This window comes from Mariprofundus ferrinatatus (assembly GCF_002795825.1).
Classification (GTDB): Bacteria; Pseudomonadota; Zetaproteobacteria; order Mariprofundales; family Mariprofundaceae; genus Mariprofundus; species Mariprofundus ferrinatatus.
This window is the reverse complement of record NZ_CP018800.1, coordinates 55,063-111,312: the sequence shown is the minus strand read 5'-3', so window position 1 is coordinate 111,312 and position 56,250 is coordinate 55,063. Positions and strand designations below refer to the sequence as shown.

Genomic DNA, 56,250 nt, shown 5'->3' with positions numbered 1-56,250 from the left:
TGGCGCTTCCGATGACACTGCAGGGCAAGGATGTGGCGGGACAGGGGCGAACCGGCACCGGCAAAACAGCCACATTCCTGATCACCGCCATCAACCGACTTCTGACTCAGGAGCCGAAGAAGGGACGCAGCAATCATCATCCGCGCGCCCTGATTATTGCACCGACCCGCGAGCTCGTGGTGCAGATATCCGAGGATGCGGCCAAGCTGGCCAAGTTTACCGATCTGAAACTGCATACCGTTTACGGCGGAGTGGATTACGAGAAGCAGCGGCTGGGTTTTGAAAAGGGCGTCGACATCCTGATCGGCACACCCGGTCGCCTTATCGATTACCTGAAAAAGCGCGTCTATTCACTCTCCAAGACAGAGATGCTGATCATCGATGAGGCAGATCGCATGTTCGACCTGGGATTCATCAAGGATCTGCGTTTCATGCTGCATCGCCTTCCCAATTATGATGAGCGTCAGTCCCTGATGTTCTCCGCAACCCTCTCTCACCGCGTTCTGGAGCTGGCCTACGAACACATGAACGAGCCGGAAAAGCTGCGCGCCGAAGAGGGCGATTTGACCGCTTCAGGGATTACCGAATCGATGTACCACACCAGCATGGAGGACAAATTCCCGCTGCTGGTTCATCTGCTGCGCGAATCGAAGGTTGAGCGCGGCATGATATTCATCAATGAAAAACGGACAGGCGAGCGCATTGCCCGCAACCTGGCCCGTTACGGTTTCTCGGTGGGGATCCTCTCCGGTGATGTCCGCCAGCAAAAACGCATGCGTATTCTCGAAGATTTCACCAAAGGCAAGCTACACCTTCTGGTCGCCACCGATGTTGCCAGCCGCGGCCTGCATATCGACGGCGTCACCCATGTATTCAACTACGATCTTCCGGAAGATGCCGAAAACTATGTTCATCGCATCGGACGTACCGCCCGGGCCGGCGCCAAGGGAACAGCCATCTCATTCTCATGCGAGCGATTCTGTTTCGGACTTCCCGATATCGAAATGTATATCAGCCGTCAGATTCCGCTCCTGGGCATCGAGCAGCACATGCTTGACGTCGGGGCGGCAACCCACCCTGACGCACATGCAGAGGGGCTGCGCAAAGAGGATCGCGCCGAGCAGCATGATCGCCCGAAAGCAGGTGCCAGACCCGGTGGAGGAAATCGCAATCGCAGCAGGCGCAGACCTGCAGGCAAAAAGGGGTAAGAGGGAAAAGAGCCCTTAATCAGCGCTGGATTTTCGCTCCGCATTTGGTGCATTTTTCCACCGTGGTAAGGATCTTCTTGTTGGCCAGCATGCCGCATGAGTCGCAGAAGTAGAAACCTTTAAGGTTGCTGTAGACAATCACAAACAGAGCTACCGCCAGCACCGCATACCCCTTGGGCGGAAAATCGAGCAGATAGGCCACCAGCAGCAACACGCCGGCCAGCCCATAGATAACCACGGGCCAGAGCCTCTTCTTGAGCTGAACATCGATCTTGATGGCAAACACCGCAAGCCGGGCCGTTACAAAAAGAACCCAGAAGAAAACGCCAAAAAAAATCAGATCACTTGTACTCACAACCTGCCACCCCTGAAAATCGGATAGTGCGCACACTAGAGCAAGCGCCCCGACGGCGAAACCACCATCGCCAGCCAGACCACTACTCACCCCATTCCTCAGGGGGAACCTGCCAGCCACAGCGCCCGGCACCGTCACAGATATACAAACCGCGGGTGATCATGAATGATTCGCGATATGCGATATGTGACCGATTCCCACCAGATACCATCCTCCCGGCCAGAGGAGTGGCAACCGCTGCTTCGACGTGGCTTCGAACTCGGCTGGGTGAGCGATGATGCCCGCCCTGCTGCACCTGCAGCAGACGAAGTAGCTTACCGCTGGCGTCAGGACAAGGCATCGATACTACCGGGCATAATCGATGTGGCTTCCTGGCAGAGTGAAATCGGCGCAGCACACGCGCTGATGGAAGAGGTGCTCGATGCGGATGAACTCTCTCCGCTTCTGGAGAAGCCTCCCTACATCGACCGCCTTGGCGAGACATTTCCGCTGGTTGCCTCATCATTCGAGGAGCATGACGAGCAGGGGATTGAGAAGGTCTATTTCGATGCCGATCAGGATGGCGAGCCGATAGCTGAGAATCTCTGGTGCAAGGCGTCATGGCTCTCCTTTATCGAGGAGGATGCTTCACTTCGCTTCCGCTTCTCATTCGGCATGGAGTGCCTTGAGGATGTAGCCGCCGATCCCGGGCGCCAGCTCTGGGCAGGGCGTCTTTGCGACACCATTTTCCCTGAGTCGAAATCGATTACCGAAAACCCTCAGATCCTCTCCATACTGGAAAACATTGTCGGTGGTGAACCTGCATTCGTGGAGCGTATTGTCTACTTCAATGCCCCTAATGGCGGCGCCCAGATGCATCACGATGTCGAGCGCGGCCACGACGGCGTGGTGTTCGCGCAGCTTTCCGGCTCCACCTTCTGGCTGGCGCTGGCAAAACCGTTGCTGATTGACGCGTTGATAGACTTTATCACCAATCCGGCGAACAGCGATGAGGTTACCCGGTTACTGCCCGATGCCACCGATCGGCTTGCGCTGGCGGAGATGCTCTCCGACAGGGCTGTGCTGTCAGCCTATATGGATGAATTCGATCATGAACTGGTGGAGGCGGTGATGGATCGCTCGGCCCTGTTTACGCAGCACCTGGTCGAAAAAGGTTATGGATATATTCTTCATGCCGGCGACGTACTTCTGATGCCCCAGCGTGATCTCGACAACTGTGTCTGGCACTCGGTTATCTGCCTTGGCGACGAACCGGGTGAAGCGCTCTCATTTGCCGTACGCCGCAAGTAACAGTGCGCTTGCCTGAAAATAAAAAAGGGGCGGTTATTACCGCCCCTTTTTGTTGATCGTGACAGGCTTTTATTCCGGCTTGGAAATATGCAGATCCATCTGCGGATACGGGATGGAGATGCCGTTTTCATCGAATGCCAGTTTAATCTTCTCGTTGAGATCGAAGTAAACAGGCCAGTAATCGCCTGAGTTGACCCATGGGCGGACATTGAAGTTAACACTCGAGTCGGCAAGTGCTCCCACGGCAATCAATGGCGCAGGCTCTTTCAGGATGCGCTCATCGGCATCGATAATGCCCTGCATGATCTCCTTGGCCTTGCGGATATCGTCGCCATAACCGATCCCGAACACCATATCGACGCGCCGGGTTGGGCGTGCCGAATAGTTGGTGATTGTCCCGTTATAGATTGAGCCGTTAGGGATAATGATCTCGCGGTTATCGCCTGTTTTCATCGTGGTGGTAAAGATACCAATCACTTCAATTACGCCGGAGGTACCCGCTGCTTCAACAAAGTCACCCACCTTGAAAGGGCGGAATACGATCAGCAGCACACCTGCGGCAAAGTTCTGCAGGGAGCCCTGCAGCGCCAGGCCGACAGCAAGACCGGCAGCACCGATCAACGCGATAAAGGAGGTTGTATCGACGCCGAGCTGGTCGAGGGAGGCGATGATAATAACAAGCAGCAACAGGGCGTTGAGGATCGAATGAACGAAATTGACCAGTATTGGGTCCAGATCGGCCTTTCTAAGCATTTTATCAACGACACTAAGCAGGATTTTTGCAACCCGGCGACCGACAACAAAGATTGCCAGCGCGAGCGCAATATTGATTCCCCAGGGGATAACATAAACGCTTATCAGCTCCTGGATATTTGATGTTTCAGGCATAAACCCCTCCGATAGTTTGCAAGCAAACAGTGATCTCTCGCTTAATATGGCACAACTTTACCGTCAAATGCAATAAACTGTCCGGGGGAATAATCGCGCGCCTCGTTAATCACCCGACACATGCCGGCAACGGATGTATCGACATCGATCAGCCCGCTGTTTCCGGTCATGTCTGTGGCCACCCAGCCAGGATGCAGCGTGATCACCTGCACCCCAAGCGGGGCCAGATCAACCGCCATCGATTTTGAAACGATCACCAGCCCCGCCTTGGCAGCGCGATAGGCATAGGTGCCACCGCTGCTGTTATCCTCTGATGAGCCCATTTTAGAACTGACGTTTGCAATCACACCTTTGGCAACAGCCACTCGCTCGGCCAGCCTCTGCACTACCCGCAAAGGCCCGACGCAATCGATATTGAATACCTGCAGCATCGTTTCGCCCGTAACCTTCGCCAGTGACTGCCCCCTCATGGATTCTATCTGCTATCTGCTGCTACCATAGGGCGCATGGCTGCATCAGTGAATACCCGAATTCCCCGCCAGGGCATGAGAACCCTGCTTATGGGAAGTGTGAGCGATCGAATCCTGCTGTTCGTTTCGCTGACAGCAATCGCTTCGGCGTGGTTTTTCGTACAGGCTGTGGCCGCATCCGGCCCTGCCGTAGCCGAGGTCTATTTCGGGAAAACGCTGCTTGCCACCTATCCACTTCCCAATGCCGGGGAACCGCCCACACACCTGCAGGTCGAGGGCAGTATCGGTGCAGCCGAGATCGTGATTGATGAGAGCGGCGTCCGCTTCAGCGCTTCGCCCTGCGATGCTCAACGCTGTGTCTATTCCGGCGCCCACCAACATGCGGGTGATATGATCGTCTGCGTTCCCAACCGTATTCTGATTGCCATCCGCGGTCGCACCCAGGGTCGTTTCGATGCCATTGTCGAATAACATGAATCATCCGCTGCCACGGCCACCGCTTGCCCAGCTGCAGGGCAGGGCGAACTGGGTGGCACTGCTGCTGCTGGCCATTGGACTGCATGTTTTTGAGGCAGCGCTTCCCAGCCTCGGGCCATGGTTCAAGCCGGGGCTTGCCAACCTTGTTACGCTGCTTGCCCTGCTCTGGCTCGGCCCCAGTGCCGCACTCATGCTCTCCATCGGTCGCGTCATCGTTGGCAGCTTCTTTATCGGTACACTCTTTACGCCTACATTCGTTATCAGCATGGCTGGCGGCCTCGCTGCCGCTCTTTTCATGATTGCGGCATGGCGCTTTATTCCGGGCATCACACTTATCGGTGTCAGCCTGCTGGGGGCTCTCGCCCACATGGTGGCTCAGTTTGTAACAGTGGAGACACTTTTTATTCAGCAGAGCGCTCTCTATTTCGCGCTGCCCCCATTGCTGCTTCTCTCTACAATGACCGGCTGGCTAAATGGGGCGCTGGCAGGGTATATTGCGGCGAGACTTGAGTATCCTGATGAAAACAGATGATCTAACCAGCGCTCAGCGCCGATTCGGCGGTGCACTCATCGCCTCGATTGCCCTGCATATTCTGCTGGTGGTGATGATTGATTACATCGATAACGACAAACCGCTGCCGAAAAAGAATACGCCGCAGATCATGGATGTCGTTCTGCTGGACGATAAGAAATCACAAGCGAAAAAAACACCCGAGGATGCCAGGACAATGTCCAACCGCACCGCCAGCGGCGGCAGCAAAGCCGAGGACCGCATAACACGCATGGCCAAGGCTCCAGTCTCCGGCGATCAGCAGCGCCCGCAACCCGCCCCCCCGCAACAGCCCAAGACGCCACCCCCGCTTAACCAGCAGAGTCGCTCCCGCCTGATGGCTAAACGAAGCGAGTTTCCCGATAGCAGCCAGCTTAAAAAGCAACAGAAGGCAGATAAAGCCAAACCCAAGCCGAGGGATCCGGCTAAAGTCCCCCTCTCTAATCTGATGCCATCGGCAGTAGCGCTGTCACAGCTCTCTCGTGATTTCGAGCGCGAGCGACGCATGAAACAGAAGCTGTCCAAAGAGGCAGACATTCCGATCAACACGCGCGAAGCCAAATATGCCCCCTATGCCCAGGCGCTGGTAAGGGCGCTTGAGGAGCAGTGGCGTCCTGGTCAGGCAAACTACGAAAGGTTTGCCGAAGATGCGCGCCGCTCCCTGATCAAGCTGACAATCGAGAAAAACGGGGATCTTGCTGGTGTTGAAATCCTCAGGCCGAGCCCGATTCCCCAGATCAACAACAGTGCCGTGGAAGCGATTCATGCGGCAGCCCCGTTTAAGGTGTTGCCCTCGTCATGGGGGCTGGATCGCGTCAGCTTCTATCTCACCTTTGAGGTAATAGAGGACAGGTTTGTATTCAGACCGATGTAGAGCCCTGCTCACCTGGTACGCAGATAACGCCCGTCAACTTCCCTGGCGGGAAACAACTGATCCCTACCGAATCTGGATCTCCGAAATCATGCTGCAGCAGACGCAGGTGAAAACCGTTCTTCCACGTTACCTTGCATGGTTTACGCAATTCCCGACAATCAGCTCGCTTGCTGCTGCCTCTGTGGATGAGGTACTGAAGGCGTGGGAGGGGCTCGGCTACTACCGTCGCGCACGTTTTATCCATCAGAGTGCCCGCATGATCGACTCCGATTACCTTGGCAAATTCCCTCACCGCTTCGATGACATCATGAAACTTCCCGGCATCGGCCGCTCCACAGCAGGCGCCATTGCCTCGTTCTGCTTCGGCATGCAAACAGCGGTACTCGACGGCAATGTGAAGCGGGTACTCAAGCGCTGGCATGCAACAGCTGAAGCAAGCGACAAGGAGCTATGGCTTCTGGCCGAGCAGGCTATTGCTGAATCCGGCACCCCTGCCATCTGGAATCAGGCCATGATGGAGCTGGGTGCGACTGTGTGCTCAGCCAGATCATCAGACTGCGCTTCATGTCCTGTGAATGAATGTTGCGATTGCGCTTTTCAGGTTGAGGCGACAAATGCGGTTCGCAAAAGCACAGCGGTTCTTGATCTGCACTGGCGCGTTGATCTTTTTATCTGTTCGCAGAGGGGGATCTGGCTGACGCAACGTCCCGACACAGGCATATGGGGAGGGCTCTGGTCGCCGCCGATCACTGAATTAACAGAGACACCCGATAAGGGGCCGCTACATATCCATCAACTGACCCACAGGCGGTTACACCTCTATCCGCAGCATCTCGACTCTGATCCTGTCGGCTGTGGTCGCTGGGTTTCCTCAATAGAAGGGTTTGCCCTGCCGACAGGCATCCTTCGCCTGCTTGAGAAGGTTACATAATGCTTTTCCGTTTCCTGCTACTGCTCCTGATATGTGCCCCGTCTGCCCTGTCGGCTGCTCCATATCAGGCCATGGTGGTTGCAGCACAGAAAAGTGCCGCTGAAGCAGGCATGGCGATGCTGGAAAAGAGCGGTAATGCCTTTGACGCGGCAGCGGCAACTGCTCTTGCACTGGGGGTGGTGGAGCCCGGCTCCTCAGGCATCGGCGGGGGCGGATTCTTTCTCCTCTATATCGCCAGAGAGGACCGTTATGTGATGATCGATGCGCGCGAGACCTCCCCGAAACTGGCCGGAAATGGAGAAGTCTTTGAGCAGCAGTCCAGCATCGACGGGCCGCAATCGGCGGGGGTTCCGGGGCTGGCCGCAGGTGTGGACCACCTGATCGAAACTTACGGCAGACTGAATCGAAATGTGATCACCCAGCCGGCGATAGATCTGGCAAGCAACGGTTTTGCAGTCGGGCCAAGACTAAGATCGATGCTGGAGTGGCGCAGCAGCGCCTTCAGCGACATGGCGCGAACCACCTTCCTTGCCGGTGATACGATTCGCCAGCCGGCACTGGCCGACACGCTGCGCCGTTTTGCAAGGGGTGGGAGGGACGACTTCTACCGCGGCGAAACTGCGGGAAGACTGGTGGCTGACATGAAACGTGATGGCGGCCTGATCCGCGAATCAGATCTAGCCACCTACCGTGTTATCGAAAGAGAGCCGATCATATTCGATTATCGGGGATTCCAGTTTGTCTCTGCAGCGCTGCCATCATCGGGCGGCATGACTCTGGCGAATGTTTTTGGCCAGCTTCAAGATGACAACCTGAAGGTATTGAATCAGTCCGATCGTATCCATCTGCTGGTTGAAGCGATGAAGCGTGCCTACCGCGATCGAAATGCCCATATGGGTGATAGCGACTTTGTCGAAATCCCCGACCTGCTTAACCCGAAGCGTCTGCAGCAGCAGCGTGCAGGTATCCGCATGGAGCATGCCACGCCGAGCAGTGAAATCGGCAACAGCAGCGATGCGATCGGGCCGGGAACCGATACCACCCATTTTTCCGTGATTGATGCCGAAGGCAACATGGTCTCCGCCACCCTCTCTATCAACTACGCTTTCGGCTCGGGCTACCTCTCCCCCTCCACCGGCATCCTGCTTAATGACGAGATGGATGATTTCGCCACCCGCCCCGGCAAGCCCAATGCGTTCGGGCTCGTGCAGGGGAGCGCCAATGCCGTGGCGCCGGGTAAGCGCATGCTCAGCTCCATGACACCGACCTTCGTGATCGGCCCGGATCGCACCTTCATCGTCGGTACCCCTGGCGGTTCACGTATTATCAGCATGGTGCTGCTTGCCTCGCTCGGTTTCATGCTCGATGAAACCGCGGCTGCCGAATGGGTCAACGCACCTCGTTATCACCACCAGTTTCTGCCCGATGAAATCCAACATGAGCAGGGAGCCTTCAATCCTGATGTGGCTAACGAACTTCAGAAGCGAGGCCATAAACTCAAACTGATGAAGCGCCGGTACGGAAACATGCACGCCATCCTGATTGAACGCGAGACAGGCAAACTCACAGGCATTCCCGATGCTCGCGGTGAAGGCGTTGCAATCAGGCAGGAGTAACCGGTCAGCTCTCAATCATCGCAGAAAGAACAGCACACCACCCATCTGCAAGATTCTTGCGATTGTAACCGCCACCACCCAGGGCGATCAGTCTGCCCTGAGCAAACTCATCGGCGATTCTGCAGAGCGATGCTGCAGCTTGGGCGTGGGATTGCGGAGATAGCCGAAGATCGGTGATCGGATCACCGGCAATCGAGTCTGCGCCGCACTGCAGGATGATAAACTCAGGCTGGAAATCCCGGACGAAACGTTCCGCCTGCGGCCAGATGCGCGCAAAATCGGTGTCGTTCGCTCCTGGCGACAGCGGCAGGTTGAGCTTGCTGCCGACAGCTTCACCCGACCCTGTTTCATAGGCGAATCCGGTGCCGGGATAGAGGCAGGCGCCATCCTCATGCAGATCGACGATGCAGAGACCGGCATCCTCTTCAAAAGCATAAAACAGGCCGTCACCGTGATGGGCATCGATATCGACGTATGCGATCCGGCGAATGCCGTGCACGGCGCGCAGGGTTTCGATCAGAACACCGGCGTCGTTAAACACACAGAAGCCTGCTGCCCGGTCGCGCCTGGCATGGTGCAACCCGGCAATCGGCACGAAACAGCGGCGGTGCGTTCCCTTGATCATCCCATCTGCGGCCGCCAGCACACTACCGACCACCGTGGCTGCTGCTTCATAAACCCCCTTGAAGGCGGGGGTGTCGCCGTAGTCGAGATATCCCACTCCGCTTGCCGATTGTTTGATGACGCGCTCAACATAATCATTCGTATGGAAGCGTTCGATCCCGGAGCGGGATGCGATGACCGGTACCGCGATATCCACCCTGCGGTCGAGCCCCAACCGTACCGCCTCGCGAAAAAAGGCGTCCATTCGGTCGGGACCGAAGGGGTGCCCTTCGCCGAAACCGTAACGGGCCAGTTCCGGGCCGATATAGAGCTGTACCCGGGGTTTGATTGGGGGGGCGTTCATGAATCCAGTATAGCCGGTTTTGAAAAATTACTCCCAGCCAATATTAAGTGGCGCAATCAGCCGGTAATGAAAAGATAACTCCAGCCACCAATCAGCAGCGCGGAACCAAAGCTCAGCAGGGCAACCCAGCCCATCGCCAGTACGATATTCCTCCGGCCCGCCTTGTGGGCATGCCAGGCAAACCATGATGCAAAACAGCCGACCGGTATAGAGAAGATGAGGAAGATGGCAAGGAGCATCCGGCAAGGATATCCGCCAGGCCCGCATTGCCAAGCCCGATCTCTGCTCTATGCTTTCCCGCCATCGATCGCCGAAGGGGAACAGATGATCATCAAGCTTCAGAAATTGTGGAAAAACGCCGCTGAAACACCTCGGGATAAGCGCCAGCATGAAGTTTCGCTTGCCGTGACCGCCCTGATGGTCGAAGTGATGCGCATGGACGGCAGGCTGGAAGCGGCGGAGCAGAGTGAAATTGTACAGGCCATCGAAAAGCGTTTCGATCTGTCAAAGTCCGAGGTGCATGAACTGATCAAACAGGCTGCCAGAGAGGCGGATCAGGCCCTCGACCTGCATCAGTTTACTTCCACTGTGGTAAAGGCATTTTCAACCGATGAGCGCATAAATATCCTGACCGAGCTCTGGTGCGTGGCGATGGCAGATGGCGTGGTCGATCCTTACGAAGAACAGCTGCTCAGACGCATGGCCGATCTGATGGGGCTGCACCACAGCCAGTTTATCCAGGCCAAAATTGCTGCAGAACTGATGTTCTGAGCACTCAGGGTTATTTCGCCGAACTGAGCACCACCCAGATCGATGCAATCTCTCCAGCGTGATCCTGGGCGGTTGCCGCCATCGGAAATATGCGCTGCTTGCTTACTCCCCGATAGTTAAGATACCTCTCGATCAGTCTGCGCGTATGCTTAATGCGCTGAACGGTATCCCGATCCAGCCTGTCGCCAGCCCACTTCGGAATCAGATCGACAACCAGCGAGGAATCACTCCTCATCTTCTTTGCCACATTCAACAGTCGCGTGCGCTCGTTCAGCGACAGAGCGCCTCTTTCTCTGAGGCGAATACGGGTCGCCGTCTTACTGCTGACAGGCCTGGAAACTGATGCCACCTCAAACGGCCTGGTGGCCGACTCACGCAGTGCCTTCTGCATGGAGAGCCCCAGGGTGTGTAAACCCAGCGGCCGCTCGCTCCAGCTTCCTTCTACAGGAAACTGCAGGGAGATCTTACCGTTTTCAGACTCCAGTCGTTTTAACAGATCAATCGTATTATAACCGATTCGACCGATCATCGGATCGTTTGATGCCACCGCATGCTCCACCAGCGCACGCTCAATATTGATGGCCACTTTACCTGCATATTGATCGGGTTGATCACCCTGACTTACCTGCAGTGATGCAGAGATACGCCCGCGAACAGGTTTCGGCATGCCTGAAGCACGCATCCATTCACTAAGGAACAGTGGCGTGGCATTTACCAGCTCAATATTACCAAGGAATTTTTCCTGGCTTGCCAGAGGACTCCATGAACCATCCAGCTTCAGTTGCCCCTCCCCCATATTACCGTGCATGGAGAGTGTTGAAAGTTTACGCGCTGTCAGCTGCGAGAGCCTAAGCTCTGCATCAGTAACCCATTCGGACTCAGGCTGACCAACACTGACCGTGCCTCCGCTCATCGTGAGTTTATCTATTTCCCATCTTCCGGCCAGCATGCCTTCAGCCCACCAGCTTCTCTTATTCGCCTGCACCATGTCGGCCTTCTCGCCGCCCCTCTGAAACGGCAGCGGTATCAGGGAGGCGATGTAGTGCCACTGTTCAGCATGCAGTCGGGAAACACGCTGCCTGTCGAGACCCATTCCGACAGGCCCGAAATCGCTGTTAACCCTCTCTGCCATCCATCGGTTTCCGGCATAGGAAAGCAACACACTCTCGCTGGTAGCCTTGCCCAGCATCACCCATTTCCCGTGTTTCAGTTTCGCCTGCACTGCAAGGGATGTTGTACCCTCCAGTGATAGCGGTGAACTCGCCGGGCTTCCAAATGGAAGCAACGGCCTGAGCTGCGTCAATGGCACCTGTTCTGCCCGGATTTCCAGCTCCCCGTTTTGGACGCTTCCCTCCTGGCGCAGAAGCTCGCCCGTCACACTCCATTTGGGGTCCGTTTCCCTGCCTTCACTATCACTGCTATGCAGCTTGATATCCGACAGCCCCCTGGCGGTCAGTGAACAGTTCCCCCCGATCCCGGAGAGTTGAATATCCCCTTCCGGAAGCATCATCACGACATTCAACGTACTGATGCCGACTGTATCGGCCCGGACACTCCATACCGGACGCTGCTGATCATTCCCGTTCTGGGCGCCAAGTGGCTGAAAAGCGATGGAGGAATTTGACAGTTTCAGAGTGCTGGCATCCAGCGTGTGATTACCTGTATCGAGTGCAATTGCGCGATAGTCGAGGCTTTCGATACGCCAGTGGTCGCGCTGCAATCCGGAAGAGAGTGTGGAAGGGAGTGCGAAAGCAATATTGCGCACCCTCCCTTTATCTCCCTTAAGCAGCAGGCCATCCCCGGCGGTCTGCACGCTTATATCCCCGTCAAGCCGTCCGCTCAGCAACGCCCTGCCCTCTATTTTCGGCAGATAAGCGCCCCATCCATCCAGAGGCCAGGCGCTGCTGTTGATAGCTACATTCCAGCGATCATCCGACCTTTCCCCTTTCCATTTCAGGCCGGAGAGCTGAATACGGTTATCTTCGAAGGCGTGCTTCAGACGCATGCTTCCATTAAGCCGGTCCCCGCCGGAACCACTCTCTCCGCGTTCCCACTGCAGCGTTCCCGCCAGTTGGCCTGCAGTGGGGCCTATTGGCAACGTGGGCGAGAGCAGCGAAACATCTACATCGCGCCAGGTTAACTCCCCCCTGCTTACTGATGCAGGTTTTTCCGATCTCAGCCAATGCGCCTGAACCGGTGCACCGTGGAATTGCGATGTCAGGGAGACCACACGATCCTCTCTCAGAGCATGCAGGGATAGCTGGATAGCGTCTATGATAAGCGGTGGAGCCTCTTCATTTTCGAGATATAACGCGACGATTCCATCATCGACATGAAGCGCACCGGTAGCCTTCCATATCCGCTGCAGCACCTCATCATTCTGCCATGTGTCGAGCAATCCCTGATAGTGCAACTCAGCCTGCAGCCCGGAAATGGCAACCGTACCGATACGTGGCGCATTGCTGGTCAACAATTTTGGATTTGCTCGAACAAGCATGTGATCTATAACAAGGGCATCGCTGCCACGCTCGATTTCGATGCCCTTGAGAATCAGGCCATTCCTCAGCAGGTGGTAGCGGACATCTCCAACTTTAACATTCGCGGTTTCTGCCCAGCCATATATCGACTCTTCCGCCTGCTTCTGCGCTCTGATCTGCAACGACAGGTGCATCGCCACACAGAGCAGCGAGAGGATGGCGATAGAGGCCAGGTACCAGCGCGCACCCGCAGGAAAAACACCTACCGGATGGCGAAACAGGCGCGAATGCTTCAGATACCCTCCGTACCCTCGTTTGCGCTACAACTTTTTCTGTTGCAGCTGTTGGACCACACTCTGGTCTTCCAGTGTTGAGATATCAGAAATGATCTCCCGCCCCGCGGCAATATCCCGAAGCAGGCGACGCATAATCTTGCCTGAGCGTGTCTTGGGCAGGCTGTCTGCAAAGCGGATATCATCCGGTTTGGCAATGGCGCCGATCTCCTTTGAGACATGGTTGCGCAGTGTCGCAACAAGTTCGTCATCGGCTTCGCGCTTAAGCACCACAAATGCACAGATCGCCTCCCCCTTGATCTCGTCAGGCCGTCCGACAACTGCAGCCTCAGCAACCGCCTCATGGGACACCAGTGCCGACTCGATCTCCATGGTTCCGAGCCTGTGTCCTGAGACATTCAGAACATCGTCAACCCGGCCCATGATCCAGAAGTAACCATCCTCGTCACGACGGGCGCCATCTCCGGCAAAGTAGAAGCGGTTGCCGAACTTCTTCCAGTAGGTATCAACATATCGCTGATCATCTCCCCAGACACCGCGCAGCATCGATGGCCACGGCTTGCGAATCACCAGCATACCGCCACCCTCTGTGATTGGCTTGCCTTCATCATCGACAATATCCGCCTCAATACCGGGCAATGGATAGGTGGCTGAGCCCGGCTTGGTCGGCGTTGCAAAAGGGAGCGGGGCGAGCATGTGACCACCTGTCTCGGTCTGCCACCAGGTATCGACGATCGGACAGCGTCCCTTGCCGATCACGTTGTAGTACCACATCCACGCTTCCGGATTGATCGGCTCGCCCACCGTACCAAGCACGCGTAATTTGGACAGGTCGTGGCTGTTCGGCCAGGCATCGCCCGCCTTGATGAGGGCACGGATCGCTGTCGGAGCGGTATAAAAAATAGTAACACCATGATCAGCACAGATTTTCCACAACCGTCCGGGATCAGGATAAGTTGGCACACCCTCGTACATCAATGTGGTGCCGCCATTAGCCAGCGGCCCGTAAACGGAATAGGTGTGTCCTGTAATCCAGCCTACGTCTGCGGTACACCAGAAGAGGTCTGAATCAGGCCTGAAGTCAAAACTCCAGCGCATGGTGAGTCGTGCCCAGAGCAGATAGCCGGCAGTGCTGTGCAGAATACCTTTGGGCTTACCTGTTGAACCTGAAGTATAGAGGATGAAAAGCGGATGTTCCGAATCAACCGCAAGCGGCTCGCAACTGTCCGGCTGCACCTTCAGTGCGTCATGCCATCGGATATCGCGACCTGCACACCAATCCACCTCATTGCCGGCATGGCAGACCACCAGTACATGGGAGAGGCTGCGACAACCTTCGGAGAGGGCTTCGTCGACATTCGGCTTCAGCGCATGAATTCCGCCCCGTCGCCCGCCACCGTCCGCCGTAATAACAAGCTTCGCGCCGGCATCTTCTATCCTGTCACGCAGCGCCTGCGGGGAAAAAGCCCCAAAAACAACAGAATGCACTGCTCCGATTCTGGTGCAGGCAAGCATGGCAACTGCGGCTTCGACAATCATCGGCATATAAATAATTACGCGATCACCTGCCTGAATACCGAGTTGTTTCATCGCATTGGCGGCGCGACACACCTCGGAGAGCAGGTCGCTGTAACTGTAGTTGCGAACCTCACCGGCTTCTGACTCCCATATAATGGCGGTGCGCTCACCAAGGCCGGCATCAACATGGCGGTCGAGACAGTTTTCAGAAAGGTTCAGCTTTCCACCTTCAAACCAGCGATAGAATGGAGCATTGTCGCCATTGAGAACGCGTGTAAACGGCTCGCGCCATAACAGATGTTCGCGCGCGAGATCGCGCCACGTGCTATCGAAATCGTTCCTGAACTGCTCACGTATGCTGCGATATTCTTCCATCGAGGCGATATGCCCCTGATGTCCCTGCGGTGGATTAAAAGTACGAAGTTCTTCCAGAATAGTAGTTATCGCTTCTGACATGGGCTCCTCCAGTGACCTTTCTAGCAGGCAAAAGATATGCCGACAATACGCTTTCGCTGAAGTGCGAATACGTTATGATAACGCATGCTGAAAATTTGTCTCATTAAAACAAGCATTAACTCGAAGAGTGCAGCCAGGCGACTGGCGGAACGGCTTGTGGAGACAAAGCTTGCAGCATGTATCCAAATCAGCAAAGGGCGGTCGGTTTATCGCTGGCAGGGTAAACTCGAAAAGGAGCGGGAGTATTTCCTCGCCATCAAAACTGCCCCCTCTCTCTGTGAAAGGGTAATAGCACAATTAAAACATGACCACCCATATGATCTTCCCGAGATCACCTGTACAGAGCTGGATACAACAGATAATTATGGCAGCTGGGTCTATGCTGAGGTCAATGCTAGCATTGTGGCTTCCACACAGGAGTGATCAATGATTGAAGTAACATATGCAGGAGCGCTGGTTGCCGGACTCCTCTCATTTCTCTCTCCCTGTGTGCTGCCGCTGGTCCCCGCTTACCTCTCCTACATCTCCGGAGTCTCAGTCAACGAGCTTCGCCACCACGACGGGGGAACCTCCTCGATGCGCCGCCACGCTCTGGCGCAATCGCTCTGGTTTATTGCCGGCTTCAGTCTGGTCTTTATTGCTCTCGGCGCATCGGCCTCGCTGATCGGGCAGTGGATGCTGGCCAACATGGCGATACTCGGAAAGATCGCAGGTGTCATTATCGTTATCTTCGGACTTCACTATGCCGGCATCATCCGCATTCCGTTCCTGATGATGGAGGCCCGCTTCGATACCGGCGGTGTTAATGCCAAACACGGGGTCGGAGCGCTTGTTCTGGGTTCAGCCTTTGCCTTTGGCTGGACACCATGTATCGGGCCGATTCTCGGTGCAATCCTGGCCGTAGCAGGAGCACAGGCCGAGTTGATGCGCGGCGTGGCCCTGTTGGCAATCTATTCTCTCGGGCTGGCCATTCCCTTTCTACTGGCAGCACTGGCTACCGACAGCTTCCTGCGCTGGTCGTCGCGTTTTAAACACCATTTCGACCTGATCGAGAAGATCTCAGGGGTACTCCTGATCGCTGTAGGAGCGCTGATTTTCCTCGGCAGCTTCAGTGTGATTTCAGGCTGGCTCATTGAGTGGTTCCCGGCTCTTGCAGATATCGAAGGTGCGTTCGCCAAATAACCTTTTCGGACCGCTATAATGGTTGACCCTGAATCACTCTGGTGATTCAATATCAGCGTTATGCAGGAATCTCCCCAACAAGCGCTGGAAAGTCGCATCAATGAATTGACAGAGCACCTGTCAGTGATTCGCCGTAATATGGAAAAAATTATTGCAGACAATCACCGTATGCGGGAAGTCGTACGCATTGCCGAAAGCGAACTGCGCAAACGTCGCGATCAGGTGCAGAAACTTGAGAATGAACTGAAAGGCTTGCAGAACAACCGCCTTGAAGCCAAAGCCAGGGTTGAGCATGCCATGGAGAAGCTGGATGACCTGATTTCATCAGGCCAACAGGGAGAGGCCTCATGAGCCAGCATGTTGAGATCAGCCTGATGGGGCGCTCTTTCACGATCATGACCGATGAAGATCCCGAGCAGGTTGTCGCTGCGGCAAACCTCGTGCAGGAGCACATTGATGAGATCAGGCAGATGGGTGTTACCGTCGGCTCAGACCGTCTTTTAACCCTCGTCGCCCTGAATCTTGCGGGTGAACTGATCAAGGGCAATGAAGCCAAAGTGGATGGTCTCGACGGCTTGATCTCAGCACTCGACGGTGTAGTATCACAAGCAGAAGGTTTAGCGAAAGCGCCCCTGCGTTGAGCGAATGGCAGAAATGTTGCCTGAGCCGATACTTGTCGAAAGGGAGCTTACCTACTTTGGCCGTGTGCGTCCCGTGACCGGGATACCTGACGCCAGGGTGCGGCGCCCACCTCTTGTTAGAGGGTTCGACGACTGTTTGCCACTACGCCAGCGCGGGGGCGCCCTTTTTTTCCCGAGAGCTGCGAATTCATCTCCATGACATCTGCCCCTCAAAGTAAAGATCTGATAAGGAGCTCTGCGTTAGCTGCGCGCCGCAATCTCTCCACAGAAGAGAGAGAGCTCTTTTCTGCCAGAATCAGGCAGAGGTTAATTGACCATCTGGCCGCTCAGAACACAGCAACAGAAGTGCTTCTTGCTTACCGCGCCATGCCGTCGGAAGTGGATGCCGACCCTCTTTTTTATCTGCCCGGCTTCCGTACTTTTGCGCCGGTAACCCATCATCACGAACATATGGAGTGGCATGAGTCCACACCTGAGACGCGCTGGAGCCATGGGGTTTTCGGGATCCTTGAGCCCGAAGCAGGTGAAATCTGGATGGGTGGAGAGGGCATCACCACGCTGCTATGTCCGTTGACGGCCTTCGACCGGTCCGGCAACCGTCTCGGCATGGGCAAGGGCTGTTTTGACTTCTGGCTCGCCAGCCATCGCAAGCATATCTATCAGGTGATCGGACTGGCTTTTGCCTGTCAGGAGGTGGCCGGCATTCCCGAAGAATCTCACGATATCCCGATGGATTTCGTGATTACAGAGCAGGAGGTGATTAAGTGTCAGAAAAGCTGAATGTTCTGGTCATCGGGGACATTATTGGAAAAGCAGGTCGCAGGGCCCTGGCGGAGCACCTGCCTGGGCTGATCGACCAATATCAGGTCGACTTTACAGTCGCCAATGGTGAAAACCTGGCTGCCGGTTTCGGATTGAATGCGAGGGTCGCCGAAGAGATGTTTGCCCTTGGCGTCGATGTCATGACCAATGGCAATCACTGCTGGGATCAGCGCGAGTTTCTGCAACTGATCGAGGAAGATGACCGCCACGTGCGTCCGATGAACTTTTCACCCCATGCCCCCGGTCGTGGCTGGACGGTGAAAGAGAGCGCTGTCGGCCATAAAATTGCTGTGGTGAACCTGATCGGGCAGACATTCATGGGGCCGTGGGACTGCCCGTTTGCTGCCGCAGACAAGGCCCTTGAGGAGATCCCGGATGATGTGCGCATCATTCTGGTGGATATGCATGCCGAGGCGAGCAGTGAAAAAATGGGCATGGGCTGGCATCTGGATGGCCGCGCTTCGTTTGTTTACGGCACCCATACCCATATTCCAACCTGCGATGAGATCATTCACGCCAGCGGCACGGCCTATCAGACCGATATCGGCATGACTGCCTCCTACCAGTCGATTATCGGCATGAAGGTGGAGGGGGCCCTCTATCGCATGGTGCAGCGACTGCCGCAGCGCTTTGAAGCGGTGGAGCGGGGCGGCTCAATTTTTGCCACACTGGTATCGGTTGATGCAAACAGCGGCAAAGCGATCTCCATTGAAAGGATCCATATTCCGCCTTCCTGATTTCAGGGAGGCAATAAAAAAGGGGCCTCAATAAGGCCCCTTTTTGTTTTACTCTACTGCTTCGCTTAGCGAAGTGACTCAGCCTGCATTGCAGATTCAGGCGTATCAGCAAAGGTTCTCAGCTTCTGTGCCCGCGATGGGTGGCGAAGCTTGCGCAGCGCCTTGGCCTCAATCTGACGAATACGCTCACGCGTCACGCCGAACTGCTTGCCAACCTCTTCCAGGGTATGGTCGGTGTTCATGCCAATACCGAAACGCATACGCAGAACCTTCTGCTCCCGGTCAGTCAGATTCTCCAGCACCTCAAGCGTCGCCTCGGCAAGTGCTGCACTCACTGCGGCATCAAGCGGATTCTCGGCATTTTCATCTTCGACAAAATCGCCAAGCTGTGAATCCTCATCATCACCGATCGGCGTTTCCAGCGATACCGGCTCCTTGGCCACTTCAAGGATCTGTTCGACCTTTTCTACCGGCAACTCCAGATGTTCAGCCAGCTCTTCCGGTGTCGGTTCACGACCGATCTCCTGAGCAATCTGGCGTGATACCCGCATCATCTTGTTGATCGTTTCAATCATGTGGACAGGGATACGGATGGTACGTGCCTGATCGGCAATAGAGCGGGTAATGGCCTGGCGAATCCACCATGTAGCATAGGTCGAGAACTTGTAACCACGACGCCACTCGAATTTCTCAACCGCTTTCATCAGACCGATATTTCCCTCCTGAATCAGGTCAAGGAATCCAAGCCCACGGTTGGTATATTTTTTGGCAATGGAGATCACCAGACGCAGGTTTGCCTCGATCATCTCCTTCTTGGCCTGGCGCATCTTGGCCTCACCCATGGTCAGTTTACGGGCCACATCCTTCAGCTCATCAACTTCCATTTCGGTTTCCTGCTCGACACGCTTCAGACGCCGCTGGTTCTCCTTGATCTTGCCGGTAACCTCTTCGAGTCCCTCGACCCAGGCGGCATCCTTGTGATCCCTGATAATGCCATCAATCCAGCGCTCATCGGTCTCACTTGGCGGGAATGTTTCAAGAAACAGTTTGCGCGGCATCTTTGCAGCCAGCGCAAAATCGCGGATGGTACGCTCGAAACGACGTACGCGCTCGACGGCATTCTTGAAACGCTGTACCAGCTGGTCGAGCTGACGCGGAGAAAACGGAATGCTTACCAGCTCCATCAGCATCGCATCGAGCACCTCACGGCTTTTCGCCTTCAGCGTTGCATCATCGGGCTTCTTGGCCAGCTGTTTTTTCACTTCAATAAACTGATCATGCAGCTCTTTGGCATTGGCAAAGTGGAGAAGCGCCTCTTCCAGCTGCTCTTCCTTGGTGATGACAGTCTCCATCATCGGGGTGCCGTCCGGCGTGGCGGTACGCGCCTTGATCGCCTCTGAAAGCTGTTCAGCGTCCAGTTTCGGCCCATCATCCAGAGGCTCGTCGTCCTCATCCTCGCTGCGGCTCATGCGATTCTCATACTCTTTGATCGCAGCCGCATTCACGACCTTCTCGTCAACATCGATGATGTCGCGGAAGTTAGGTTCTTCACCGGTCTCCAGTGCTTCATCACGAATCTCAACAATACGCTCGCCCAGCAGCATGATTTCACGGAAAGTGGATGGACAGAGACAGATCGCCTCATGCACCTGCATGCGCCCCTCTTCGATACGGCGGGCAATTTCAATCTCGCCTTCACGGGTCAACAGTTCAACCGTACCCATTTCACGCAGGTACATGCGTACAGGATCATCAATGCGGACAACGGTGCCCAGCTGGGAGGTGTCGGCACGCAGAGCGGAGTCTTCCTTACGCAGGCGATCCTTGCGCATCGCATAGGCACCGGTTGGCGCACGCTCAGGGTCAACCACCTCAACGCCCATTTCGGTAAACACATTGATCAGCTGCTCAACGCGGTCGGCAGACACCAGCTCGCCCGGAAGATGCTTATTAAGCTCATCGTAGGTGATATACCCGGCCTGTTTTCCCTTGGCCATCAGGCTTCCGAGTTCGCGGATGGTAATTTGCTCTCGTTTGTTCGGCATAAAGTTATGCTCCTGTATCGCTTTGCTCTCTACCCAGCTTAATTCGTTCAAGGTCAATTTCGCGTAACCTTAAAGGAAGGGTAGTTTTTTCTTCAAATGGCATTGTATCGCGCTCTGAACTCAGGCGACGCTTGATGTAGTTACTCTCCATAACCAAAAGAATGGCTTTGTAATCTACGTCCTGTACGGCTGCCTGATTCACCCAGCGAGAAATCAGTGTTTGGCTCTCAGGGAACTCCTGTGCCAGTTGTCTCGCGATGTCGGTATTGTCGTCTTCGGTGGCCGCTATTATTGAAAAAGCGCGCAAGTATAGCGGCCTGACCCCGTCATTATCAACAAGAAAGTTCCTGGCAATTTCAGGAAGGTCACGAAAGCGCTCGGTTCTTTGAAAAAGGCCGGCAAGAAACCGCTCCTCGATGCCACTCAGCTCTACTGTACCTTCAGAACTAGGAGAGGGTGAGCTTGCAGCCGAACGGCGCAGATGCTGCTTCAGCGAAATACCTGTTGCCTGCTCCACCTCCTGACGCCACGCCTGCGCAAGATAGTTGTCAGTCATGGTGGCGAGCATGGAGTCGGCCTTTTTGGCCATACGTGCACGCCCCTCCACCCCCTGTCCGGCAAGAAGTTTCAGCCCCATCAGCCAGGTCTCCAGAACCGGCTTGGCCTCATCCTTCATGCGGGCCCGGAAAGATTCCGCCCCCTCTTTGGCAAGCAGCGAATCGGGATCCTCCCCTTCGGGCAGGTAGAGAAATTTCGGTTCCAGCTCAGCCTTGAGAAGCGGCATCATCCGCTCCAGTGCCCGCCATGCCGCCTGACGACCGGCACGGTCGCCGTCGAAGCAGAATACCGGCCCCTCGCAGAGGCGGAAAATCTCGCGGATCTGGCGCTCGCCGATCGCCGTACCAAGCGGCGCAAGGCCTATTTTCAGCCCATATGCGGCCAGAGCAAGCACATCCATGTAACCTTCAACCACCACCAGCTGCTTCTCTTTCCTGATTGTATCCCGATGTTCCGAGAAGCCGTATAACAGATCCGACTTATGGAACCAGTTGGTCTCAGGGGAGTTGAGGTACTTCGGTTCACCCTCCCCCAGCACGCGACCACCAAAACCGACAACGCGGCCGCGACGATCACGGATGGTGAACATCAGGCGATTGCGGAAGCGGTCACCGTAACCGCGTTCACCCTTGAACAGAAGACCAACAGCCTCAAGCTGGGCAGCGCTCCTGTTATCGGTTCCGAACACCTGCTGCATAAAACCATAACCATCCGGTGCATAACCGAGCCCATAACCTCTTACTATCGACTCAGGGAGGCCACGCTGTTTGATGTAAGCGACAGCGTTGCCGCCACCGGAGCCATAGAGGGCACGCGCAAAGGCATCAGATGCACGCGACAGAAGGGTATATGCTTTTTTCTGCCGCTCTTCATCGCCGGGCTGACGCTGTGTCTCTTTCGGCACTTCCAGCCCTGCCTTTTCAGCCAGATACTCCACCGCTTCGGGAAAAGAGTAGCCGTCGTGCTCCATAAGAAACTGGAACGCACCACCACCCTTGCCGCAGCCGAAGCAGTAGTAGAGCTGTTTATCAGCAGACACCGAAAACGATGGCGATTTTTCATGGTGAAAAGGGCAGAGCCCCATCATGTTTGAGCCGGCCTTTTTCAGCTCGACATGGCGCGCAATAATATCAACGATATCCGTGCGCGATAGCACCTCATCCAGGAATGAAGGTGGAAAGTTAGCCATAAGTTATTATGTAGAAGGTAATAGCCCTGAATGCAAGCGCATCAGAGCCAATTATCCGAGGCGGGATTTTACAATGGCGGATAGTTTCCCCATATCGGCGCGTCCCTGTGCCTTGGTTTTTACAATGCCCATCACCTTGCCCATGTCGCGCATACCGGTTGCACCGGTATCAGCGATAGCCTGATCGATCATGGCATGCAGCTCATCATCGGAGAGCTGTTCAGGCATATAGGCCTGAAAAATCGCCGCCTCAGCAAGCTCTTTCTCACGCAAGTCTTCACGTCCGGCCTCGGCATACTGCCTGGCGGCATCATTGCGCTGCTTGAGGAGCTTGGCCGCCACGGCCAGCGCCTCGGCCTCATCAAGCGCATGACCGACCTCAATCTCCTTATCCTTGATCGCAGCACGCAGCATGCGAATAGAAGAGAGCTTCAGTTTGTCGCCTGCTTTCATGGCGGACTTCATATCGTCGGTCAACTGCTGCAACATGGGTCTAACTCCGTAGGTTCTAATAAAATAGTTGGAAATAAAAAATGCCGGACCATGAGGCCCGGCATTTTCAGTTGTTTACATACACAAGCCTGTGTTTAGTAGTCGCGGTTTTCGCGCATACGAACACGACGAAGGCGCTTCATCAAACGCTTACGTGCTGCAGCTTCCTTGCGTTTCTTGGCGATAGAGGGCTTCTCATAGCACTCGCGACGACGGCATTCGGAGATGACGCCACCTTTCTCAACCTGTTTACGGAAACGCTTGAGTGCAATTTCAAACGGCTCATCAGGATTAACTCGAATTCCTGGCATGTAAAAACATCACCCCCTTGGGTTCATTCCCAAAAAACTTTGAGCCGGTTAACGGGCTCGCCCTTCTCTCACTGCGGCGCTAGGCTCGCAAACCGCGCCGGTCTTGGCGCAGGAAAAGGGCGGCGGATTATGACAACCGAAGAGAACAAGTCAAACAGCGACAGGGGCAACCGCTCCTCAGCATTGCTGCGCGCCGCCTCCAAGGTTGGCGGCTGGACCATGCTCTCGCGCATTCTCGGATTCATTCGCGACATATTCCTGGCGCGTGTGCTCGGCGCAGGGCCTCTTGCCGATGCATTTTTTGTCGCCTTTAAACTGCCCAACTTTTTCCGGCGCATGTTTGCCGAAGGCACCCTCACCGTGGCGCTGGTGCCGGTACTGTCGGATGAACGACAGAAGTCGGAGGAGGGGGCGCACGCTTTCCTGAATGCAATGGCCACCCTGCTGCTGCTGGTGCTTACCCTGTTTACCCTGCTCGGCATGCTGCTGATGCCCTGGCTTCTCTACCTCTTTGCCCCCGGCTTTGCCGATGAACCGGATCGCTGGAATATGGCGCTTGAGCTGGCGCGGCTCATGTTCCCCTATCTAGCCATGATCTCGCTGGCTGCCATGGCCTGGGCGGTTCTGAACACCCATAAGCAGTTTGCAGTCCCTGCAGCCAGCCCGGCCCTGCTCAATGTGGCGATTATCTTTGCCGCCGTTGTGCTAGCGCCATCATTTGATAACCCGGCAGTGGCACTCGCTATCGGCGTCCTGCTTGGCGGCTTTTTGCAGCTTGCGATTCAATTTCCGGCCCTGAAACGGATCGGCTGGGTGCCACGCATCAGCTTTCATTTCAGACAGGATGCCATTGCCGAAACCATGCGTCTGTTCGGCCCTGCTGTGCTTGCGATTGCTGCCGTACAGATCAATATCCTGGTCGGAACAATTCTTGCCACCATGCTGGAGAGCGGAGCCGTCTCCTATCTTTACTACTCCGATCGCATCGTACAGCTGCCGTTTGCGCTGTTCGGCATTGCCATGGGAACAGCGCTTTTGCCGACCCTTTCCGGCCACCTCTCAAGGGGCGACCATGCCGCTGCGGGTGATGACCTGCGCTCGGGATTTGCCTGGCTGACCTGGCTGGTACTACCCTCTGTAGTCGGCATCATCTATCTGGCCGAACCGATCATTGTCACACTCTTTGAGCGCGGCGCCTTTACGCATACCGACAGTATTGCGACTGCAGCAACACTACAGGCCTATGCGGTGGGATTGATTGCCTTCTGCTGGGCACGCTTGTTCGCGTCCGCCTGTTATGCCGGCAAGGATGCCAGGGCACCGATGCGCTATGCCGCCATCAGTGTTGCCGTCAACATCATACTGGCAGTGATTTTCATGCAGTTCTGGGCCTATGTCGGACTTGCACTCGCCACTTCACTTGCCTCCTTTGTCAACGTCGGTCTGCTCTATCTCAGGCTCAGCAAACATTACGGCACGCTATTTAACACAGATACGCTCCGCCGCCTCTCCACTGCGGCAATAGCCACTCTTCTGATGTTCTTCTTTCTTTACGGATTTGATCACCTGATCTGGTCATTTCCTGCTGCAGGCGATATGGCCCGCTTTGCCTGGATGGGCGCATCTGTTGCAGGAGGCATCGCAGTCTTCTCCGTTTCTGCTTTAATCATGGGAGAGCGGGAGCTTCTGCTGCGCTTTTTGAAGAGGAAAAAACGTGCGTCGTGATGTGATCGTATTTGATATCGAAACTGTTGTGGATGCTGATAGCGCCCGGCGAGTTCTGCGTCTTCCCGACATTTCGGATGCTGAAGCACGCGATGCACTCTCCGACTACTTCCTCGAGAAAACCGAAGGCCGTAATGACTTCCCGCGCCAGCCATTTCACCAGGTCGTAGCCATCTCTTACGGCCACCTGATTCGGGAACCCGGAGAGGAGGGGGGTGAGATGGTAATTCGCCGGCTGGGCACCGGAGGCGATTCCAGCAGCAGCGAGCAAGAGATACTAGAAGGCTTCTTCCACCTGATTGAGGCACGTGCACCTCAACTCGTCAGCTTCAATGGTCGCGGCTTCGATGTGCCTGTTCTTAAATACCGCGCCATGGCTCATGGCCTCTCCTGCCCGCGCTGGTTCACCCAGGGTGACAAGTGGAACGGTTACGACACGCGCTACTCAAATGAGTATCACTGTGACCTGCTCGAACTGCTCTCCGATTTCGGGGCCTCTGCCCGCTGCTCGATGGATGAGGTGGCAGCGGCATTCAATATTCCAGGCAAGCTCGAAACCGCGGGTGACAATGTGCGCGAGATGTTCGAATCGGGCCAGATCGAAGCGATCCGGGATTATTGTGAAACCGATGTGTTGTCGACGATGCTGATATTCCTGCGCCACCAGCTCTTTTCCGGAGCCCTCACGGAAGGCGCATATGCCCGCGCCATTCTCGGTGTGCGGAACTACCTGGAGTCTGAGTCCGAATCCCGCCCGCACCTTGCCGAATACCTGAAGGCGTGGGATCAGGGCTGATTTGCAGACACCACATCACATCTATCTGGCACGCGCCCTGCGCATTTTTGAGCTGACAAGACGCAAGCGTTTTTCCAAAACGGCACTTAGTGAGCTGATTGACGGGGATCCTGATGCAACCGTATTGGATATGATTATTGAGCAGTACGGACTTACACCGCCCAAAACCCAGTACAGCAAAAAGATGGTTTCCCTTGCTCACAAGAGGGCACTTCAACAAGCGAAGTAGCTGTTTTCCTTAATATCTGGATGGCTTCTTCCGCTCAAAAGCGGGCATTGGTGGGACAGATAACTCTTGAAGGAGACTAGTCTCTTAGCATGGCTGAACAACGATTGATGAAAGATGGACTTGGAGTGAATGCGGTAGAGCGTATTACTCATGGGCTTTCTGCAATTATTAATGGGTTTCCTGCCAATCAGTTTCGACAAGATGCTATGAACGGCCTTGATGCTCTGGAACTTAAAGAGCGTGTTCGATATATCATAGCTGTATTACAACAATATCTACCGAATGATTTTGATGAGACGTCGAAGTTACTCATGAACTTGAAGTCTGTTTGGGATTATGGCGATGACAATGATCCACTGCGAGGGTTTGCTGCATGGCCGATCATTGATTATATCGGGGTGCATGGTTTGGAACACCCCAAGGCGTCTCTATCTGCATTGAAGCATCTAACCGCTCTTTTTTCCGCTGAATTTGCCATCCGTCCGTTTATTGTGCGCTATCCCGATATAACTTTTGCTAAGTTGAGAAAGTGGTGTACAGATTCGGATGAACATGTACGTCGCCTTGTCTCGGAAGGCACACGACCAAGATTACCATGGGGACAGCAGCTATCTCAGTTCGTTTCTGACCCATCGCCGCTTCTGCCCTTACTTGAGTTATTGAAAGATGATGAAAGCGAGTATGTGAGAAGATCCGTAGCTAACAGTCTAAATGACATCTCCAAGGACCATCCTGATCTTGTGATTAAGACATGTAGATGTTGGACAAAACCGAAAAACAAAAACAGGACGAAGTTAATTCGTCATGCACTACGCACATTGGTAAAAAGTGGTCATCCAGATGTGTTTGGCCTGCTTGGCTATACTGAAACTCCGCAGTTGTCAGTCCAAGATATGAAGGTGGATAGCCAAAACATCAAGTTAGGAGAAAGTGCGAACTTCACTGTGTTGATAACAGCAACGTCATCGGACATTCAAAATGTTGTAATAGATTATGCAGTTCATCACGTTAAAGCGAATGGTCAAAGCAGTACTAAAGTGTTTAAACTTAAATCTACGACTATCAATCCCGGTGAAACGATCCAGCTAAAAAAGAGCCATCCATTCAAGAAAATCACAACTCGGAAATACTACACCGGCCAGCATAGCATCGAGCTATTGATTAATGGCATGGCAGTATGCTCCGTAGAGTTCCAACTATTGGCTTTATAACTTTCCTTTATTGAAGGCCGACAACTGCCGTTTGGATCAAACAGGAAAGGCCCCTTGCGGGGCCTTTCGAGAGGAGAGGGTAGAGCTTTCTATTTAGCCTGATTTGGCCAATCGATTATCCAAATATGGAAGTCGTGACTTCCGACTGATTTGACCTGGTGCTGAGCACTCATTTCACGACTCACTTTACGATCGGAGTGGAAATAGATGCGACCGTCACTGCCCATGCGTGGAGCGCCATCCTTGGCATCATCAAAGCTAATCTGGGTCAGATTACGACCATCGATTCCAATCGCCCAGATATCCCATTGCGACTTTCCTTTGTGGCGCATATCAGCCTCTGCACGGTTGGAGGTGAAGATGATCCACTTGCCGTCTTTGCTCCATGATGGCTGAACATCGATACTGCGGGCATCGGTAATCTGTATCAGGTTTGAACCGTCAATATTCATCCTGAACAGATGCACGCTGCGTCCTGCCGCCATGGCAAAAACAATACTGTTGCCATCAGGAGAGAGTGCCGGGTTAATACCTTCACTCAATACCTGCTGAGAACCACTGCCATGGAAGCGTACAATTTCAGTCGCAAATCCGGGGAACTCCCAGTTATTGAACTCGTCACGCTTAACCTGGCTTGTTTTCTTCATTTTGGTCGGCTTGTAATTCAGTGGCTTGGCGCGAACTGCAACGATTGAACCGTCAGAGAGCAGGATTGGTTGAGTAAGCGCACCATGCAGAGACTGAATGCGCCGCTGCATGCCTTCACCATCGGAAATCTTTTCCCATAACCCAAGGCCACCGGCGCGCTCAGATAGATAGTATACATGACCATCATCCTTCCAGCCGATGGAATCTACGGTATGCACATCATCAGTGACCATATTGGCCGGATCGCCATTTTCGGTTAACCGGCGCGAAATCCATGCGTTTTTACCACTCTGGGTAAGCGTCAGCAGGTACTTTCCATTCGGTGCCGGCTGGGGATACATCTCACTCTCCCTGTTCTCCAGCGTAAGCAGAACTGCCGCATCAGCCGGCTCACTTGCCTTTCCCTGCTGTGCGGTATTCATAGAGTCGAGCCACTCCAGCACATTTTCAGCCTGCGCCGCCGGTGCAGCAGCGATTAAACCCAGTGATAAATATAGAATTTTACGCACGTTGTACTCCCTCCAAGATCAAAAGATGAGGCAAGCTGCTATTTCAAAAATAAATATTACGTGTCTCAAAAATTAAAATCCGTTAATGCGAAATCCCGGACATTTTCTGGGGTGCCCTGTGCATATGACCATGCCATTTCGTGATCACGGTATAGCATTCGTTATCTGTATATTATATCTCCCTGGCCTCTTATCGCGCGGGATATCAACGCCATATGATCAACGCCGAAAAACAATTCATCTCGCCCTTTATCGGCATGAAGCACAAGGCTTGGAACCCCAAACGCTCCGGCATTCAATGCAGCATGCGTGTTTGCCTCGAACTCTTCACTGGTAAGGCCCATCCAGTCGTCGGAAAATGACCTCTTCTCTGCAATCTCCTCCAGCCAGTTCGATCTTTTTGCATCCACCTCTCCAGACCAGAGGGCATCAAAAACATCCATGCAGAAGGTCTTACGCTCATCCCCCTGCAGTGCCCCAGCAATCCGAAGTGCAGGTCGGCTATCGAATGTTCCCGGCCGGATCATCCGGAACGGCACATTCAGGAATAGGCTCCAACGTTTCAAATCCCGAAGTGAGTAGATCGCCTTGTTTTTCACTGCTGCAGGAGACGTATTGCCGGAGAGCTTCATCAGCCGCGGCAGGTTAAGCGGCAGCCAGTCAGCCTCCACCCCATGCTCTGCAGCAAATGCAGGCATCTGCGTAGCCGCCAGATAGCTATAGGGGCTGATAAAATCGAAGTAGAAATCGATCTTTCTAGTTGTCATCGTGATGCTCGATTGGAGCCACATAACCCTTCGGACGAATGGCAACGGTATTGAGAATGCGTGTACACACCTTGCCATCCTCCCTTACAAACCGCATCTCAAAGCCTGGGGTCGCCCGGCCGCTCTCCTGCAACTCCCTCGCTATCTCCCGGAACTGCCCATCATCAAAATCGAAATGCAACGTCAGATCAGAATTACCTACCCGAACAAAATCGATCTCCAGCTTTTTGGTGGCCACCCTGTAACCCGGAAACCTTTTCAGACATGCCAGTGCCGGCACCGGATCGGCAAGGCTGGCCTGATAACCGCCAAACATATTACCGGCAGCATTGGCTGATACCCAGTTGAGCGGCAAGCGGATGCGCACACTGCTCCAATCCTCTGACAGATGTTCAATCTTTACACGCATCAGGAAAAAGGGGGGAAATAGCTCGAACCGCCTGCGAGAAGAGAGGAAGCGGAGCCTGGCCAGCAGATGCAGGTTACTTCGACGCAACGCAACTCCTCCTTGATAAAGCCGCGAAACCAATAATGGTTTCGATAGGAGACTAACAATGACCTGTAGGTTTCTAATAGATACCTATAAATAAGTTGGTTTCAAATAGAAACCAATCACCATTTAGTAGGTTTCCTTTAGCGACCTGCTATAGTACAGGCATGGAAGCCGCCACGCCCTCTCCATCATCATGCCCTATCGGTCGCCTTTCGGACATTATAGGCGATCGCTGGACCATTCTCATACTACGCGATCTGTTTAACGGTGTCAGGCGTTTTGATGCGCTGCAGAAGAGCCTTGGAATATCCAAGAAGATACTATCCCAACGGCTGGCCCGGCTTGTCGAGTCGGAACTGCTGATTCGCACCCCCTATCAGGAACGCCCTCTCCGCCATGAATACCGCCTCACCATCAAGGGGCGCGACCTCTTTCCTGTTCTGGTATCCATGCAACGCTGGAGCAACCGCTGGCTGTTCAGCGAAGGTGAAACGACAACTGAACTGGTGCATCTGGAGTGCGGAGAAACGCTTGATGCAAGGCTCACCTGCGGCCATTGCAATGGCGCTGTGACCCCTGCCCGCGTTAAGGCAGTTCGCCGGCCCAAGCGTGAGCAATAGCACAGCGACCACAAACGTATTAAGATACTCTTTTGCCCGGATTATAATCCTGAAGAGGAAGGGGAATTGAACAGCGAAAGCGAGAAAATCGAACATCTCCGGCGGGACAATGACCGCCTCAGGACTGCGCTGAAGATCAATCAACTGATTGCCGGCGAGCTAAAACTCGGCCCCCTGCTCAAACAGATCATGGAGATAACCCAGTCCCTGATGCAGGCGGAGAGCTGCTCACTCTTCCTCTATGATGAGCAGAGCGGTGAGCTGGTTTTCCACGCCTGTTCCGGTGAAAAAGAGGATCAGCTCAGGGAGATCTGCCGCCTGCCCAGAGGAAGCGGCATTGCCGGATGGGTCGCTGAAAATCTGCAGACGCAGCGGCTTGCCGATGTCTATACTGACCCTCGCTTCAACGCTGAATTCGACCGGGAAACGGGTTTTACCACCCGCAACATGATCTGCTCTCCGCTTATCGCGCACGGCAAGCTGATTGGCGTCAGCCAGGTAATCAACCGCACCGGCGGCGATTTTTCCGATGATGATGAGCAGCTGATGGAGTCACTGGTGCAGATGGTTGCAGTGGCCATCGACAACGCCCGCACACACGAGCGGGTGGTGCAACAGCAACTGCTGCAACACGATCTTGAACTTGCCAAATCGATTCAGGAGTCATTTCTGCCAGGAGAGCCGCCCGAGGTGGATGGCTATCAGGTTGCATTTCACATGAGCACCGCGTTTGAGGTGGGCGGGGACTTCTACGATGCCGCGCAGCTCCCGGACGGCCGCATGGCCTACCTGATCGGGGACATCTCCGGCAAAGGCGTATCCGCGGCGATGATCATGTCCACAGTGCTCAGTGATATCCGCATGGAGTTGACCCATGGCGGTACGGCTGCAGAGATTCTGAATCGTTTAAACATCACCCTCTGCAATAAGGCGAAGAACGGCATGTTTGTTAGCCTTATTCTGATGCTTCTCGATCCGGAAACAGGTGTTATTGAGATCGCCAATGCCGGACACCTTCCACCGGTCCACATTCTCAGCCAGCGTATCTGGCAACACAATGAGGCGTCAGGGCCACCGGCCGGCATCATCCTCGATGCCAGTTATGACGTTGACCGATTAACACTGGAGCCCGGTGAGATGGTACTTCTCTACACCGATGGCATCACCGAAGCACGCAATGAACACCACATCATGCTGGGTGAAGGAAGACTGCTGGCCTGGCTGAATGAGTGCCCTGACACAGCAGAGTCCTGCATGAGTTTTCTGATCGAGCGCATTCGCGCCTATACAGAAGGGGCGGCACAGAGTGACGATATTACACTGCTGATTCTTGGCCGCAGCCGCTGAAATCAGGTCATTCGGCGCTGACAGCCACAGGCTCAGGGGCCGGCAATTTTCCGGTCTTCTGAATCACATTAAGAATATCCACAACTTCAGGTGAACCCCAGGGAAAAGCACCCGCCACCATCTCTACCACTACACCTTCAGCATTGAGCACGAAGGTTTCCGGAAACGCACGCGACCTGAAAATCGGCATCGCTATACTGCTGCCTCCCTGATCCCAGTACATCGGAAAAGTTACCTGCTGCTCCTGCACAAACGTCTTCACCGTATCTAGGCTGCTATCGACAGAAAGGCCTGCCACCATAAATTTATCCGAAGGAAGAAGCTTTGAAAGCTTGACGAGATCCGGCATCTCATCGCGACAGGGTGGACACCATGTCGCCCATAGATTGAGCACCACCACCTTGCCGGCAAAGAGCTTGCTGCTCTCCACCATTTCGCCGGAGATCGACTGCATCGTAAACGATGGCAGCCTCTCGCCCTTCTTGGCCGTGGGCACAGCTTCTTCGCTGCAGGCAGAGAGACCCAGAATAACTGCCAGAAGTAAAAGTCCATTCATCCTGAACCGGAACCTGTGATTCATCATTACAATTTTCTCCTAATAGTGGCTGAAGACAGCACTCTTGCCGCTCTTATCAAAGCTCAACACATCATAACCCTCCGGAGGCAACCCTTCCGCTTGCATGCCTGGAGACTTCTGCGGCATACCCGGAGCTGAAAGGCCAGCCACTTCCGGCTTTTCTTTCAGGAGCCGTTTAATATCCCCAGCCGGAACATGACCCTCGATGACATAACTGCCGACTGTAGCGGTATGGCAGGAAGCCAGTTGAGGGGAAATGCCATGATCGCGCTTAACCTGTGCCATATCATCAGAGTTTTTCTCGATCACAGTAAACCCTTCGTTACGAAGGTGTTTGGCCCAGTCCCCGCAGCAGCCACAATTGGGATCCTTGTACATCACCACCTCGGTAGCCAGGACCTTTTCGCTCGCATTGCAGGAGATGAGCAGCACTGCAATCGCCGCAACCATCAGACCCTTCACGCTTTTATATGTACGATTTAACACCATCACAACTCCTTTTCTCAGACTCTATCTGTCATCCGGATCAATGGAGGCCCTATCCTGCCACTGTAGCAGCAGACCATAAACCACCGGTAGCACAACCAGGCAAAGAAGGGTCGTAGTGACCATGCCACCAATCATCGGAGCGGCGATGCGCTGCATCACATCGGATCCGCTGCCAGCACCCCACATGATCGGCAACAGAGCTGCAATCACGGCTGTAGCAGTCATGGCAATCGGGCGTACGCGCTTTCCAACACCTTCCTGCACAGCCTGCCAAAGCGCCTTCTGGTTCAGCGGAGCACCCGTTTCTGACCGCCGTGAATCTATGGCGTGATCAATAAATGTAAGCACCAGTACGCCGATCTCAGCGGCGACGCCAGCCAGCGCGATAAAACCCACGGCCACGGCAACCGAGAGGTTATATCCCAGCCACCAGACCAGCCAGAAGCCTCCGATTAATGCGAAGGGAATGGACAGCATCACCACCACAGGCGCCAGGAGGTTGCGAAAGTTAAGCCAGAGCAGCAGGAAGATAATTACAACTGTTGCCGGAACCACGATCTGCAGTCTGGCAGCAGCCCGCTCCATGTATTCAAACTGGCCGGACCAACTGATGGTGTAACCGACAGGAACCTTCACCTGCTCATTCACCATCTGTTTGGCTTCCTGCACAAAACCACCGATATCGCTGGTTTTAATGTCGACATAAACCCAGGCATTCGGACGCGCATTCTCTGTTTTGATCGATGGTGGACCACGCCCGAGCTGCAGATCGGCAACAAGCGAAAGAGGAACCTGTGCACCTGTAGGCGTTGGCACCAGAACACGCTTGAGCGACTGCAGGTTATCCCGCAATTCACGCGGGTAGCGCACATTAACCGGATAGCGCTCCAGCCCTTCAATGGTTGTTGTTACATTCATTCCACCAATGGCACTGGAGATGACATCCTGCACATCACCAACAGTGAGGCCGTAACGAGCTGCCTCATCACGCCTGATATTGAAATCGAGGTAGTAGCCGCCAGCGGCCTTATCGGCAAAAGCAGACAGGGTGTCAGGATGCCTTTTCAATACCTGTTCAATATTGCCGGCGACCCTTTCAAGCGTTTCGAGATCCGCGCCGGATACCTTGATGCCAATCGGTGTTTTGATTCCGGTTGAGAGCATATCAATTCGTGTCTTGACCGGATAAGTCCAGGCATTGGCGAGCCCGGGGAGTTGAGTCGCGGCATCCATCTCCCCCATCAGCTGCCGTGTGGTTTTATCAGGATCGGGCCAGGCCTCTTTCGGCTTCAGTCGGATTGTCGTTTCCAGCATCGACAAAGGCGCAGGATCGGTCGCCGTTTCCGCACGCCCAACCTTTCCGAATACCGATTCGACCTCAGGGAAGGTTTTCAGAATACGGTCGGTCTGCTGAAGCAGCTCCCGTGCCTTGGTGATCGAAATGCCTGGGAAGGTGGTCGGCATGTAGAGGATATCGCCCTCATCCAGCGGCGGCATAAACTCAGAACCGATCTTCATCACCGGGTATGCAGTCACTGCCAGCAGCAGAAGTGCCAGCACAACAGTCAGAGACCGGGCAGACACAGCCAGATCCAACAGTGGTGTATGCATCTTCTGAAGCAATCTGTTCAGCGGGTTGCGCGCTTCAGCAGGGATGCGCCCACGAATAAACAACCCCATCAGAACCGGTACAAGTGTCACCGCCAACAGTGCGGCTGCGCCCATGGCGTAGGTTTTGGTAAAGGCGAGCGGCGAAAAAAGGCGCCCCTCCTGAGCCTGAAGTGTAAACACCGGCAGAAACGAAACGGTGATAATCAACAGTGAAAAAAACAGTGCCGGCCCGACCTCTTTGGTAGATGCCAGCACGGCACCCCATCGTGCAGATGCGGAAATATCTTCACCTGCCCGCTCCAGATGTCTGTGGGCATTTTCAATCATCACGATCGCACCATCAATCATGGCACCTATGGCAATCGCGATGCCGCCAAGGCTCATGATGTTGGCTGAAATCCCCTGCCACTGCATCATCAGAAAGGCCATCAGGATACCGACAGGCAACGAGACAATCGCCACAAGCGCACTGCGTGCATGCATAAGAAAGAGCAGGCAAACCAGCGCCACGACGATGGACTCCTCAATCAGTTTCTCGCTCAGGTTGTCCACGGCGCGTTCGATCAATGCACCGCGATCATACACCGGCACAATCTCCACACCTTCGGGCAGACCTTTGGCAAGCTCATCGAGTTTGAGACGCACTTTTTCTATGGTGGCCTTTGCATTTTCACCATATCGCATCACCACGACGCCACCGGCAACTTCACCCTCACCGTTGAGATCTGCAGCACCACGCCTTAGTTCCGGGCCCAGGTGAATATTCGCCACCTGCCGGAGAAAAATCGCCGTTCCGTGTTCATCCACCCCAATCGGCGTAATTTCAAGATCGGCGATCGAGCGGATATAACCCAGACCGCGCACCATGTACTCGGTTTCCCCCATCTCTATCAGACGACCGCCAACATCATTATTGCTGCGGGCAATCGCCTGTTTCACCCTGGAGAGAGGAATATTGAAGGCAGCCAGCGCATCAGGATCAACCTCTACCTGATACTGTTTTACAAAGCCTCCTATCGAAGCGACTTCGGCCACACCCTCAACGGTCTGCAGCGGGTAGCGCATGTACCAGTCTTGCAGCGAACGCAATTGCGCCAGGTCGAGATGGCCGCTTCTATCGACCAGTGCATACTCATAGATCCAGCCGACACCTGTGGCATCCGGCCCTAATCGCGGAGAGACAGATGGTGGCAGTCTGTCACGGGAAAAATTCAGATTTTCCAGCACACGCGCACGCGCCCAGTACATGTCTGTGTTATCCTCGAAAATCACGTACACCATCGAAAATCCGAAGAACGAATAACCGCGCACCACCTTGGTATTGGGCACCGAGAGCATGGCCGTGGTCAGCGGATAGGTGACCTGATCCTCTACCACCTGCGGTGCCTGACCGGCGTAATCGGTAAAGACAATCACCTGCACATCGGAAAGATCCGGGATGGCATCCAAAGGGGTTGCGCGCATCGCCTGTATGCCAGCCACTGCTACGATGACGGTAACGGCCAACACCAGGAAGCGGTTACGGATTGATGCTTCAATGCACTTGCGGATCATGGCATCTCACCCGTCTGATGATGCATCTGCATATGCCCTTCGGCCGGCGCATGCGCACCAGCTTCGGGCTTCTCGTCAGGCGAATGGCTGTGAATCATATGTTGATGGCCCCCATCCATGCTTGCCTCAGGCACAGCCTCAACCTGGGAGTCAGAGGAGGAGGCTCCGATCGAGAGCATCTTGGCAGTGGCCTCTTTCAGCTTGGACTCCGAGTCGATAAGAAACTGGCTGCTGGTCACGACTGCTTCGCCCTCTTTGATGCCCGAGAGAATCTGCACTCCCCCGTCCGACTGCAGCCCAAGCTCCACGATTCGTGGTTCAAACCTTCCTTCTGATCGCTGTACGAACACCTGATTCCGCATTCCAGTGCGCACGATTGCTTCAGACGGAACCACTACGGCATTCACTGTGCGCGATGGCTTGAGTGTAACGTTGGCAAACATCTCAGGCTTTAGCGCCAGATCAGGATTGGCGAACTCAATACGTACCTTGTTGGTGCGGGTTTTGCCATCCAGATAAGGGTAGATGTAACTCAGTTTGCCTTTGAATACGCGGCCGGGCGCTGCCGACAGGCGCATCTCGGCCTCATCGCCGAGACGAACCCAGGGCAGTTCATCTTCATACACATCCACCTGCACCCATACACGCGTGAGATCGGCGACCATATACAGCTCTGTTTCCGGCGTGATGCGTTGACCTTCACGGACACCGATATTCATGACGATGCCATCAAAGGGTGAATGAATATGCAGTGCTTTAGGTACGCGCCCTGTTGTACGGATCTCTTTTAACTGATGTTCAGGCACGTCCAGCAGCTTCAAGCGCTCCAGCGAGGTGGAAAGCAGCCGTTTTGCGCCCTCCCTGATATCGGTAAACGGACTGTTTTTGAGTTTCTGCCAGTTTCTCAGCGCCAGCAGGTACTCCTCGCCACTTGCCACAAGCTGTGGTGAATAGATCGCCAGTAGCATCGTGTTTTTGCCTACCTGTTCACCGGTTCTGTCGATAAACAGCTTTTCCACCCAGCCCTCGACCTTGGGATGCAAACGCGCCACCCGCTGCTCATCCATGGTGACGCGACCGACAGTACGTATATCCCGGGAGATGGTTTTCTGCTCGGCAACCACAGTACGCACGCCGATGTTCTGAGCCATGGTCGGATCTATGGTTACACTCCCGGCGCCCCCGGGACGGCTTACCCCGTCAGCACAGACCGGCAGGTAGTCCATACCCATCTCATCGCGGGTGAAAACCGGAGAAGTGACGGCTGGGTTCATCGGGTTTCGCCAGGCAAGGGGTTCTCCCCCGCCAGGGCAGGGGCCATCATCACGGTCAACCCGCTCCTCGTTGCTGCTCGTCGCATGATCAGGCAACAGATATCCAATAGTGAGGCCCGCTATCAAAACAGATGCCATCATCAACAGATTTTTTGAATTCATCGGATGCTCCCAATCTCAGTGTTTGTTTGTCCAAATATGCGGGCGCCCTCCGAAAACTCCTTTCCGGATGCCGCAGCAAGACTGGCCTTTGCCTGTCCGGCCCGGGCGTAGAGGTGCCAGTATTGAATGTCGTTGTTGAACTCGTTGAGGCGTGCTCGAATCAGATTAAGGAAATCGACCTTGTTCACCTGATATCCGGCCAGCATGGAAGCTGTCGTCTGGCGCGCCTGCGGAATGATGCCATGCTGAAACAGCGACAACTGATCCAGCGCCATGGCAAGTTCTGCTGCGGCAATATCGATCTCCGCATGTACCCGGTTCACAGCATCCTGTCTGGACAGACGGGTCCGCTCTTTCTCCGCTCTCCGCTGGTCAAGTGCACGATCCTGTTTGCCGCCGCTGTTAAACGGCATATTGATCGAGAGGCTCAGCGATGCCAGATCGGGGCGTGACTGGCGGTTAGCCGGATTAATGCCCTGACGGAATCCATAAGCTGCGCCCAGCTTGAAATCGGGGTAATAATCCTTTTCGGCAAGTGAAACCATGGCATCCGCTGCCGCGATGCGGCGCCCAAAACCTTTTAGGATTGGCCTGTGCTCTTCAGCCCAGCTTTTCAGAGCCGCGATGTCGACAGGGCCCATATCGCTCTCAGGCAGAACTCGGGGCAGATCAATCGGCATGGTGCTAGCCCGGCCAAGCAACCTGTTCAGTTCCGCCTGCTCTCGCAGATGGTCCGATTGCAGGGACAGCTCCCGCTCCAGAAGCTTGGAGAGCTCCAGTTGGGCCAGCAGTACATCCTGCTGCAACCCGCCTCCGGTTTTGTATTTGGCTTCTGCAACCCGTATCAGATGACGCAACAGCGTCTGGTTGTGACGCACCAGCCCTAGTGCCCGATCCAGATAGACAAGATTCCACCAGCGCTCCCGCACATGGCGAAGCAGCTGCAGGCGGAACTCTTCAGTATCACTTTCAGCTGCTGCTGCAAGCTCTTCAGCCGCCTGCTGCTTAAGCCCCAGCTTTCCAGGAAAGGGAAGTGACTGGGATATACCCACCTGAAGCTGGGTCATGCTCTCCAGACTGGTGGAGAACGAATCGACCGGAAGGTTCAGCGCGCTCAGAGTCAGCGTCGGGTCAGGAAGCGCGCCTGCCTGCGCTGGAACACTCCGCATCGCTTCGGCCTGCTGCCCCTGGGCTTGCAGGCCCGGGTTGTGCTGCAGCGCCAGTGTCTCCGCCCGTTGCAGCGTTAGCGGCTCCGAAACGGCCACCGAGGTTAAGCTTAACAGTGCCGGCAACAGCCAGCCGATTTTGAGGGTATGCATAAATGCCTCCTGCCAGGTATTGATGTGCAAACTGGAAACAGCAGCACATTCCCGAACCCATCCGGGTCAGGAAATCAGCAGAAAGCGCGAATCAAATACGGATTCGTTGTGTCGTGTGATAGAGAAGCGTTGAACTTTTCGGCGGGCCGGTCGGCACCTGGGAAGCAAACCCCATAACAGGCTGCTGCATAGCAGCTGGCTGCAAAGGCGGGCCGACATATAAGAACAGCGGAAGATCTGTGGCAAACTGCAGTTGTGCAGACTGAAGAAGTTCATCCGGTTGATTGCAGTGAGAACATGCAGATTGATCGCCACTATTCTGAGTTTGATGCACCGGTGGAGCACAATGCTCGGCAGCCGCCATATCATGGGAAACCATGCTGTGAGATGCCATTTGGCTCATCGGAGCGGCGTGCAACTCAGGCGCCATCATGCAGAAGGCGCCCGCAAAAAGCTGCAAGGCAAAGAGCCCGGCCACCAGCCGGGAAACACCTCGAATATGCAGTTTTCGAATCACCATGGCTGGCAAAATAGTCCCATGTTTATTAAAACAGAATGAAAGCAGTTATGGCGTCACTTTCAGATTACAAACTGTTAGCAGCGAGGGCCGAGCATCGGAAAGCGGCATCAGGCGCCTTAACTGAGTGACTTCCTGTAGCCAGAGTGGGGCCTGCCTCATACCGAACAACTGCACCACAGGATCGCCTGCCTGCAGGTAGGAGAGCATAACGTCAGCACTCCCCAACAGCTTCATGATCAGCATCTCCCTGAAACTTTGAGCCGGCGTAACCCACTCCACATCGTAATCTTTGAGCCCGGCATGCCGGGCTGCTGCAGCCACCGCATCGTCAAAACCACCAAGGCCATCGATCAGACCAAGGCGCTTGGCATCAAGCCCTGTCCAGACTCTCCCCTCTGCAATGCTCTCTACTTTCTCTCTGTCGATGCCGCGACCTTCTGACACGATATTGAGGAAGCGGTCATAGACATGCTGGATCGATAGCTGCACCACCTTTTTCAACTCATCAGGAAGCGGGCGATCGGCCCGCACTCCACCGGCAACGGATGTGGTTCCAAGCCCATCGCTGTGGATACCGAGCTTCTCCAACCCTTTACCGACATTGGCCAGCACGCCGAAAGCACCGATCGAACCGGTTACAGTGGATGGGGAGGCCCAGATCTCGTCAGCCGGTGCCGCAATCATGTAACCTCCGGATGCCGCCACACTGCCCATCGAAACAATCACCGGCTTACCCGCCGCCTTCAACCGCATGATGCCACTGTGAATCACCTCTGAAGCCTGCGCGCTGCCGCCGGGGCTATCGATTCGCAGTACTACCGCCTTGATGGCGTCATCACGCCGCGCCTCATCAAGCATCGCCAGCATTGAGGAGCTGCCGACCGTGCCCGGAGGCTGCTTGCCGTCGAGAATCATGCCACTGGCAGAGATAATACCGATCCGGTTTTCCAGCGTGCCTTCCTGCTGATCACCGATGACTGCCAGATACCCCCTGAAATCAACTGATGGATAGCTGCCATCCTCTACGCCCATGGCTCCTGCAATATATTCATCGATAGCGCCGGGACGGGCCAGCTGGTCCGCCAACCCCTCCGCTTTTGCCAGCCCGGCAAGGCTGCCGTTATGACTGGCCAGATAGAGTGACGGCTTGTCCAACACCTGCTGCATCCGCTCAGCATTGATGTTGCGCAGGGCAGCAATATCGTCTTTGTACTCAGACCACAGCTGATCCAGCAGAGCACGATTGGCTTTGCGGTCTTCATCGGACATGTCGTTGCGCACCAGGGGCTCCGCCGCCGCCTTGTATTCACCCGCCCTGAACAGCTGGACATCCACATTCAGTTTATTCAGCGCATCCTTGAAATAATTGCGATAGATACTGAATCCCTTAATGGCCACAATGCCAAGCGGATCAATGAAGATGCGGTCCGCCGTTGCAGCCAGATAATACTGTGACTGGCTGTAATTCGGACCAACCGCGATCACCATCTTGCCGGATTCTTTGAAAGCCTCAATAGCTCCCCTTATCTCCTGCAATGTGGAGAGCGGGGCGTCTCCCATCTCATCCAGCTTCAACACCATCAAGCGGATGCGTTCATCATCCCTGGCCACACGAATCACGCGAATCAGGTCATGAAGCCTAGTCTGATGCGGTGCTCCCAGCGAAGAGTTCAGCGGAAACAGCGAGGGGGCGGGAAGATCCAGCTCCTCAACAATCGCGCCTTTCGGATTGAGCACGAGAGCAGCACTCTCCGGAACCTCCGGCTGCTCGATCGATATCGCCACGACAAACAGCACCAGAAACAGGATAAAGAAGCCGTTGACAAGAACACGGCGCAAACGATCCATCCAGATCATCAGTGTGCTGAAGAATTTTCTCATATCTCTATTCCTTTCAGGGCAGACAACATATATGGCTTAGCGTAGCAGTGTTGTTTCGAAAAAACATCACGTAGGGTAGCGCAGCTTTTAAAGCACAACCAACATGTGAGGGTGACTGTTGATGGATATACTACAGGCGATATGGCTGGGGCTGATCGAGGGAGCCACTGAGTTTCTGCCTATCTCCTCTACCGGCCACCTGATCGTCGCCAGCCACTGGCTGGGTGTTGAACAGAACGACGGCAACAAGGCCTTTGAGGTGATCATCCAGCTGGCCGCCATTCTCGCCGTGGTTGCAAACTACCGTGAAAAATTCACGCTTATGCATCTTGATCTTTGGAAAAAGGTGGTGCTCGCATTCATTCCGATCGGCCTTGTCGGGCTGCTGTTCCACAAACAGATCAAGGCAATGTTCACCATCGAAACGGTTGCCACCATGTTCATTGTTGGCGGCATCATCTTTCTGATCGTTGAATACCTTCACCGGGATCGCGGATATCCGGTAAAACGCGTTGAGGACGTAAGTTACAGGCAGGCACTCTGGATCGGAATTGCACAGGTTTTCGCGCTTGTTCCGGGTACCAGTCGTGCCGGCGCATCCATCATCGGCGCCCTGCTCGTCGGGGTTGACCGCAAGGCCAGCGCGGAGTTCTCATTCCTGCTGGCACTTCCCGTGATGATGGCTGCCAGCGGTTTTGATCTGCTCAAACATTATCAGGATTTCACAGGCTCCAATTTTCTGGCGCTTGCTGTCGGGTTTGTAGTTGCTTTTGTCTCGGCCTGGCTGGTCATGCGACTCTTCATCAGCTTCCTTGAACACTTTACCTTTGTCGCCTTCGGCATCTACCGGATTCTCTTCGGCGGCCTGCTGTTCTGGCTGGTGCTGTGATGGTCTGGAGCGGTATTGACCCCGTAGCCCTGCAGCTGGGACCTGTCGCCATCCACTGGTATGGACTGATGTATATCGCCGGCTTCTTTGCCACCTGGTATCTGGTCCGCCTGCAGCTGAAACAGGCAGGCCTGTGGGAAACCCGTGTCAGCAACGAGGCCTATGAAGGGCTTTTTACTACGCTGATTCTCGGTGTAATTCTCGGTGGCCGCATCGCCTATGTACTGTTCTACAACTTCGGTTACTACATCGACCATCCGCTTGAAGCGCTCTATATCTGGCAGGGTGGCATGTCGTTCCATGGCGGCATGATCGGACCGCTGGTTACCGGCTGGTGGTACTGCAGAAAACACGACCTTCCGTTCCTTGAACTTGCCGACCGCTTCTTCACCGTAGCTCCGCTCGGATTAATGTTCGGACGCATCGGAAACTTCATTAACGGTGAGCTTTGGGGCCGCACCACCGACGTGCCGTGGGGCATGGTCTTCCCGCATGCCGGCCCTGATCCCCGGCACCCGAGTCAGCTCTACGAGATGGCACTTGAAGGCCTGCTGCTGTTTATCATTCTGTGGCTGGTACGCAAGCAAGTCTGGCCTGCCGGAGCACGCGTCGCGATCTTCCTGACCGGCTATGCCGTCGCACGCATCTTCTGTGAAAACTTCCGGGAACCGGACGAACAGTTGGGCTTTCTCTTTGGCTCCGTCACGATGGGCATGCTGCTCTCATCAGCAATGCTGATAGTGGGCCTTGCCTGGCTCGCCAGACTGTGGCTGGGCAGGAGAGGCGAACCTTTTTCAGGCGGTTAGTTCGGCCTCAATCTCTGCAATCTGACCCTCTTCATGGCCGGCATAACCCAGTCTGAAGACAAATGACCAGAAGCAGGCTTCACGAATAAAGTAGGCATGATTGTCCCGATAATGGACACATACCCCTTTATCCCTGTTCTCAACTGCAAAGGAACTGATGCGGGAAAAAGATTCTGCGATCGCTTTGGCTCGGCTGCTCTTCATGGCTCTCTCCTTCTTATCAATTTCGGCTTCTTATACAAATCTATCGCTCTGCCACCAACAGACTTGAGCATAAACCATGCCGCAGCGAATCGGATTCCTGCTTGAGTGTCTGTGGCATGCCGTACATCATCAGCCTATGCGAATCACCACCTGGAATGTGAACTCCCTGAATGTGCGCCTGCCGCATCTGCTTGAATACCTCACCGAATTCGAGCCGGACATTGTGGCACTGCAGGAGACCAAACTGCCCGATGAGAAGTTCCCTGCTCCTGAGATCGAGGCTGCCGGCTATCGGGTCATTTTTTCTGGCCAGAAAACCTATAACGGCGTTGCTATCCTCAGTCGGCAGGAAGCAGGCGAGATCGTATCCGGCATTCCGGAGTTTGATGATCCGCAGCAGCGGCTTCTGGCTGCCACCATTGATGGCGTGCGCATCGTTAATGTCTATATCCCCAACGGCCAGGAGGTGGGTTCGGAGAAATACGCATACAAATTCGCCTGGCTATCCGCTTTCAGGGATTTTCTGAAACTGGAGATGGAAAAACACGAAAGGCTGGTGGTACTCGGTGATTTCAATATTGCGCCTGCCGATTCCGATGTCCACGACCCCAAGCGCTGGCAGGGCAAAATCATGTGCTCCGACGATGAGCGTGAAATGTTTGCCGAGATTATAAATCTGGGGCTTGTCGATACGGTACGGGAGCTTTATCCCGATGAGCCGATGTTCAGCTGGTGGGATTACCGCATGAATGCGTTTCGCCGCCGCTGGGGTATCCGCATCGACCATCTGCTTGCCACCCCTCTGATGCAACCGGCAGCTGCAGGTGTTGCTACGGATTACCGAGCCAGAGAGCGACCCAGCGATCACGCTCCGGTCTGGGTGGATTTCAACTAGCTGCCTCCAAAGACTGCCTGACCGGAAAATCCCTCACTTCAGGTGCCGGTATAAGCGTTCCACTGCTTTACCTGCTTGGCTTCAACAACTAGGCTCGCAAGCTTAGTTTTCGGAGGCTGGTTTCTTATGCTGCAACGCTTGTTCGGTTTTTTCTCCCGCGATATTTCTATCGACCTGGGCACTGCCAATACGCTGATCTATGTGCGCGGGGAAGGCATTGTCCTTAATGAACCTTCCGTTGTTGCAGTCAACGTCAGCGGGGGTAAACATCATCGCAGGGTGCTTGCCGTTGGCACAGACGCCAAGCGAATGCTCGGTCGCACACCTGATTCCATTCAGGCGATTCGCCCATTAAAAGATGGCGTGATTGCCGATTTTGTAGTTACTGAAGAGATGCTTAAGCAGTTTATCCGCAAGGTGCATGACCGCACCTGGGGCATTCATCCGCGCATCGTCATCTGCGTGCCTTACGGCTCCACTCCGGTAGAGCGTCGTGCCATCCGTGAATCAGCCCTCTCTGCCGGTGCCCGTGAGGTTTACCTGATCGAGGAGCCTATGGCTGCCGCAATCGGTGCCAACCTGCCAGTGACCGAAGCATCCGGCTCGATGGTCGTAGATATCGGCGGAGGCACCAGTGAAATCGCTGTCATCTCCTACGGCGGCATCGTTTACTCCCGTTCGGTGCGTGTAGGCGGCGACAAAATGGATGAGGCGATCATCAACCACCTGCGTCGCAAATACAGTCTGCTGGTCGGAGCCCCGACTGCCGAGAAGATCAAGATGACGCTGGGCAGCGCCTATCCACAGGAGACCCGCCGAGAAATGGAGGTCAAGGGCCGCGACCTGATCAATGGGGTGCCGAAAAACCTGCATCTGGACGACTCCGAGATTCTTGAAGCACTGACCGAATCGGTTAACGCCATCATCGAAGGCGTTAAGGTCTGCCTTGAACGTACGCCGCCAGAACTGGCTGCCGATATTGTCGATAAAGGCATCATGTTGACTGGCGGCGGTGCGCTTCTAGTTGGCCTGGACCAACTGCTTCGCGAAGAGACCGGCCTGCCTGTGACCGTAGCCGAAAACCCCCTGGATTGCGTGGTACTGGGAAGTGGCCGCGTGCTCGATGAACTGGATCGCATGCGAGGCGTGCTCTTCGAGGAATAAACTGTGAGAACCGTCAGACGACGCTACAGAGTGTGGGTGGTAAGTGTGATGGTTGTTGCAGGCCTGCTACTGATTGCCCGGGTATCCTCCGGTTCATGGCCCATGCTGGCCACCTGGCCAGCACTTGAAGCACTACATGCACCTGTCCAGTGGTGGGAGGAGATCAGCCTCTGGTTTTCTGATCGGCAGAAACTGCAAGGCGATTATCTGGCTTTCCGGAAAAAAGCTCAGCAGCAGGCAGCGCTCATTCAGGAAGCAAGCTCTTTACGTGAAGAGAACAGACAGCTGCGCAACATCCTCGATATTGCCGGCATCACCGGTTATCGCTGGCATGCCGCCAAAGTACGCGGGCGCAGCCCGGAGGCAATGAGCCAGCGCATCATTCTGCAGGTATACGGCGTTTCAAAGGATGATGTCATCGTCTCCAGCGAAGGGTTGGTTGGCGTTGTCGACACCACTGCTGAAAACCATGCGACAGTCCGCACTATCTTTGATGCCTCCATTGCTGTCCCCGTAACCATCCCTGGCACCTCGCTGGCTGCTTTGGCACGAGGGCAGGGCGAGAGCCTCTCTATCGAATTCGTGCCCGAGGAGTTTGAACTCGCTCAGGGACAGGTGCTCTATACCAGCGGCGCAGGCGGCCTGTTTCCACCCGGTATCGCTGTCGCTCGTATTAACGAGGTGCAGAGTGTCCCCGGCGAATTGTTCGTTAAGGTTTCAGCTGCACCGGCAGCCCACTGGCGACGAGACAATTGGCTGGCAGTTGCATCACACCTTCACGACAGCACTGCAGCCCCATGATTGCCACATCCGTTGTCCTGCTGTCGCTTCTTGGGCTCAGCCTAAATCTCGCTTTCTCATCTTCTCTGACCCAGCCCGACTGGGCTATGGCGCTGCTGCTGGCCGGTATTCTCGCAAAACGCCACAACTGGATTTGGGTACTTCCGGGCATCTTTATTCACGACATCGTGCTGCACTGGTCAGTCGGCATCAGTTTTGCTGTTATCGCGCTGATTCCCTTGGCCATGATCTACTTCGATCAGCACCTCGGTTCAGGGCTGCCCCAGCGCGTAGCGCTGATGGTTATTGCGATACTTTCCCTGTTGCAGCCGGGGTGGGAAATGGCTGCTGTACTATTAACACTCTGCCTGTGTGTGCCAATCTGGTATCTGCTGACGAGCCTCTATGCGCAAAAACCAGCTTGAAAGCCGCCAGCGCTTTGATCTGCGCATGCTCTTCTTTTATGCAGTTACCCCACTGCTTCTCGGCGGCCTTTTACTGAACCTGTTGCAGTTGCAGTGGTCGCAGCATGAAAAGCTGGCGCTGCAGGCGGACGAAAACCGGTTGAATATTATTCCCGTGCTGCCCGTACGGGGTGAAATCGTTGACGCCAACGGCAACGGTCTGGCCGTCAATAAAATCGCCTATCGGGTACTGCTGATCCCGGAACGCGTTGCCAATCTGGATGAGACCCTGGTTCAACTTTCCGAAGCACTGGCATGGAGCCCTGCCAAACAGGTGCATATCCGAAAGCGCATCGCATCGGCACGCCCCGACCGCCCGGTCCTTCTTGATGACAAACTGCAGTGGCAGCAGGTTTCCCCCATCGCCTCCCGTCTTCACCGGCTCTCCGGTGTCGATGTTGAAGCAGGAAGTTACCGCCACTACCCCTACAGCGAACTTACCGCCCACCTGATCGGCTACCTCTCCCTTGCCCGCCAATCCGATCTCGATGAAGGATTTCTACCCACCGAGTTTATCGGTCGAACCGGCGCAGAAAAATCATTTGAATCACTTCTGCACGGAACTCCGGGTTCCCAGCAGGAGGAGGTTGATGCCCTCGGTCGCCGAATTGCAGTGATCAAGCGTACGCCATCAATCATGGGTAAACAGCTGAAACTGGCGCTCGATATCGATGTGCAGAGAGCCGCCTCGGAGGCGCTGGGTGACAGAACTGGAGCGGTAATTGTTCTCGATGTTGAAAGCGGCGCAGTTATCAGCATGCTGAGTCAGCCCGGCTACGATACCAACCGCTTTATTACCGGCCTTGAATCGGAGCAGTGGCAACAGTGGCTCAACAACCCCGACAAACCACTTCTCAACCGGGCAACGCAGGCAGCCTACCCTCCTGCATCGACCTTCAAGGTTGTCACCGGCCTTGCCGGATTGGCTGAGAAGGCAAGCCTTGCCAGAGGTGACGCCTTTTGCCCCGGCTATCTTGAACTGGCCGACAGAAACTTGCGCTGCTGGAAGCGGGAGGGGCACGGTAATGTTAACATGCACTCTTCTCTGGTTCACTCTTGCGACGTCTACTTTTACAAACTTGCCGACCAGATCGGCATGGCTGCCATCAGTGATTCGGCCCAGCAGTGGGGGTTGGGTGAAAAAACAGGCATCGACCTGTCGCCGGAGTCCCGTGGCATTATTCCGGCCCACCGCCCGAACATGATGGCTGAGATGACCAGCCAGTCCAACAGACGTAAGCGCTGGTTCAGGGGTGAAACGATGATCACCGCCATCGGACAGGGGCAGCTTACCACCACGCCGCTGCAGATTGCCCGCCTTGCTGCGGCCATTGCCAATGGCGGCAAAATCCTCAAGCCGCAGCTTCTCGCGGATCAGGAGGCTGAACTCCTGCATCAAGCTGAAGTAGATCCGAAACATCTCGAACAGGTTCGCAAGGCGATGCGCGATGTGGTTGCCAGCCCGGGAGGCACCGCCTACTGGCCGCTCAGATCCACCCCCTGGCCGGTGGCAGGCAAAACCGGTACGGCGCAAGTGGTCAAAATGGCACAGGATGATGAAAAGAGTGGCAAGCTCAGCAAACAGGAAATTCTCAAGCGCCATCGTGATCATGCGTGGTTTATGGGCTATGCACCTTATGACAAGCCGAAAGTCGCTTTTGCAGTTTTTGTCGAACATGGCGGCCATGGCGGCAGTGATGCTGCACCTGTTGCAGATGCCATTATCAGGGTTCTTGCTGCCAAAGAGGAAGCAAGAGATGAGGGGCAGCAACTGTGATCTTCCGTGCCCTTCGCTCCGTTGACTGGATTCTGCTTGCATCGGTTGCCAGCCTGATCACGGTCGGCCTGATTACCCTGTATGCGGCGATACATCAGGGTGATGCATTGCTGTGGAAGAAACAGCTCATATTTCTGAGTGTCGGCTTCTCTGTATTCCTGCTTCTCTGCTTCATTCCGCTTCGCTTTCTGGGACTTGCCAGCTGGCCCTTCTACATCGTAGCCCTGATTCTGCTGGCTTTGGTGCCGCTGGTTGGGGATGTCCAGATGGGGGCCAGGCGATGGCTTGATCTCGGCGTAATCAACCTGCAGCCGTCGGAACTGATGAAGTGGGCGCTGATGTTTGTGCTGGCCCACTGGTTTGCCAGCCGTGAGGCCGACTCCATGGCGAATCTGGCAATCGCCCTTATGCTTGCCGTTGCACCCGCAGCTCTGATTGTCATTCAGCCCGATCTCGGAACGACACTTGTATTGCTGTTTGCCGCCTCGGCAATGCTGATCGCGTCCGGGCTGCCATGGCGCTGGTTCGGCATTGCTGTTGTTCTTGCACTAGCTTCTTTGCCGGTACTCTGGAACTTCATCATGCACGACTACCAGAAGCGGCGCGTACTGACCCTGCTTGACCCACAATCAGATCCTCTGGGGGCCGGCTACCATGTGATTCAGTCAACGATTGCGATCGGCTCGGGAGGCCTGTTCGGCAAAGGTTATATGCAGGGAACACAGGCATCCCTGCACTTCCTGCCTGAACAGCACACCGACTTTATCTTCGCGGTACTGGCAGAAGAGGGCGGCTTTGTCGCAGCCACCATACTGCTGGTTCTCTATACCATCCTGATCACTCGCATTCTGATGATCAGTTATCGCGCCCATTCCCGATTCGGCTCGCTGGTCTGCATCGGCGTGGCTTCGGTATTCCTGCTCTACATCAGCGTAAACATCGGCATGGTTTCAGGCCTGCTTCCGGTCGTGGGTTTGCCGCTTCCCTTCATCAGCTACGGAGGCTCGGCACTGGTCACCATGCTGGCCGCCCTCGGTCTTGTCATGCGGGTTGCTATCGAATCAAAGGATCGTATTCCCTGGCAGCGGCCGGGAAGCCCGCTGCTTTAAAGCCCGAACTGAAACAGCGCCAGAAGTGCAGCTCCAAGCAATCCAAGCGAAAGCGCAATAAACAGTGTCTTGAGCGCAAGGCGCAGCTTTCCCTCATCTACCGATCCATGAAGGGCAGCGGCTTTATGCGCAGAAAACGGTACTATTAATACAATCCCGATCCATACCCCAACCAGAAACTGCCAATCCTCGACAAGCACACCTACCCAATCAGGCTCCAGAGAAAAATTCAGGATGACTGCGCAAAGCACCATAAATACGCCGGCCATCGATGCAGTACCAACCGCCTCTTTCAGAGGCAGGGTCCGCCTTAGCAAGGGTACGATCATCGTACCGCCTCCGATACCGACCGTTCCGGATATAAAGCCTATAGGCCAGGCAAGAAGCTTGGTCGAAATCATATTTTTTCTGAGTTTGAGATGGAAATCCCGACCATAATCAAAAGCCACCCATGCATTGAGCAGAGCAAGAGCTGTCAGTATCCAGAACTGCGACAGCTGTAGCGTATTCCACAGCCCGACTGCAGCCCCGATTACAAGCCCCGGCAACAGTGCCACAAGTTTTTTACCGTTAACATGCCCCAGGTGCCAGTGCGACCTTGCTGAGAAGTAGCCTGTCATCACAACAGCCACCATGCTGGCAAAAACATGCATTGCCATGCCATTGGTATCAGGAGGGGCAAACAGATAAAATAGCGGCACATAAATCAGCCCGCCACCGACCCCTGCCAACCCTGCGAGAGCGCCTCCAATCAATCCTGCCCCAAGCCCAACCAGCAGCCCGTATATGATCAGCCCCAACTCTATTTCAGACATACGATCTCTTATCCTGCCTTGCCGTGTTTAAACAGAAGGTACGCCTGATACTCCTCCAAATCCATCTTACCAAGAATGTAGAGCTGCTGGTCGGCCAGAATATCCGGGTCTATTATCTTATGCTTCCGATTATGGGCTTCGGCAAGGGCGCTGCGCCGTTCGGACTCATCGCCATCGATTGAGCCGGATCTCTGCATCGCCTTCTCTCGCCACTCTTCAGCGCTGCCAAAGCTCGCGTTACATTCATTCATCCATCAAAAGATACACCCTGTCCGCCATCAGTCGAGCCCGCAGATTTCATACGACAACAACCTGTCCGGTTTCTCCAGTCCTGTTAGCTCACCCTGTTCACCTTGCCAACAATACGTACCTGCTATTCGGACGGAACAACTGAAGGTGGCATTGTGAACAGCGGCATAGTTACCGACAGCGACAAACCTTTTTTCAGTTGGCCTGCTGTCGATAATAACGACCCTGCTATATCGCCTTATTTCACCGCCTCCCTGTCGTCAAAATTCCGCCAGCTACAGCTTATCCATCGAGGAAAGCCTCAAACCTAGCCATAGGTATAGGCAAATATAGCCTTAAATTATGCATATTTACGTCGGAATGTTGACGTAACACTAGAACAGAGTGCATTCTGGCGAATCCGGGGGAGCAGTCCTTCGCAACAATTGTGATAAGGAGATTACAAAGATGGGGCAAATTAAGTATGACACCAACAGCTTACGACCAACCAACATTAGAGAAGTAAACGAACCCTTTGTGCACAATGAGGGGAGTCCAAACATGAAACAGCACAGCCATAATTTGGATGCATACAAATACGTTGAACAGTACCACTTCAAAGCTAATGCACTACGAACAAGTGCCCATGAGAACATTTCCACACCCATGGAGAGCTATAAGTATATGGGCCTCCATTTTGAACAGGATAAGGGCATTGCATGGTTGAAAATGAACGCCAAGCCAAGGCCATGCTTCTCATATGAACTAACAAAAGAGATTCAACACTGGTATGACGAAGTTACTGCCAAACCTCACTTATATAAGGATGTGCAATATATTGTCTCCGGCTCTGATGTACCGGGTATTTATAACCTCGGCGGAGACCTTAGTCTTTTTTGTGAACTGATCGGCAACGGAGACCGAGATGGCTTGATGCAATATGCTACAGCATGCAACGACATTCTTTACCGAAATCATACCGGTATTAATGGTGAGATTACCACAATTGCGCTTGTTCAAGGTGACGCACTTGGTGGTGGTTTCGAAGCAGCCATCTCCAGCGAAGTTCTTATTGCCGAACGCAGTGCAAAAATGGGCCTTCCGGATATTCTGTTTAACCTGTTTCCAGGAGCAGGAGCATATGCACTTCTTTCGCGCAAGGTAGGCATGGTCGAAGCAGAGCGGCTGGTATTAAGCGGTCGACTTTATACAGCGGAAGAGATGCATGAACTTGGCGTAGTCGATTTTCTAGCCGAGGATGGCAAAGGAGAGCAGGCCGTCTACGATTACATCAAAAAAGAGGGCCGTTTCAGAAATGGCTATCGCGCCTTCCGAAAAGCGAAGCGTTGCAGCAACCCTGTAACCTATGAAGAGCTATTGAATGTTGCTTCAATCTGGGTTGACACAGCATTCAAGCTGGAGGCCAAGGACTTACGCATGATGGAACGGCTGGTAAAAAAACAGACTCAGAAGGTGGGATAATTTGAAAGCAACTGTATAACTCCGGGGGGTGCTCTCTCCCCGGAGTAATACTCCTTATTTATCCCAAGGCTGGCCTCAACAAGAATCCCGACAGATATTAATTGTCTCGCAGATAATCTCGCAGGGCATCACAGCCCTGTTTGAATGCAACATCCAGTTTGCTGCAGAAATCAGCCATAGCAGGAGGGCCAATGGCATCACCAATGGTTTCTATTTCCCCGCACAGCATAACAACCTCTTTCAGCCCCAGCGTGCCGGAAGAGCCTTTGAACCCATGAATTCTTAATAGATAGTCCTGGCTACTACCCTGAGCCGCAGCCTGGCGAAGCTGTATCAGGCTTTCACTGCCGGAGGTTTCGTAAGAACGTAACAGACGATCGCGAGTATCAGATTCGCGAACCAGACCGAACAGCTCACCCAGTACCTCATCATCCAGAATACTTCCCTTAGCGGGCGGGGGTGAATGACTCTCATCATCCGACCTTTCTAATTTTTCATCCTGTTCACCGCAGAACTCGGCTACCTTCGCCAGCAATTCAGAAACCCGGATCGGCTTTGTCAGGTAATCGTTTGCACCCGCCTCCATACATTCGTTAACGGTTTCAGGGAGCGCATCTGCACTGAGCATCAGTACCGGAGTGGATGCACTGGTATCCATAAAGCGAAACTGCTTCAGCACATCAAGACCGCAAACATTGGGCATATTCATATCCAGAAGGACAAGGTCGTACTCTTTGTCGCTGGCGAGGGCATCGAGCGCCTCTTCTCCATCGTGTGCGATATCGACCTTATGACCTGCCCTCGTAAGCATCTCATTCGCCACCTCCTGATTAACAGGATTGTCTTCGGCCAGAAGAATGTTCAGTGAGCGCAGAGCCATCTTTCGCTTCATTACATCCTTGATAGAAATAATATCTGCAGAGTGATGAATAATGCTGGATGCATGCAGGGCATTGAAAAGCAGTGACTGCTGAACCGGCAGGTGGAGCACGGAAGAGTAGCCGGCCTCTACCATGCTTGAATGTGAAGAGGCGGCCCTGTCGGACTCAATCAAAATCAAATCAATACCAGCAAACTCACATTTATTCCGAATCGATTGCGCTACCAACTCGGGCGCACATTGGAGCGCATCGCGACAGACCATGACAACATCGTAGGGATGCCCGGTTGACCAGGCATCCTCAATGCTGGACAAAAGAAATTTTTCATTATCAATGAAAGTATAATGAGTCCCCCATCTATGGAGCATCGCTTCCAGTGGATTACCCGAATAGTTTTCTCCAAGCACCAGAATATTGATCTTGGTCAAATCCCTTGGAACGGTTTTGTCTTCCTGTCGCTCGAAGGGAATTTCTATCGTAAACACGCTGCCCACCCCTTCAGTGCTGAACAGCCCAATGGAGCCTCCCATCATCTCCGTCAGGTTTTTTGAAATGGTGGTGCCGAGGCCAGTGCCGCCAAAGCGACGGGTAATAGAGGAATCCGCCTGAGAAAAGCGCTCGAAGATTTTCTCCTGGGCTGCTTCAGACATGCCAATTCCCGTGTCGGAAATGTTGAATACGATCCGTGTCTCTTCACTTGTATCAGCAAGCCCCACCTTCACGCTAACGCTACCCTGTTCAGTAAATTTCACGGCGTTACCTATGATATTGAGCAGGATCTGCTTCAGGTGTTTGGGATCTCCAATCAGGGAGAAGGGCACTTCCGGATCAATATGAAGAGAAATCCTGATGCCTTTTTCCAGCGCCTTTCCTTCAAACATGGCGACCACACCATGCATAAGTTGATGCAAGTCGAAAGGGATTTTCTCGAGCTCAAGCCCGCCCGCCTCAATCTTGGACATATCTAGAATGCGTTCGATCAGCCCGAGAAGATGGTAAGCAGAATCCCTGATCACAATAGCGAAACGCTTCTGTTCCTTGTTCAGCTTTGTGCTCAATGAAAGGTCATTCATGCCAATGATGCCATTCAGCGGCGTGCGCAACTCGTGGCTCATATTGGCAATAAACTGAGACTTGGCCTGATTTGCTGCTTCTGCCGCATCAATTGCCCTGTTTAACTTGCGAATCAGGCTCGCCATAAATAGTGGAACTATTGCAATAATTATCAACAATCCGACAACCATGGGAATATGCTCGTGCCAATAAGCATTGTACCGCGTAATCACTGTAAATGATGCCAACGATAGCAGCGTGGCGTATAGCAGATAATTAACGCCAAAGCGGAAACCATTGCCGGTAATAATCCAGAGATAAATTGCTACAAAAACAACTCCCTCCTCGCCACCAGACAGGATGACGCCCAAAGAAACCATTCCGACATCGGTAGTAATCGCGACATATCTTCGCACCGGATTAACATCAGGGAAGAATACGATCCATCCAATAATTGCTAGAGATGTCGGCAAATATGACGCGGCTATATAAAAGGCCACCTGTGGCCCGGCGAGATAGAAGTAAAAGCAACAGATGGTAGCAATCAGAATTCGTAAGATCGCCTGCTCATGTTCGGCATCCGAACGAGCCTTAAGTCGCATCTTCACTGATTTGAGCCACTTTATCCCCATACGGCTACGCTAACAGCAATAATAGCCCCATATCACTTGTTTTTTGGTTTAAGCTCGTGTTTCAGACAATGGACGCTTGAAGCGTTTTGCACCTCGTAGCAGGGCAACCTTGCGGCCTTAAACCCGAAGGCCCGGCAACCGTAGGGGCGATGCTGGTCCCAGGTAATGAAGTAGTGGCGACAACTTAGGCAGGGTGCTTTGACCCTTTGCTCATCGGCTCGAACCATCACTCATCCATCGATGTCTACCTGTACCATGCCGCCCTCAATACGCACAGGAAAGGTATCGATATTTTCATAGGCAGGCGGAGTCAGAGCCCTGCCATCCCGGATGCAGAAGCGGGCACCGTGACGCGGACAGACAATCTGATCACCCTCACAGATTCCACTGGCCAGTTCGCCGCCATCGTGCGTGCAGATATCCTCAATCGCATAGAACTTGCCATCGATATTGAAGACAGCAATTTCTGCATAGGGGGTTGCCACCACTTTCCGGCTTCCCGGAGACAACTCGCCCTCCGCCACAATATTGATCCACTCAGACATACCCCTCTCCTCAGCCTTCCTTGCCATCCAGCCGCGGCTTCAGGAGCAACATCGAATAGCGGATAGCAAAAATCAGGAATGCGATAATCCAGCACGTTGCGCTGAACATCACGATGCTGTCAAGCCAGGCCGGATTAATCAGAGGCATGACAACCCGGGCAAATGCGGCCGCAACTATCAGAATGAAACCTGCTGGCATCCATGGCAGTGCCTGCACAGGGCGACCGGTGTGCCCGAGAGAAACGCGCGCCATCATACCAAGCGTAAATGCACCAATCGCACCAACCGTCCAGGCATGCACCGCTTCAGTCAACGGAAGATTAAACATCAGGGCAGCTGCATAGAAGAAGAATCCTGCAACAAGCCATGCGTAACCCAGATAGAGCACCCAGAGCATCGGCTCTTTCCAGATAGAAGCAACATACCATTGCTGCATACGCTTAGCATGCAGCAACCCTACTGCGACTGCCAGGACGGCAACCAGCCCATCCACAGGCAACAGTAAATTAACCCCGGCAAAGAGCATTACCGAAGGAAGCGCTGCCTTCTCAATCCACCGCTTTGATCCCGCCTGCGAAGCCGTTGCACTGCCGATAAAGAAGGGTACAACGCGCCCGCCAATCAGCACGATGATCGCAACAAACGTGAGAACGCCCAGATGCAGCATCCCTGACGAAACCCCTGGTAATTGGCCGAGCAGATCGAGGTGGATGCCGGCATTGGCCACTGCAAGCAGCAGCAATAGTGCCGGTACGCTGTAGTTGTGCGGCTGTTTTGCCTGCTTCACTCGCAGGTAGATAAGCAATGCCAGAACCGGCAGAAACAGCATATCGAGCAGGGCAAAAATCATCGCCGGCATCGGCACGGCCGAGAGAACCCGTGGAGCCAGCCAGAGCAGCACCAGCAGGGCCAGTGGCAAGCCGCTCGGCGTGGCAAGCCCCGTCCAGTTGCGCACAGCTGTAAGCAAAAAACCTGCAATGACGGCCACGCCGAATCCGAACAGCATCTCATGTGCATGCCAGAGGGAGAGTTCGAAATAGTTGTAGTGCCAGATGCCGCTAACGAAGCCACCGAGTGAAGTGGCCATGAAAAGAGTGGCGAACCACCCGGCCAGCAGAAAGAAGGGACGGAACCCCAGGGCGAACGGGCTCCACCTCTTTGGCGTGGAAACAGAGCCCCCATTGGAAATGTTGATCACTGGAGGGGAACCCTCAGACATGTGCTTTAGAACATGCCCAGTTGCAGGCGTGCTTCATCGGACATCATCGATCGGTCCCAGGCCGGCTCGAACACCAGCTCCACCTCGACATCGCTGACATGATCTACCGAAAGTGCCTTCTGCCTTACATCATCGACAATGAATGGGCCCATGCCGCAGCCGGGCGCAGTCAGCGTCATGACGATATCGACATGGTTACCACCCTCGTCGGTCTCAACCACATGCACATCATAAACAAGCCCAAGATCAACGATATTGACCGGAATCTCCGGATCATAACAGGTTCGCAGTACATCCCATATCTGCTGTTCATCGACGGGTCCTGTCGTCACCTCTTTTTTCTCTTCGGCGGCAGCCTCTTTTTCCTCACCCTCTGCTGCACCAAAGCCCAGGGCATCAGCATCCTTGCCTTCGATGCGGGCCAGATTGCCGGATACGCTGACAGTATATGAGCCTC

57 protein-coding genes and 1 other RNA gene (2 of these 58 cut by a window edge) are annotated in these 56,250 nt (G+C 54.4%); 30 read left to right on the top strand and 28 right to left on the bottom strand.

Going from position 1 to position 56,250, the window contains the following annotated elements:
* On the top strand, window positions 1-1,208 hold the 3' portion of the coding sequence (locus Ga0123462_RS00595; protein ID WP_232726476.1) for a DEAD/DEAH box helicase. It extends 115 nt beyond the left edge of the window; the window shows 1,208 of its 1,323 coding nt (coding positions 116-1,323); the start codon falls outside the window, past its left edge; its stop codon occupies window positions 1,206-1,208.
* 19 nt (window positions 1,209-1,227) lie between these two features.
* On the opposite strand, the gene Ga0123462_RS00590 is transcribed toward Ga0123462_RS00595, so the two are convergent.
* Window positions 1,228-1,653: a hypothetical protein gene (locus Ga0123462_RS00590; RefSeq protein ID WP_157821226.1), complete on the bottom strand. Its 426-nt coding sequence runs from the start codon at window positions 1,651-1,653 to the stop codon at window positions 1,228-1,230.
* A 75-nt stretch (window positions 1,654-1,728) separates the two neighbouring features.
* On the opposite strand from Ga0123462_RS00590, the gene Ga0123462_RS00585 reads away from it, so the two are divergent.
* Window positions 1,729-2,853, top strand: coding sequence for a hypothetical protein (locus Ga0123462_RS00585; protein WP_232726475.1), 1,125 nt, complete (start codon window positions 1,729-1,731; stop codon window positions 2,851-2,853).
* Between the two features lie 69 nt (window positions 2,854-2,922).
* Here Ga0123462_RS00585 and Ga0123462_RS00580 read toward each other — a convergent pair whose 3' ends face one another.
* Both Ga0123462_RS00580 and Ga0123462_RS00575 read right to left on the bottom strand, forming a co-directional pair.
* Window positions 2,923-3,741 (bottom strand): mechanosensitive ion channel family protein, encoded by an 819-nt coding sequence (locus Ga0123462_RS00580; protein ID WP_100264522.1) that lies wholly within the window; start codon window positions 3,739-3,741, stop codon window positions 2,923-2,925.
* Between the two features lie 41 nt (window positions 3,742-3,782).
* Window positions 3,783-4,211, bottom strand: coding sequence for an SDR family NAD(P)-dependent oxidoreductase (locus tag Ga0123462_RS00575; protein WP_100264521.1), 429 nt, complete (start codon window positions 4,209-4,211; stop codon window positions 3,783-3,785).
* Between the two features lie 36 nt (window positions 4,212-4,247).
* Here Ga0123462_RS00575 and Ga0123462_RS00570 point away from each other — a divergent pair, with 36 nt between their 5' ends.
* The 5 genes from Ga0123462_RS00570 to ggt all read left to right on the top strand — a co-directional run bounded on the left by Ga0123462_RS00570 (window position 4,248) and on the right by ggt (window position 8,659).
* Window positions 4,248-4,682 carry a NusG domain II-containing protein gene (locus Ga0123462_RS00570; protein WP_232726474.1) on the top strand — a complete coding sequence of 145 codons (435 nt, stop codon included), beginning with the start codon at window positions 4,248-4,250 and terminating at the stop codon, window positions 4,680-4,682.
* 1 nt (window position 4,683) lies between these two features.
* Window positions 4,684-5,220 (top strand): Gx transporter family protein, encoded by a 537-nt coding sequence (locus tag Ga0123462_RS00565; protein ID WP_100264520.1) that lies wholly within the window; start codon window positions 4,684-4,686, stop codon window positions 5,218-5,220.
* Window positions 5,207-6,112: a TonB C-terminal domain-containing protein gene (locus tag Ga0123462_RS00560; protein ID WP_100264519.1), complete on the top strand. Its 906-nt coding sequence runs from the start codon at window positions 5,207-5,209 to the stop codon at window positions 6,110-6,112. Before Ga0123462_RS00565 ends, Ga0123462_RS00560 begins: the two co-directional genes overlap by 14 nt.
* 88 nt (window positions 6,113-6,200) lie before the next feature.
* Complete coding sequence (locus Ga0123462_RS00555) at window positions 6,201-7,043, top strand: A/G-specific adenine glycosylase (RefSeq protein WP_100264518.1); 843 nt, start codon at window positions 6,201-6,203, stop codon at window positions 7,041-7,043.
* On the top strand, window positions 7,043-8,659 hold the full coding sequence (gene ggt, locus Ga0123462_RS00550; RefSeq protein WP_100264517.1) for a gamma-glutamyltransferase: 1,617 nt from the start codon (window positions 7,043-7,045) through the stop codon (window positions 8,657-8,659). The genes Ga0123462_RS00555 and ggt overlap by 1 nt, the downstream gene beginning before the upstream one ends.
* Before the next feature lie 4 nt (window positions 8,660-8,663).
* On the opposite strand, the gene Ga0123462_RS00545 is transcribed toward ggt, so the two are convergent.
* Together Ga0123462_RS00545 and Ga0123462_RS00540 are read right to left on the bottom strand one after the other, a co-directional pair.
* Entirely contained in the window at window positions 8,664-9,626 is a 963-nt protein-coding gene (locus Ga0123462_RS00545) for an acetoin utilization protein AcuC (protein WP_100264516.1), read from the bottom strand.
* Between the two features lie 56 nt (window positions 9,627-9,682).
* Entirely contained in the window at window positions 9,683-9,865 is a 183-nt protein-coding gene (locus Ga0123462_RS00540) for a hypothetical protein (protein WP_100264515.1), read from the bottom strand.
* Between the two features lie 85 nt (window positions 9,866-9,950).
* On the opposite strand from Ga0123462_RS00540, the gene Ga0123462_RS00535 reads away from it, so the two are divergent.
* Window positions 9,951-10,397 carry a tellurite resistance TerB family protein gene (locus tag Ga0123462_RS00535; RefSeq protein ID WP_100264514.1) on the top strand — a complete coding sequence of 149 codons (447 nt, stop codon included), beginning with the start codon at window positions 9,951-9,953 and terminating at the stop codon, window positions 10,395-10,397.
* 10 nt (window positions 10,398-10,407) lie between these two features.
* On the opposite strand, the gene Ga0123462_RS00530 is transcribed toward Ga0123462_RS00535, so the two are convergent.
* Entirely contained in the window at window positions 10,408-13,074 is a 2,667-nt protein-coding gene (locus Ga0123462_RS00530) for a hypothetical protein (RefSeq protein ID WP_157821225.1), read from the bottom strand.
* A gap of 120 nt (window positions 13,075-13,194) precedes the next feature.
* Complete coding sequence (gene acs / locus Ga0123462_RS00525; protein WP_100264512.1) at window positions 13,195-15,141, bottom strand: acetate--CoA ligase; 1,947 nt, start codon at window positions 15,139-15,141, stop codon at window positions 13,195-13,197.
* An 84-nt stretch (window positions 15,142-15,225) separates the two neighbouring features.
* Between acs and cutA the strand changes: the two genes are divergently transcribed.
* The 7 genes from cutA to Ga0123462_RS00490 all read left to right on the top strand — a co-directional run bounded on the left by cutA (window position 15,226) and on the right by Ga0123462_RS00490 (window position 18,523).
* Window positions 15,226-15,564, top strand: coding sequence for a divalent-cation tolerance protein CutA (gene cutA / locus Ga0123462_RS00520; protein WP_100264511.1), 339 nt, complete (start codon window positions 15,226-15,228; stop codon window positions 15,562-15,564).
* A gap of 3 nt (window positions 15,565-15,567) precedes the next feature.
* On the top strand, window positions 15,568-16,323 hold the full coding sequence (locus Ga0123462_RS00515; RefSeq protein WP_100264510.1) for a cytochrome c biogenesis CcdA family protein: 756 nt from the start codon (window positions 15,568-15,570) through the stop codon (window positions 16,321-16,323).
* 60 nt (window positions 16,324-16,383) lie between these two features.
* Entirely contained in the window at window positions 16,384-16,674 is a 291-nt protein-coding gene (locus tag Ga0123462_RS00510; RefSeq protein ID WP_100264509.1) for a hypothetical protein, read from the top strand.
* Entirely contained in the window at window positions 16,671-16,964 is a 294-nt protein-coding gene (locus Ga0123462_RS00505; RefSeq protein ID WP_100264508.1) for a cell division protein ZapA, read from the top strand. Before Ga0123462_RS00510 ends, Ga0123462_RS00505 begins: the two co-directional genes overlap by 4 nt.
* Window positions 16,950-17,127, top strand: a non-coding RNA gene (ssrS, locus tag Ga0123462_RS00500) — 6S RNA. Before Ga0123462_RS00505 ends, ssrS begins: the two co-directional genes overlap by 15 nt.
* Window positions 17,128-17,159: 32 nt before the next feature.
* Entirely contained in the window at window positions 17,160-17,744 is a 585-nt protein-coding gene (locus Ga0123462_RS00495; RefSeq protein WP_100266400.1) for a 5-formyltetrahydrofolate cyclo-ligase, read from the top strand.
* Window positions 17,729-18,523: a TIGR00282 family metallophosphoesterase gene (locus Ga0123462_RS00490; RefSeq protein WP_100264507.1), complete on the top strand. Its 795-nt coding sequence runs from the start codon at window positions 17,729-17,731 to the stop codon at window positions 18,521-18,523. Before Ga0123462_RS00495 ends, Ga0123462_RS00490 begins: the two co-directional genes overlap by 16 nt.
* 65 nt (window positions 18,524-18,588) lie before the next feature.
* On the opposite strand, the gene rpoD is transcribed toward Ga0123462_RS00490, so the two are convergent.
* From rpoD to rpsU, 4 genes are all read right to left on the bottom strand, one after another.
* Window positions 18,589-20,568 carry an RNA polymerase sigma factor RpoD gene (gene rpoD / locus Ga0123462_RS00485; RefSeq protein ID WP_100264506.1) on the bottom strand — a complete coding sequence of 660 codons (1,980 nt, stop codon included), beginning with the start codon at window positions 20,566-20,568 and terminating at the stop codon, window positions 18,589-18,591.
* 4 nt (window positions 20,569-20,572) lie between these two features.
* Window positions 20,573-22,315 (bottom strand): DNA primase, encoded by a 1,743-nt coding sequence (gene dnaG / locus Ga0123462_RS00480; RefSeq protein WP_100264505.1) that lies wholly within the window; start codon window positions 22,313-22,315, stop codon window positions 20,573-20,575.
* Window positions 22,316-22,366: 51 nt separating this feature from the next.
* A complete protein-coding gene (locus Ga0123462_RS00475; RefSeq protein ID WP_100264504.1) occupies window positions 22,367-22,804 on the bottom strand; it encodes a GatB/YqeY domain-containing protein in 438 nt (145 codons plus the stop codon).
* Window positions 22,805-22,902: 98 nt separating this feature from the next.
* Window positions 22,903-23,118 carry a 30S ribosomal protein S21 gene (gene rpsU / locus Ga0123462_RS00470; RefSeq protein WP_100264503.1) on the bottom strand — a complete coding sequence of 72 codons (216 nt, stop codon included), beginning with the start codon at window positions 23,116-23,118 and terminating at the stop codon, window positions 22,903-22,905.
* Window positions 23,119-23,247: 129 nt separating this feature from the next.
* Here rpsU and murJ point away from each other — a divergent pair, with 129 nt between their 5' ends.
* The 4 genes from murJ (at window position 23,248) to Ga0123462_RS00450 (ending at window position 27,079) form a co-directional block, all read left to right on the top strand.
* Entirely contained in the window at window positions 23,248-24,843 is a 1,596-nt protein-coding gene (gene murJ, locus Ga0123462_RS00465) for a murein biosynthesis integral membrane protein MurJ (protein WP_100264502.1), read from the top strand.
* A complete protein-coding gene (locus Ga0123462_RS00460; RefSeq protein ID WP_100264501.1) occupies window positions 24,833-25,639 on the top strand; it encodes a 3'-5' exonuclease in 807 nt (268 codons plus the stop codon). Before murJ ends, Ga0123462_RS00460 begins: the two co-directional genes overlap by 11 nt.
* Window position 25,640: 1 nt before the next feature.
* Window positions 25,641-25,868: a hypothetical protein gene (locus Ga0123462_RS00455; protein WP_100264500.1), complete on the top strand. Its 228-nt coding sequence runs from the start codon at window positions 25,641-25,643 to the stop codon at window positions 25,866-25,868.
* A gap of 89 nt (window positions 25,869-25,957) precedes the next feature.
* Window positions 25,958-27,079, top strand: coding sequence for a DNA alkylation repair protein (locus tag Ga0123462_RS00450; protein ID WP_100264499.1), 1,122 nt, complete (start codon window positions 25,958-25,960; stop codon window positions 27,077-27,079).
* Between the two features lie 89 nt (window positions 27,080-27,168).
* Here the strand turns inward: Ga0123462_RS00450 and Ga0123462_RS00445 are convergent, their stop codons facing one another.
* The 3 genes from Ga0123462_RS00445 to Ga0123462_RS00435 form a co-directional block, all read right to left on the bottom strand.
* Window positions 27,169-28,236, bottom strand: a complete 1,068-nt coding sequence (locus Ga0123462_RS00445) for a TolB family protein (RefSeq protein ID WP_100264498.1) — start codon at window positions 28,234-28,236, stop codon at window positions 27,169-27,171.
* A 161-nt stretch (window positions 28,237-28,397) separates the two neighbouring features.
* Window positions 28,398-29,003, bottom strand: a complete 606-nt coding sequence (locus Ga0123462_RS00440) for a 2-hydroxychromene-2-carboxylate isomerase (protein ID WP_100264497.1) — start codon at window positions 29,001-29,003, stop codon at window positions 28,398-28,400.
* Window positions 28,993-29,499 (bottom strand): PaaI family thioesterase, encoded by a 507-nt coding sequence (locus Ga0123462_RS00435; protein ID WP_232726473.1) that lies wholly within the window; start codon window positions 29,497-29,499, stop codon window positions 28,993-28,995. The genes Ga0123462_RS00440 and Ga0123462_RS00435 overlap by 11 nt, the downstream gene beginning before the upstream one ends.
* A 161-nt stretch (window positions 29,500-29,660) precedes the next feature.
* Between Ga0123462_RS00435 and Ga0123462_RS00430 the strand changes: the two genes are divergently transcribed.
* Together Ga0123462_RS00430 and Ga0123462_RS00425 are read left to right on the top strand one after the other, a co-directional pair.
* Window positions 29,661-30,116 carry a winged helix-turn-helix transcriptional regulator gene (locus tag Ga0123462_RS00430; RefSeq protein WP_100264496.1) on the top strand — a complete coding sequence of 152 codons (456 nt, stop codon included), beginning with the start codon at window positions 29,661-29,663 and terminating at the stop codon, window positions 30,114-30,116.
* 66 nt (window positions 30,117-30,182) lie between these two features.
* Window positions 30,183-31,463, top strand: a complete 1,281-nt coding sequence (locus Ga0123462_RS00425; protein ID WP_100264495.1) for a PP2C family protein-serine/threonine phosphatase — start codon at window positions 30,183-30,185, stop codon at window positions 31,461-31,463.
* Between the two features lie 7 nt (window positions 31,464-31,470).
* Here Ga0123462_RS00425 and Ga0123462_RS00420 read toward each other — a convergent pair whose 3' ends face one another.
* The 7 genes from Ga0123462_RS00420 to sppA all read right to left on the bottom strand — a co-directional run bounded on the left by Ga0123462_RS00420 (window position 31,471) and on the right by sppA (window position 40,850).
* Window positions 31,471-32,046 (bottom strand): TlpA family protein disulfide reductase, encoded by a 576-nt coding sequence (locus Ga0123462_RS00420; RefSeq protein ID WP_100264494.1) that lies wholly within the window; start codon window positions 32,044-32,046, stop codon window positions 31,471-31,473.
* 12 nt (window positions 32,047-32,058) lie between these two features.
* Window positions 32,059-32,529, bottom strand: coding sequence for a DUF411 domain-containing protein (locus Ga0123462_RS00415; RefSeq protein WP_232726472.1), 471 nt, complete (start codon window positions 32,527-32,529; stop codon window positions 32,059-32,061).
* Window positions 32,530-32,550: 21 nt separating this feature from the next.
* Window positions 32,551-35,694, bottom strand: a complete 3,144-nt coding sequence (locus Ga0123462_RS00410) for an efflux RND transporter permease subunit (RefSeq protein ID WP_100264493.1) — start codon at window positions 35,692-35,694, stop codon at window positions 32,551-32,553.
* Entirely contained in the window at window positions 35,691-37,130 is a 1,440-nt protein-coding gene (locus tag Ga0123462_RS00405; protein ID WP_198507348.1) for an efflux RND transporter periplasmic adaptor subunit, read from the bottom strand. The genes Ga0123462_RS00410 and Ga0123462_RS00405 overlap by 4 nt, the downstream gene beginning before the upstream one ends.
* Window positions 37,127-38,449 carry a TolC family protein gene (locus Ga0123462_RS00400; protein ID WP_100264492.1) on the bottom strand — a complete coding sequence of 441 codons (1,323 nt, stop codon included), beginning with the start codon at window positions 38,447-38,449 and terminating at the stop codon, window positions 37,127-37,129. Before Ga0123462_RS00400 ends, Ga0123462_RS00405 begins: the two co-directional genes overlap by 4 nt.
* A 91-nt stretch (window positions 38,450-38,540) precedes the next feature.
* Window positions 38,541-38,969: a hypothetical protein gene (locus Ga0123462_RS00395; RefSeq protein ID WP_100264491.1), complete on the bottom strand. Its 429-nt coding sequence runs from the start codon at window positions 38,967-38,969 to the stop codon at window positions 38,541-38,543.
* Window positions 38,970-39,014: 45 nt separating this feature from the next.
* Window positions 39,015-40,850 carry a signal peptide peptidase SppA gene (sppA, locus tag Ga0123462_RS00390; protein WP_100264490.1) on the bottom strand — a complete coding sequence of 612 codons (1,836 nt, stop codon included), beginning with the start codon at window positions 40,848-40,850 and terminating at the stop codon, window positions 39,015-39,017.
* A 121-nt stretch (window positions 40,851-40,971) separates the two neighbouring features.
* On the opposite strand from sppA, the gene Ga0123462_RS00385 reads away from it, so the two are divergent.
* Entirely contained in the window at window positions 40,972-41,739 is a 768-nt protein-coding gene (locus Ga0123462_RS00385) for an undecaprenyl-diphosphate phosphatase (RefSeq protein ID WP_100264489.1), read from the top strand.
* Complete coding sequence (lgt, locus tag Ga0123462_RS00380; protein ID WP_418287825.1) at window positions 41,736-42,545, top strand: prolipoprotein diacylglyceryl transferase; 810 nt, start codon at window positions 41,736-41,738, stop codon at window positions 42,543-42,545. Before Ga0123462_RS00385 ends, lgt begins: the two co-directional genes overlap by 4 nt.
* Here lgt and Ga0123462_RS00375 read toward each other — a convergent pair.
* Window positions 42,534-42,749 carry a hypothetical protein gene (locus tag Ga0123462_RS00375; RefSeq protein ID WP_100264487.1) on the bottom strand — a complete coding sequence of 72 codons (216 nt, stop codon included), beginning with the start codon at window positions 42,747-42,749 and terminating at the stop codon, window positions 42,534-42,536. The two genes, lgt and Ga0123462_RS00375, sit on opposite strands and share 12 nt — an antisense overlap.
* A 136-nt stretch (window positions 42,750-42,885) precedes the next feature.
* Between Ga0123462_RS00375 and xth the strand changes: the two genes are divergently transcribed.
* From xth to rodA, 6 genes are all read left to right on the top strand, one after another.
* Window positions 42,886-43,644 (top strand): exodeoxyribonuclease III, encoded by a 759-nt coding sequence (gene xth / locus Ga0123462_RS00370; protein WP_100266396.1) that lies wholly within the window; start codon window positions 42,886-42,888, stop codon window positions 43,642-43,644.
* A gap of 126 nt (window positions 43,645-43,770) precedes the next feature.
* Window positions 43,771-44,808 (top strand): rod shape-determining protein, encoded by a 1,038-nt coding sequence (locus tag Ga0123462_RS00365; protein ID WP_100264486.1) that lies wholly within the window; start codon window positions 43,771-43,773, stop codon window positions 44,806-44,808.
* A gap of 3 nt (window positions 44,809-44,811) precedes the next feature.
* Window positions 44,812-45,609 carry a rod shape-determining protein MreC gene (gene mreC / locus Ga0123462_RS00360; protein ID WP_100264485.1) on the top strand — a complete coding sequence of 266 codons (798 nt, stop codon included), beginning with the start codon at window positions 44,812-44,814 and terminating at the stop codon, window positions 45,607-45,609.
* A complete protein-coding gene (locus Ga0123462_RS00355) occupies window positions 45,606-46,013 on the top strand; it encodes a hypothetical protein (protein ID WP_100264484.1) in 408 nt (135 codons plus the stop codon). Before mreC ends, Ga0123462_RS00355 begins: the two co-directional genes overlap by 4 nt.
* The gene (gene mrdA, locus Ga0123462_RS00350; RefSeq protein ID WP_100264483.1) at window positions 45,994-47,829 is read left to right on the top strand and encodes a penicillin-binding protein 2; all 1,836 of its coding nucleotides are present in this window, start codon (window positions 45,994-45,996) and stop codon (window positions 47,827-47,829) included. The genes Ga0123462_RS00355 and mrdA overlap by 20 nt, the downstream gene beginning before the upstream one ends.
* Entirely contained in the window at window positions 47,826-48,938 is a 1,113-nt protein-coding gene (rodA, locus tag Ga0123462_RS00345) for a rod shape-determining protein RodA (protein WP_232726470.1), read from the top strand. The genes mrdA and rodA overlap by 4 nt, the downstream gene beginning before the upstream one ends.
* Here the strand turns inward: rodA and Ga0123462_RS00340 are convergent.
* Window positions 48,935-49,753: a sulfite exporter TauE/SafE family protein gene (locus Ga0123462_RS00340; protein WP_100264482.1), complete on the bottom strand. Its 819-nt coding sequence runs from the start codon at window positions 49,751-49,753 to the stop codon at window positions 48,935-48,937. The two genes, rodA and Ga0123462_RS00340, sit on opposite strands and share 4 nt — an antisense overlap.
* An 8-nt stretch (window positions 49,754-49,761) precedes the next feature.
* The gene (locus tag Ga0123462_RS00335; protein ID WP_100264481.1) at window positions 49,762-50,004 is read right to left on the bottom strand and encodes a hypothetical protein; all 243 of its coding nucleotides are present in this window, start codon (window positions 50,002-50,004) and stop codon (window positions 49,762-49,764) included.
* A 445-nt stretch (window positions 50,005-50,449) separates the two neighbouring features.
* Between Ga0123462_RS00335 and Ga0123462_RS00330 the strand changes: the two genes are divergently transcribed.
* Window positions 50,450-51,463: a crotonase/enoyl-CoA hydratase family protein gene (locus tag Ga0123462_RS00330; protein ID WP_232726469.1), complete on the top strand. Its 1,014-nt coding sequence runs from the start codon at window positions 50,450-50,452 to the stop codon at window positions 51,461-51,463.
* 97 nt (window positions 51,464-51,560) lie between these two features.
* Here Ga0123462_RS00330 and Ga0123462_RS00325 read toward each other — a convergent pair whose 3' ends face one another.
* The 4 genes from Ga0123462_RS00325 to sufT form a co-directional block, all read right to left on the bottom strand.
* Window positions 51,561-54,029, bottom strand: a complete 2,469-nt coding sequence (locus Ga0123462_RS00325) for an ATP-binding protein (protein WP_100264480.1) — start codon at window positions 54,027-54,029, stop codon at window positions 51,561-51,563.
* Window positions 54,030-54,259: 230 nt separating this feature from the next.
* Window positions 54,260-54,574, bottom strand: a complete 315-nt coding sequence (locus Ga0123462_RS00315; protein WP_100264478.1) for a non-heme iron oxygenase ferredoxin subunit — start codon at window positions 54,572-54,574, stop codon at window positions 54,260-54,262.
* Between the two features lie 10 nt (window positions 54,575-54,584).
* A complete protein-coding gene (locus Ga0123462_RS00310; RefSeq protein ID WP_100264477.1) occupies window positions 54,585-55,793 on the bottom strand; it encodes an NnrS family protein in 1,209 nt (402 codons plus the stop codon).
* 5 nt (window positions 55,794-55,798) lie between these two features.
* Window positions 55,799-56,250 carry the 3' portion of a putative Fe-S cluster assembly protein SufT gene (gene sufT / locus Ga0123462_RS00305; RefSeq protein WP_100264476.1) on the bottom strand. The gene runs 118 nt beyond the window's last position, so only the last 452 of its 570 coding nucleotides appear in the window; the start codon falls outside the window, past its right edge; its stop codon occupies window positions 55,799-55,801.

What these genes read in the sequence shown, in the direction of transcription:
- Ga0123462_RS00515 (WP_100264510.1), top strand. Translation starts at nt 15,568, where the DNA reads ATGATTGAAGTAACATATGCAGGAGCGCTGGTTGCCGGACTCCTCTCA.
- Ga0123462_RS00335 (WP_100264481.1), bottom strand. Translation starts at nt 50,004, where the DNA reads ATGAATGAATGTAACGCGAGCTTTGGCAGCGCTGAAGAGTGGCGAGAG.
- Ga0123462_RS00365 (WP_100264486.1), top strand. Translation starts at nt 43,771, where the DNA reads ATGCTGCAACGCTTGTTCGGTTTTTTCTCCCGCGATATTTCTATCGAC.
- ggt (WP_100264517.1), top strand. Translation starts at nt 7,043, where the DNA reads ATGCTTTTCCGTTTCCTGCTACTGCTCCTGATATGTGCCCCGTCTGCC.
- rpoD (WP_100264506.1), bottom strand. Translation starts at nt 20,568, where the DNA reads ATGCCGAACAAACGAGAGCAAATTACCATCCGCGAACTCGGAAGCCTG.
- Ga0123462_RS00375 (WP_100264487.1), bottom strand. Translation starts at nt 42,749, where the DNA reads ATGAAGAGCAGCCGAGCCAAAGCGATCGCAGAATCTTTTTCCCGCATC.
- Ga0123462_RS00535 (WP_100264514.1), top strand. Translation starts at nt 9,951, where the DNA reads ATGATCATCAAGCTTCAGAAATTGTGGAAAAACGCCGCTGAAACACCT.
- Ga0123462_RS00510 (WP_100264509.1), top strand. Translation starts at nt 16,384, where the DNA reads ATGCAGGAATCTCCCCAACAAGCGCTGGAAAGTCGCATCAATGAATTG.
- Ga0123462_RS00385 (WP_100264489.1), top strand. Translation starts at nt 40,972, where the DNA reads ATGGATATACTACAGGCGATATGGCTGGGGCTGATCGAGGGAGCCACT.
- Ga0123462_RS00355 (WP_100264484.1), top strand. Translation starts at nt 45,606, where the DNA reads ATGATTGCCACATCCGTTGTCCTGCTGTCGCTTCTTGGGCTCAGCCTA.
- dnaG (WP_100264505.1), bottom strand. Translation starts at nt 22,315, where the DNA reads ATGGCTAACTTTCCACCTTCATTCCTGGATGAGGTGCTATCGCGCACG.
- Ga0123462_RS00395 (WP_100264491.1), bottom strand. Translation starts at nt 38,969, where the DNA reads ATGGTGATTCGAAAACTGCATATTCGAGGTGTTTCCCGGCTGGTGGCC.
- Ga0123462_RS00410 (WP_100264493.1), bottom strand. Translation starts at nt 35,694, where the DNA reads ATGATCCGCAAGTGCATTGAAGCATCAATCCGTAACCGCTTCCTGGTG.
- mrdA (WP_100264483.1), top strand. Translation starts at nt 45,994, where the DNA reads ATGCGCAAAAACCAGCTTGAAAGCCGCCAGCGCTTTGATCTGCGCATG.
- Ga0123462_RS00440 (WP_100264497.1), bottom strand. Translation starts at nt 29,003, where the DNA reads ATGACAACTAGAAAGATCGATTTCTACTTCGATTTTATCAGCCCCTAT.
- Ga0123462_RS00540 (WP_100264515.1), bottom strand. Translation starts at nt 9,865, where the DNA reads ATGCTCCTTGCCATCTTCCTCATCTTCTCTATACCGGTCGGCTGTTTT.
- Ga0123462_RS00405 (WP_198507348.1), bottom strand. Translation starts at nt 37,130, where the DNA reads ATGAATTCAAAAAATCTGTTGATGATGGCATCTGTTTTGATAGCGGGC.
- Ga0123462_RS00555 (WP_100264518.1), top strand. Translation starts at nt 6,201, where the DNA reads ATGCTGCAGCAGACGCAGGTGAAAACCGTTCTTCCACGTTACCTTGCA.
- Ga0123462_RS00330 (WP_232726469.1), top strand. Translation starts at nt 50,450, where the DNA reads ATGGGGCAAATTAAGTATGACACCAACAGCTTACGACCAACCAACATT.
- murJ (WP_100264502.1), top strand. Translation starts at nt 23,248, where the DNA reads ATGACAACCGAAGAGAACAAGTCAAACAGCGACAGGGGCAACCGCTCC.
- Ga0123462_RS00570 (WP_232726474.1), top strand. Translation starts at nt 4,248, where the DNA reads ATGGCTGCATCAGTGAATACCCGAATTCCCCGCCAGGGCATGAGAACC.
- rpsU (WP_100264503.1), bottom strand. Translation starts at nt 23,118, where the DNA reads ATGCCAGGAATTCGAGTTAATCCTGATGAGCCGTTTGAAATTGCACTC.
- Ga0123462_RS00415 (WP_232726472.1), bottom strand. Translation starts at nt 32,529, where the DNA reads ATGGTGTTAAATCGTACATATAAAAGCGTGAAGGGTCTGATGGTTGCG.
- Ga0123462_RS00580 (WP_100264522.1), bottom strand. Translation starts at nt 3,741, where the DNA reads ATGCCTGAAACATCAAATATCCAGGAGCTGATAAGCGTTTATGTTATC.
- Ga0123462_RS00450 (WP_100264499.1), top strand. Translation starts at nt 25,958, where the DNA reads ATGGCTGAACAACGATTGATGAAAGATGGACTTGGAGTGAATGCGGTA.
- Ga0123462_RS00325 (WP_100264480.1), bottom strand. Translation starts at nt 54,029, where the DNA reads ATGGGGATAAAGTGGCTCAAATCAGTGAAGATGCGACTTAAGGCTCGT.
- cutA (WP_100264511.1), top strand. Translation starts at nt 15,226, where the DNA reads ATGCTGAAAATTTGTCTCATTAAAACAAGCATTAACTCGAAGAGTGCA.
- Ga0123462_RS00565 (WP_100264520.1), top strand. Translation starts at nt 4,684, where the DNA reads ATGAATCATCCGCTGCCACGGCCACCGCTTGCCCAGCTGCAGGGCAGG.
- Ga0123462_RS00310 (WP_100264477.1), bottom strand. Translation starts at nt 55,793, where the DNA reads ATGTCTGAGGGTTCCCCTCCAGTGATCAACATTTCCAATGGGGGCTCT.
- Ga0123462_RS00505 (WP_100264508.1), top strand. Translation starts at nt 16,671, where the DNA reads ATGAGCCAGCATGTTGAGATCAGCCTGATGGGGCGCTCTTTCACGATC.
- xth (WP_100266396.1), top strand. Translation starts at nt 42,886, where the DNA reads ATGCGAATCACCACCTGGAATGTGAACTCCCTGAATGTGCGCCTGCCG.
- Ga0123462_RS00400 (WP_100264492.1), bottom strand. Translation starts at nt 38,449, where the DNA reads ATGCATACCCTCAAAATCGGCTGGCTGTTGCCGGCACTGTTAAGCTTA.
- Ga0123462_RS00560 (WP_100264519.1), top strand. Translation starts at nt 5,207, where the DNA reads ATGAAAACAGATGATCTAACCAGCGCTCAGCGCCGATTCGGCGGTGCA.
- Ga0123462_RS00575 (WP_100264521.1), bottom strand. Translation starts at nt 4,211, where the DNA reads ATGAGGGGGCAGTCACTGGCGAAGGTTACGGGCGAAACGATGCTGCAG.
- Ga0123462_RS00545 (WP_100264516.1), bottom strand. Translation starts at nt 9,626, where the DNA reads ATGAACGCCCCCCCAATCAAACCCCGGGTACAGCTCTATATCGGCCCG.
- Ga0123462_RS00430 (WP_100264496.1), top strand. Translation starts at nt 29,661, where the DNA reads ATGGAAGCCGCCACGCCCTCTCCATCATCATGCCCTATCGGTCGCCTT.
- Ga0123462_RS00420 (WP_100264494.1), bottom strand. Translation starts at nt 32,046, where the DNA reads ATGATGAATCACAGGTTCCGGTTCAGGATGAATGGACTTTTACTTCTG.
- Ga0123462_RS00495 (WP_100266400.1), top strand. Translation starts at nt 17,160, where the DNA reads ATGACATCTGCCCCTCAAAGTAAAGATCTGATAAGGAGCTCTGCGTTA.
- Ga0123462_RS00585 (WP_232726475.1), top strand. Translation starts at nt 1,729, where the DNA reads ATGATTCGCGATATGCGATATGTGACCGATTCCCACCAGATACCATCC.
- Ga0123462_RS00315 (WP_100264478.1), bottom strand. Translation starts at nt 54,574, where the DNA reads ATGTCTGAGTGGATCAATATTGTGGCGGAGGGCGAGTTGTCTCCGGGA.
- Ga0123462_RS00475 (WP_100264504.1), bottom strand. Translation starts at nt 22,804, where the DNA reads ATGTTGCAGCAGTTGACCGACGATATGAAGTCCGCCATGAAAGCAGGC.
- acs (WP_100264512.1), bottom strand. Translation starts at nt 15,141, where the DNA reads ATGTCAGAAGCGATAACTACTATTCTGGAAGAACTTCGTACTTTTAAT.
- Ga0123462_RS00340 (WP_100264482.1), bottom strand. Translation starts at nt 49,753, where the DNA reads ATGTCTGAAATAGAGTTGGGGCTGATCATATACGGGCTGCTGGTTGGG.
- sppA (WP_100264490.1), bottom strand. Translation starts at nt 40,850, where the DNA reads ATGAGAAAATTCTTCAGCACACTGATGATCTGGATGGATCGTTTGCGC.